We start from the raw sequence: 57,671 nt of genomic DNA, 5'->3' as shown, positions 1-57,671 counted from the left end.
TTTTGCTTCTGCAAATCCGTGTTATCAGCGTCCAATACAGTCAAATGAATAACCTCCTACTTACTCCCATTGAATACTTAAAAGGCGTTGGTCCCAGTCGGGGGGAATTGCTGCGTAAGGAATTGGGGATTCATAAGTACACCGATTTAATTAATTTTTATCCTAACCGCTACATTGACCGCACCCGTTATTACAAAATCAACGAATTACAAAATAATGTTGCTGAGGTTCAAATTATAGGTAAAATCATTAATGTTAAAACAGTGGAATTTGGTAAAGGTAGGAAACGCCTTGTAGCCACCTTTGTTGATGATACAGGACAAATGGAATTGGTATGGTTTCAAGGGCACAAATGGGTTCGGGAATCTTTAAAAATTAATGAAGTTTGCGTGATTTTTGGGAAATGCACTTCTTTTAACGGCATGTACAATATGGCACATCCCGAAATTGAATTGCTAAGCGAGCACGAGAAAAGTTTGCGTTCCGCGATGCAACCCGTGTATCCTTCGACAGAAACATTGACCAATCGCGGCATTTCAAACCGCACGATTAACAAAATGATGCAACAATTGTTTCTAGAAACGCATACGTTGTTTACTGAAACACTTCCTGATCACCTGATTGCCGAATTGAAGCTAATCTCCAAAAAAGACGCTTTAATCAACATCCATTTTCCTAAAAGCACCGAAGCTTTGGCGAAAGCACAATTTAGATTAAAATTTGAAGAACTCTTTTTTATACAGTTGCAGTTAATTACTAAGAACCTAATTCAGAAACACAAAATAAAAGGACATCCTTTTACCGTTGTGGGCGAATTTTTTAATGATTTTTTTCAAAACCACCTTCCATTTGAACTCACAGGAGCACAAAAAAGAGTGATTAAAGAAATAAGAACCGACATGGGTAGCAATGCCCAAATGAACCGTTTGTTGCAAGGTGACGTAGGTTCGGGAAAAACAATTGTGGCTTTTATGACAATGTTGCTGGCTCTTGATAACGGTTTTCAAGCCTGTTTAATGGCACCTACCGAAATTTTGGCTAATCAGCATTTTATAGGATTATCAGAGTTAGCTGCAGCACTGAATATAAACATTAAGCTACTTACGGGATCCAGTAAAACGGCAGCTCGAAGAATCATCCACGAAGAACTAGAAAGTGGAACATTACAAATTCTTATTGGCACACATGCCTTATTAGAAGACAAAGTAAAATTTAAGAATTTAGGTTTGGCCGTTATTGACGAACAACACCGTTTTGGCGTAGAGCAGCGTTCTAAATTGTGGAAAAAGAATAGCATTCCACCACATGTGTTGGTGATGACAGCAACGCCTATTCCTAGAACGCTTGCCATGAGTTTGTATGGTGACTTAGATATCTCTGTAATTGACGAATTACCACCCGGACGTAAACCCATTCAAACGGTACATCGATTTGATAGCAACCGCTTGAAAGTGTGGAAATTCATACGGGATGAAATTGCAATAGGTCGCCAAATTTATATAGTTTATCCGCTGATTCAAGAATCGGAGAAAATGGATTTCAAAGATTTAATGGATGGTTACGAGAGTATTTCGCGTGATTTTCCATTGCCCCAGTATGCCATTTCGATTTTGCACGGAAAAATGAAAGCTGCGGATAAAGATGCCGAAATGAAACGCTTCTCCGAAGGAAAGACAAATATTATGGTCGCAACTACCGTTATTGAAGTGGGCGTTAATGTACCTAATGCTTCGGTAATGATTATCGAAAGCGCCGAGCGTTTTGGACTTTCACAACTACACCAATTGCGCGGTCGTGTGGGTCGTGGTGCTGACCAGAGTTATTGCATCTTGATGACCAGTCATAAATTGAGTTCAGACAGCAGAACCCGAATGGAAACCATGGTAAGCACCAATGATGGTTTTGAAATTGCCGAAGTGGACTTGAAACTTCGTGGTCCTGGAAACCTGATGGGAACCCAACAAAGCGGTGTACTCAACCTTCAAATAGCCGATATTGTCAAGGACAGAGAGATTTTGGCTTTAGCCAGAAACCATGCACTAAAAATTTTAAAAGACGATGCGCCATTACAAAAGCCAGAGCACGCTTCCTTAAGAGCAGTGTATATCGAGTTGACCAAAAAGAAAAATATTTGGAATTACATCAGTTAATTGTTGGAATACAAGATCCTATAGTCAGGAATAAAAATCTACCTAGTACTATTTTCTTTCGAATACCTCTGTATAAAAAAAAATTACTCTTTTTAAGTGATAAATAACTCACAACCAATCGTTCTTGATTTTAGCAAGTACTATTTGTCATTTTTTTCACTTTTACATTAAACCTTTACCCTATTTTAACGTCCTATTAAGATTTTTGAAGATAAACTGAAATCAACTGTATTTAATAAAACTGTCTGTTCAAGAGTATCATAACTAATATTTCCTGATGCATTAACAACTGTAGCGATATATTTGTATAGACAAACGTTAAATAAAAATTAACAGATTACTGATTGCAACATCTAAAACCTAAATTTGTTTTAACAAAAAATTATAACTGCTTAAATCTAATATTACATACTAATTATGAAAATAAAATACTTTATATATACAATTCTATTTGTTGGTTTTGGTGCTTTTATTAGTTACAGAGTGATCGAAAACAATGGAGATTCAAATGAAGGTAAGGAAAAAGGTGGAAAACCTAAGGCGATGCGTTTGTCGGGAATTGTGGTGCAGCCACAGTCTTTTGACAATAATTTATCATTGTCAGGTTCTCTTGAAGCTAACGAGCAAGTTGAAATTCGGTCTGAAGTTTCTGGAATTGTTGAAAGCATAAATTTTCAAGAAGGAAGTAATGTTAGTAAAGGGCAATTACTTTTTAAGGTTAATGACACTGAGTTAAGAGCGCAGTTAAGTCAAGCGAATACAAAACAAAGTTTGGCTTCAGAAAATGAAAGAAGAGCCAAATTATTATTGGAAAAAGAAGCAATCAGTCAAGAAGAATATGAGGTAGCCAGAGCCGAATATGCATCGACCAAAGCACAAAGTCAATTAATTAAAGCTCAAATTGCAAAAACGGCTGTAAGAGCGCCGTTTTCAGGTAGAATTGGTTTGCGTTCTATTTCTAAGGGAACTTACATCACTCCTACTGTTCTTGTGGCCAATCTTGTCAACATTGGCAAATTAAAAATCACTTTTTCGATTCCAGAAAAATATGCCAACCAAGTCAAAACCAATACCATATTAAATTTTAAAGTTTCAGGTTCCAATAATACTTATACTGCTCGCGTCTATGCCATTGAACCTTCTGTAGAAATTACTACGCGAACTTTACAAGTGCGGGCCATTACAGAAAACAAAGATGGAAAGCTATTGCCAGGAACTTTTGCTAATGTAGAACTGCCGTTAGACGTAATTAAAGATGCGATTGTGGTTCCAAGTCAAGCCGTGATTCCAGTTCAAAACGGAAAAAAAGTATTTATTTCAGATATGGGAAAAGCCAAAGAAATAATGGTTGAAACCGCTACTAGAACCGATGCTTCTCTTTTAATTTTATCGGGATTAAAAGCGGGTGACACGGTTATTACAACGGGAGTTATGGCTTTAAAAAACGATGCACCCGTAAAAATCATTGTCAAAAAATAGCCTTTGGGCGAAAGCCATACTATCAAAACAAATACAAAACTAAATGAGTTTATCTACATTAAGTATAAAAAGACCCGTGATGACCATTGTTATGAACTTAACAATTGTACTCTTTGGGATTATAGGTTACAGTTATCTGGGTGTTAGGGAATTCCCTTCGATTGATCCTGCTCAGGTTTCCATTCGAACAAATTATACGGGTGCCAATTCTGATATTATCGAATCTCAGATTACAGAACCACTTGAGAAAGCCATTAACTCAATTGACGGAATTCGGAACATCACCTCTTCGAGCGCGCAGGGAAGCAGTTCGATTACGGTCGAATTCAACTTGGACAAAGACCTTGAAGAAGCGGCAAATGATGTGCGTGACAAGGTTTCTCAAGCCATTCGTAGTTTACCACAAGATATTGATGCAGCTCCTGTAGTTTCAAAGGCTGATGCCAATAGTGATGCAATTATTTCGATGACTGTGCAAAGTGATTCCCGATCTCCTTTAGAATTAAGCGACTATGCTGAGAATGTAATTTCGCAACGCTTAGAAACCATTCCGGGTGTAAGTGGTGTTCAAATTTGGGGTCAAAAAAGGTATGCGATGCGCCTTTGGATTGATCCAATAAAATTAGCTTCTTACGGCTTAACTGTTGCCGAAGTTCGATCAGCATTAAACGCTCAGAATGTTGAATTACCATCTGGAAAACTAACCGGTGATAATACCGAATTGACAGTGAAAACCGTTGGAAATTTGGCCACAGCCGAAGAATTCAATAACATTATCATTAGAACTGAAGGCGAAAAAGTAGTTCGTTTAAGTGACGTAGGTAGAGCCGAATTAGGTCCTGAAAATATTGAAACCAAATTAAGCCAGTCAGGATTGCCGTTAGTAGGTCTTGCAATTGTGCCACGACCTGGAGCCAATTATTTAGATATTTCCAAGGCTTTTTACGAACAATTTGAAGCTTTAAAGAAAGATTTGCCCAAAGACATTAAATTAAACATTGCGCTGGACAATACTATTTTTGTAAAAAAATCAGTATTAGAAGTAGCAGAAACCTTAGGGATTTCAATCTTCTTAGTAATCTTAATTATCTACTTATTTTTTAGAGATTGGGCCATTGCTTTTAGACCATTAATTGATATTCCCGTTTCATTGATTGCTACCTTCTTCATTATGTGGTTGTTCGGGTTTTCGATCAATGTTTTAACTTTGTTAGCGATTGTTTTAGCCACCGGTCTGGTAGTGGATGACGGAATTGTAGTCACCGAGAATATTTTCAAAAAAGTAGAAGAAGGTATGACGCCTATTGAGGCAGCGATAAAAGGTTCTAACGAAATCTTTTTTGCGGTTATTTCTATCTCCATAACTCTAGCTGCAGTTTTCTTACCGGTTATCTTTTTAGAAGGATTTGTGGGCCGACTCTTCCGGGAATTTGGTGTGGTGATTGGAGCAGCTGTATTGATTTCGGCCTTTGTTTCTTTAACGCTTACACCAATGTTGAATGCATACTTAATGAAGGGTGGCGAACAAAAAAAATCTAAATTCTACATTGCTACCGAACCGTATTTCCAAAAATTAAACAGCAACTATGCGAATGCTCTGAATAAGTTTATGGTCAAAAAATGGTGGAGCTTCCCTATCCTATTTGCTTGTTTTGCGTTAATTTTTGTATTCTACAATTTACTGCAAAAAGAAACAGCTCCTTATGATGATCGAAGTTCGCTAATCCTAAGAATGACAGCACCTGAAGGATCAAGTTATGAATACACTGACCGCTTCATGCAGGAAATATCACAATTAATTGATGACTCTATTCCGGAGAAAAAAGTGAGTCTGGTGGTGACTTCACCCGGTTTTGGATCTTCCTCAGTCAATAGTGGTTTTGTGCGTTTGTCTTTAAAAGAAACCGCAGAAAGGAAACTATCCCAAGACCAGATTGCCGAAAAATTAACCAAATGGACCAAACAATATCCTGACGCTAAAACGTCGGTAACGCAGCAACCGACCATTTCAGTTAGTAGACGTGGTGGTTTACCTATTCAATACATTATCCAAACACAAAGTTTTGCTAAGTTAGAAGAGAAAATTCCGCAATTTATGGAGGAAGCAGGAAACGATCCTACATTTGCCATGACCGATGTGAATTTGAAATTCAACAAGCCCGAAATTAATGTAACCATAGACCGTGAAAAAGCAGAGAGTTTAGGCATTTCGGTAATTGACATTGCACAAACGTTGCAATTATCGTTAAGCGGACAGCGATTTGGCTATTTCATGAAAAAGGGAAAACAATACCAAGTTATAGGACAATTTGACCAGAAAGACCGTTCTAAACCATTGGATTTAACCTCTATGTATGTTAAAAACAACAAAGGAGAACTGATTCAAATGGACAATATTGTGAGTACAGAGGAACAAAGTAAACCACCACAGTTGTATCACAACAACCGTTTCATGTCGGCTACAGTTTCTGCCGCGCTCGCTCCAGGCAAAAGTATCAATGACGGAATTGAAGCTATGGAAAAAATTAGAGCCAAAGTATTAGACGATACTTTCACCACAGACTTAGGAGGAGAATCCAGAGATTTTGTGGAGAGTAGTTCGAACACTTCTTTTGCCTTTGGACTAGCTTTGTTATTAATATTCTTAATATTAGCAGCCCAGTTTGAGAGCTTCATTGATCCCTTTATTATTATTCTAACTGTTCCTATGGCCGTTGCTGGAGCCTTATTCTCTTTGTGGTTGTTTGATCAGACTTGGAATATTTTTAGCCAAATTGGAACTGTAATGTTGATTGGTTTAGTAACTAAAAATGGAATTTTAATTGTCGAATTTGCGAATCAACTTCGAGAACTAGGGAAACCCAAACTAGAGGCGATTTTAGAAGCTTCAGAAGCACGTTTACGACCTATTTTAATGACCAGTTTAGCCATTTCATTAGGAGCATTGCCTATCGCTATGTCTCTTGGAGCCGCTTCTACCAGTAGAATCGGAATGGGAGTAGTTATTGTAGGTGGAACCATTTTCTCATTGGTATTAACCTTATTTGTTATTCCAGCACTGTATTTAATGTGGTCTAAAGCCCGCAAACATTATCCCGAATTTGAACACATTGAAGAATATGAAAATGAAAGTAAATAAGATGAACAAGAAAATAATATTCAAAAGTGTGTTGTTGCTTATATTTTGTTTCATAAAAGGAAATGCACAACAAGTTCTAACGTTAGAAGAGGCAGTGAAAATTGCTTTAGAAAACAATTACGACATAAAAATGGCCAAGAATGACTTGAAAATAAGTCAGACAAATGTAGCGTCTGGTAATGCAGGAATGCTGCCTACTGCTACGGCTTCGATTACGCAAAACAACAATTTACAAAACCTATCACAAACCCGCACAGACGGTACAACGACTAGTTTAGACAATGCTAAAAGTAACAGCCTCAATTATGGCATAGGATTAGGCTGGACTATTTTTGATGGTTTTAAAATGTTTGCCAGAAAAGAGCAGTTGCAAGAGTTACAAAAATTAGGAGAAACCCAATTGAAACTGACCATAATTACAAAAATCAGTGATGTACAAGTTGCTTACTACAACTTGGTGCAACAAAAGCAACAATTACAAGCCTTGGATAGTACACTTGTGATTTCGAATCAGCGCGTCAATCTAGCCAAAAACCGTTTTACCATTGGTAAAGCATCTAAACTTGAAGTTTTAAACGCTCAGGTAGATATCAATACGGATAAAGTGGCGCTGTTAAGGCAACAAGAATTGTATAAAAACTCGAAAGTGGCGTTGAACCAACTTTTAGCTAGAGACAGCCAAATGGATTTTAAGGTAGTTTCTGATTTTACAATGGAAAGCAAACTGGATTATGCCGAATTAAAAGCCCTTGCCGAAAAGCAAAATCCGCAAATTGAGGCTTTGATCATTAGTAAAAAAGTAGCTGAATTAGAATTGAAACAAGTAAAATCTGGACGTTACCCTACTGTGGCGGTAAATACAGGTTATAATTTTGCCAAAAATGAATCGAGTTTGGGTTTTACAACACAATCCTCAGCACGTGGTTTGAATTATGGTTTTAGCGCTTCGTTGAACCTGTTTGATGGTTTTGCACAAAAGCGAAATGAGAAAATTGCCGCCATCCAAATTGAGAATACGTCCATCCAAATTGACCAGCAAAACCTAGCCTTAAGCAGCCAGCTCGCGACTTCGTATCAAACTTATTTAACAAATTTGGAATTGATTCAGTTAGAAGAGACAAATGAAGCTATTGCAAAGCAAAATTTAGACATTACGCTGGATAAGTTTCGCATCGGAACGATTACTACCTTAGAATTCAGAACAGCTCAATTGAATTATGTGAATGCTAAAGTGCGTTACAGTGATGCGCAATTTCAGGCAAAATTATCCGAAATTGCTTTGAAAGAATTAGCAGGAGCTATCCAATTTTAAATTAGATTTGTAGCAAATCTCAGGAATAAAACATAGACAGCGTAAAAATAATTGTCTAGTTTACGGTGAAAAACTTCTAAGTTTAATCCTCAGATTTTAAGACTTTAGGACTTTTTAACTTTCGATTGAATCAAATGATTTCATACAACCCAAAAGACTGGATTACTTTTATTTTTCGCTTTCACAAAGCAGATACGTTTCGCCAACTGATTCCGATGATGCTATTCATTGGTTTGTATTCAGCAGGGATTGCGTATCTGGAAATAGAATACTGGGATTTACCAGAGGACAGTCATGTCAAGAACATCTCCATCATGCACGGTATGCTAGGATTTGTGATTTCGTTATTACTTGTTTTTAGGACTAATACCGCTTATGATCGCTGGTGGGAAGGCCGTAAAATTTGGGGTAGTTTAGTCAACAACTCCCGAAATTTAGCTATTAAATTATCAGCAATTTTAACAGAAGAATCTGATCGTGCTTTTTTTAGGAAACTAATTCCTAGTTATGCCTCTATCTTAAGCAAACATTTAAAAGACGAAGAAACCAGCAAGCAACTTTTTGAAGATGTGGTTATAGAACACCACAAACACAGACCCAATCAAGTAGCCAAAATACTTTTTCATAAGATTAATGATCTGTACAATTCCAAGAAAATAACTGGCGACCAACTCATTATTTTAAACAACGAAATTCAGTCGTTCACTGATATTTGTGGCGCTTGTGAGCGAATCAAAAACACGCCTATCCCCTATTCTTACAGCGCTTTCATCAAGAAATTCATCTTCTTTTATGTGATGACCTTACCTTTTGGCTACGTATTTCCTCTAGGCTATTATGTGATTCCCGTGGTGATTTTTACCTTTTACGTTTTGGCTAGTTTAGAATTAATTGCTGAAGAAATCGAAGATCCTTTTGGTAACGACGCTAATGATTTACCCACTAAAAAAATCGCCGAAAACATCAAGCGCCACGTAGAAGAATTGCTTTAAAACAAAAACTTTTATATTCTTTGCAGGAGCTATTCCCGCCATTCGTTGCAGTCCTTTGATACAAAACCCTTTTCCTAGGCTGTTGCAGGAGCTTTTTGCAGTCGCTCTGCCCCAACCAGATAAAAGTGGTTTTCTCCCTGCAAGGACTTTCACTACTACCGGGGCTAGATTATTTGTTCGCCCTATTTATTGCAATATCTTAAATAGGAAGACTTAAGAAAATGTTTTCTTAGAAAAATAAACGTTTGTTAGTAGCCCTGATGGCAGCGGCATCCTCTTATGTTGCGATAGCATAAATAAGAGATATAGCGTACAGCAGGAATAAAACTTCTTGAAATGCACCATTTTTCTGCTCCAAAAGAGAAATAAAACGATAAATTTTGGTTTTATTTATGCTAAATAAGTAATTTAATCTTCATGAAGTCAAAATCCAGAATAACATCAATTTTAAAAGCGGTTAGTTTAGAATCTTCGGTGACAGGATTTCCCACTTTTGATTTGAAGGATTTAGAACTTGATGATGAGTTGTATTTTAAATTACCAACGAATATTAGATTGGGACATTTGGCCGAAAAAATAGTTTCCGAGTTGATCCGAACTTCTCTAAATTACAACATCGTTTATGAGAACGTTCAGATAATTGAAAATCAAAGAACCATCGGTGAAGTCGATTTCATAATTGAAGATTTAAAAAAGAAGCAATTACTACATTTAGAGTTGGCTTATAAATTCTACTTATTTGACCCTAGTATTTCAACAAATCCTATTAATAACTGGATTGGTCCCAATAGAAACGATTCGTTATCTGAGAAATTAGACAAACTAAAAACAAAGCAATTTCCTTTACTATACCACAGCTGTACCGCTCATAACCTGCCTGCAATTGACATTAGTGCTGTTTCTCAATCCTTATGTTTACTAGTTTCCTTATTTGTTCCTTATACGTTTAAAACTAAATTAGCGCCTGCTTATCAGAAAGCTGTTAAAGGTTATTATTTGGATTTAAAGACATTTACTAGCCTAGATAATACTGAGAAATTGTATTATTTACCTGCTAAAAAAGAATGGGGAATGGATCCTACTCAAAATGACAACTGGTCTGATTATAAAGGGATTGAAAGTGAAATTCAGACAAGTATATACGAAAAACAGGCGTCAATGTGCTGGCAGAAACAGAAGAACACCTATTTGACTTTTTTTATTGTTTGGTGGTAAAAAAATTTAAGTATTAAATTTATAACGTTGTCTTAACAAGCGTGCCAAAACAATCACAAAAGCTACTGCTTCACTTTTAGAATAAATGGAATTAATGTACCTTGCAGCGCTATCTAAATTAACATCATGGAAGAGAATAAAATGCTACATTATATTAAAGAAGTTTTAGAAAACATGCCTAATGGCTGGTTGAGTACAACTACCCATCGACTAGATATTTATGATGAAAAGTTGGCCAAAACTCAGTTTTTGGAGCAGTTTAACATCCTTTATAAAAACAATACTGCAACTACAACTGCATTAAGCGAGTTACCTACTGCTTATGACTACATTCGGTTAGGTCATCCCCTATCCTGTGTACTCGAATGGGCTATTGCTAAACTGAATAACTTAACAGCGGATAATGTTATTAGCTTTGATTCTACGACAATTCCTGTTTTGGCTGTCCTTAGAAAAAATTTGTTAGAAAATAAGGACACTCAAATTCTCTACACAGCCGATCTTCCTGATGTATTTGACACGGAAATACTGAAAAATGTGTACGGTTATCGTTTTGATGTAAAGCAAGTAGAGAATGCTGAGCAAGTTGCCGCTTTTGAAGGAAGTACTATTTTCATCTCTGAAAATACGCATTTTAATACTAGTAAACTGAATCCAAATATTGACTTTTATCTCAATTTGTATGCACACCTAGGAAGTGTTTTGTTAGTTAATGAAGGAAATGAAAATTATATACCAGACATTCAGCATGTAAGACGAAGAGAGACTATTGCGATGACACCTGCCAACTGTCTTGTTGCTTTAGATGCATTAACTACTAATAGTACAGTAGCACTTCATGAAAATAGTACTGAGACTAATAAGCAATCGGTTTTAGAATCTATCAAAGAAATTACAGGTACTACTACAAAACCTTTGGTGGCCTCAAGCGGACTATCCATTCAATACGCCATTTTGATGGGACTTGTTGATGATGCACTAGAAAAACACCCAGGAAAAGCGATCAAAATTATCGTTCCTCCAAATTGTTATGGTGGAACCAACGACCAAGCAAGGCGAGTTGCCGCGAGTGTTGCAAATGTAGAAATTGTAGATTTAGCTGTTGATGGTGGTAACGATATGGTTCAAAGTATTGATACGGTCCTAGCTAAAATGGCTGAAGAAGATGCCATACCGTACATCATTGCTGAAATCCCAACAAACCCTAGAGTTGAAGTACCCGATTTATTGCAATTAAAAGCCGTTCTAAGTAAAGTGCGTACCACTGCCAGTGGAGTAAAAGCTATCGATCCCGTATTTATATTAGACCAAACCTTTTGTCCTAATGTACACTTTTTAGGTGAAGGCGAAGTGCTATCTGAGGTAAGAACCATTTCTTTTGCTAGTGGATCAAAATTTCCAAGTGGCGGACTGTGTACTGCTGGCTACTGTGTGGGGAATCAAAAGACCGAAGCGCTAATGCAGAAAATTGAAAAACATTTATTGCTTTGCGATAATGAAGCTACAGCGCTTCAATATGAAATTTTAGCCAAGCAATTGCCTTCTATGAAGCAAAGAATTACAGATGCTTATAAAAATACCCGCGAGTTTGTAAATTTCATTCACGAAGTTTTACCTGCCGCAAAAATTAATTTTGTTTCTGAAGCATTAGCTGAACAAGGATTTACACCTTCTGTATTTTCATTGGATCTTCCTACAAAAGGAAATACGGATGATGAAAGAGAGTCCTACAAAAGAGATTTGAATCTGAAATTAATCAATTTAATGATTACTGAGATTCCTAACGAAAGTAAATACTGTGTGAGCTACGGACAACTGAAAGGTTGTTACTGGACCATCCCTGCTACATCAACTCAAGGAACGACTAAAGAAGGGGATAAAGATTATATAGCTCGTGTGGCATTATCAGCTAACATGGATTTAGAACTCCACAAAAAAGTCTTTTTAGATTTTGTGAAAAGTATATAACTATATAGGGAGACATTTGCGGTCTCCCTTTTTTTTATTACCATCTTTTTACATTTGGCTTTAAGCCAAAGACATCCGTGCAATATTCAAGCAGTAAAAAGACACTAATAACTTCTCTAGCCTTCCCTAATTTTCAACAGTAGTTCCTTTCTTATATTAAAATAATGACAATTTTGTACTGCAGTCATTACGCTATTAGCATTTTTAAAATTTATATAAGCCCAAAAAAACTCTTCAAAATTCTAAATATTCCAGTCTTAATAAGGTTTAAACCTTTGTTGTATAGGAATTTTCAATAAAAATACAGCATGTGAATCGGAAAAAGAGGTTTTTCCTTTTTACATGATACTTTTTTACGCATATTTGTATTTTAACATAATTTTAACCCAAATCATAATCACAGTCTCTCGCAGATAATATTGGTATTTTTTTTAATAAAATTGATAGAAAATCTTTATTGATTACATCTTTTTATTTTACAAAAAAGGATTCTAAAAAGAAACGCTTCTTATTTAGATGTAGCAGCAGTAATGCATACAAATATTTGATTATAGAAAATGATACTAATGAGAGCACTAGAAAAAAAAATAAAAAAAAGATACCTCCTTTTTATATCTACCATTATACTGATAATCATCTCTGTTTTATTTATTATTCAGAATACGGTTAATAATCAAAAACAAGATGCTTTACTGATTAACAAATCGGGAAAGCAACGCATGCTTAGTCAAAGCATTTCTAAAATTGCTTCATCTATTGAAGATAATCATGAAGAAAGCAATATTACTGAGTCAAGAAATTCCTTACACCAACTTACTAATGAGTTAGAAAACAATCAAAGACAGCTCTATTTTAATAATAACCTTAAAGTCGATTCTTTACTAAAAATAGCTGAACCAGCTTTACTTAAGATAATTACCTCTAGTCGAAATATACTAGCAAGTTCTGATTTTGAATCAATAAAAAAGAACAGGGAAATTATTGAAGTAGCTGAGCAATCTTTTATGGTGCAGATGGATAATGTTGTGAATGAATATCAGAATGCTGCAGAACAAAAATTGCAAAATCTATTGCGTATAATTTATCTACTCGCCGTATTGGCAGCCCTGATTTTAATAGGTGAATTTCTATTTGTTTTAGTCCCTGTCTTTAGACAAATATTTAAAAAAAGTGATGAACTTCTAAAAGCTAACAATGAATTAGCAAAATCAGAAGATCAAATTAAAGAAAATATGTTAGAGTTAACCAAACTCAAAACAGATTTAGAAGTTAAGGAGAAGTACAATAAAATTTTTATAGAACAGGCGCCTACTGCTATCGCTATGCTTGATAATGACATGAGGTACATTGCTGTATCTAAACATTGGATTGAAGATTATAAAATGAAAGGCCAAGAGATCATTGGAAGGTCGCATTATGAACTTTTTCCCGAAATAGGCGAAGACTGGAAAGAAATTCATAAAAAATGCCTCAACGGATATATTGATTCCTGCGACGAAGCCCCTTTTGTTAGGGCTGACGGAACAACACAATGGATTTTTTGGGATGTACGACCTTGGTATATTTCCGAAGGAATTATTGGCGGATTAATAATGCATACGGGAGATATTACTTTTATAAAAGAGAAAGATCAAGAAAAAGCTAGGATTGAGAAAATTTTAGAAAGCACAAATAAGGTTGCTAGAATTGGTACATGGGAACTAGATGTAACTACTGATAAATATACATTAAGCAAGATTACATGCGAAATTTTAAAAGTACCCGAAAATTTTGAAGCCTATCATAAAAAAAGCTTACACTTTTATAAAGAAGGCATTAGTAGAGATCGATTTGTACAGGCAATGAGCCAAATTATTGAAAAGGGAATTTCTTTTGATATTGAGGTCGAAATGAATACTGCTGATGGAAATTCCATTTGGATCCGTAAAATAGCGCAGGCAGAATTTACTGATGGTAAATGTGAGAGAATTTATGGAATCTTTCAAGATATTACAGCCATCAAGAACTCAGAAAAGGAATTATATGACGCTCATATGCAATTGCAGGCCATATTAAATTCAGGTCCTATTGCGATAGTTACTACAGATAATACGGGATTAATTACGTATTTCAATCACGGTGCAGAGGTTTTATTAGGATATTCTGCTGACGAAATGGTAGGTTTTCAACAGCCGAGCATCTATAGATTAGAGGAAGATTTGTTGAGTTTTAAAGAAGACATAGCAAAAAGATTCCACAAAGACCTGGCTGATTTTAATCCGTTTCAAGAGTTAGCGATAAATGATGCTTTCGATACAAGAGAGTGGACCTGCCGCCGAAAAGATGGCACTTTAACAGCCACTCAGCTAACCGTTACAGCGATTAAAAATGAAGATGGTGAGCAAGTGGGTTTTCTGGGAGTATCATTTGATATCACCGATAGAAAAATAGCGCAAAGTGAGTTATTGCGAAAAAATAAGTTGCTCAATCATGCAGAGGAAATCTCATCTATGGGACACTGGCAGTGGGATACCATAGCTGATAAAGTGGTATGGTCCAATAATTTATACAAGATGTTTGAGCTTGACGAGGCAACTGTTGACTTAAACTTCAACACCTATTTTAATTATGTTCACCCCGATGATAAAGAAATTGTAACCGCTTATTTTAGTAAAGCTGCTGAAGACAAAAAATTTGATAGTTTCACACATCGCATTACTACAAATGGTAAAATTAAAACGGTACAACTACTAGGAGAAGTTATTACCAACTACAAAGGGGAAGTAACAGAAATGATAGGTACCTGCCAAGATATCTCAGAACAGCGTTTAGCAGAAAATAAATTTAGAGGTTTGCTAGAATCTGCGCCTGACGCCATGGTCATCGTGAATGAAAAAGGAAAAATTCAACTAGTGAACAAGCAGGCCGAAAAATTATTTGGATATCCTGCTGAAGAACTATTAGAGAAATCCGTAGAAATTTTAATTCCAAAACGATTTACAGCAAATCATGCAGGCCATCGCGATGCCTTTTTTGCTAATCCTAATACTCGAGGAATGGGAGAAGGAAAGGAATTGTTTGGAATGAATAAAACAGGAATAGAATTTCCTATACAAATTAGTTTAAGCCCCTTACAAACGGAAGAAGGATTACTGGTCTCTGCAGCGATACGAGATATTACTGCACAAAAAGTGGCAGAGAACGAATTATTGCGAAAAAATCAGTTACTGACATTTGCTGAAAAAATAACTATGATGGGAAATTGGCAGTGGAATACCATAACTAATGTAGTAAAATGGTCTGCTAATCTCTTTCAAATTTTTGGACTAGACGAAAGTACTGAACTAACTTATGATACTTATTTTAGCTTTGTACATCCCGAAGATCAAGAACGAGTGACAGAACATGTTCAGCGAGCACTATTGGACAAAAAGTTCATCGATTTAATACATCGCATACAGTTACAAAATGGGGCTATCAAAACCATACAGCTTTTAGCTGAAGTAAATATGAATGCCGCTGGCGATGTGACGGAACTTATTGGAACCTGCCAGGATGTAACAGAGCAACGAATGGCAGAAAATAAATTTAGAGGATTATTAGAGTCGGCACCAGATGCCATGGTCATTGTTAATGAAAAGGGAAAAATCCAATTAGTAAATAAGCAAGCTGAAAAATTATTTGGCTATTCTGCCAAAGAATTGTTAGAAAAGCCAGTGGAAATACTAATACCACAACGTTTTACTGGCAATCATAAGCATAAGGCGCATCGCGATGGCTTTTTCTCAAATCCGAATACTCGTGGTATGGGAGAAGGAAAAGAATTGTATGGAATTAATAAACAAGGAGAAGAAATCCCTATCCAAATCAGCTTAAGTCCGCTAAAAACAGAAGAAGGATTACTAGTATCTGCAGCAATACGAGACATCACAGCACAAAAACTAGCAGCGCATAAAATAAATGAATCAAAAGAAAGTTTAGAGGTGTTAGCCAATAAATTAACGGCTCAGAACGTACAACTAGCCGATTTTGCTCATATTACTTCTCATAATTTACGCGCTCCGGTGAGTAATCTGAATTCACTTTTAGAATTTTATAAAACTTCTGAAAGCGAAGAAGATAAAACCAACTTATTTGATAAATTTGAAAAAGTCATAAACCACCTGACCCTGACCTTAAACACTTTAGTTGAGGCAATTAAGACTAAAAATGAAACTAGTGCAGCTCTTGAAGATATAGCCTTTGACGAAATATTGAATAAAACCAAAGAAATACTTTCCGGAGAAATATTGAAAACAGGAACCGTCATTACAAGTAATTTTTCCAAAATCAGTAATATTTCCTATAATAAAGTATATTTAGAAAGTATTTTTCTTAACTTAGTAGGTAATGCTATAAAATATAGATCAGAATTTCGCGTTCCACAAATAAGGATTGAAACAGAAATAGAAGATGGAAAAATAAAATTGATGATCAGCGATAATGGCATGGGTATTGACTTAGATAAACACGGCCATAAATTGTTTGGTTTAAATAAAGTTTTCCACAGGCATCCTGATGCTAAAGGTGTTGGCTTATATATGACGAAAGTACAAATTGAAGCAATGCAAGGCGAAATAGTAGCAACAAGTAAGGTAAATGAAGGTTCTACCTTCACAATAAATTTTTAATTAATACTCAGATGAATAACATGGCGATGAATAGTACTCCTATGATGAATAACCCTTTTAATATTTGTATCGTTGATGATGACGATATTTATCAATATACTGTTGTAAAAACACTTGAGTCTTTAAAATTAGCAAAAAATATAAGTGTTTTTTCCGCTGGAGAAGAAGCTCTCAATTTTATGATGGGTAATCTTAATAAAGAGCATGAACTGCCAGACGTTATTTTTTTAGATATTAATATGCCCATTATGGATGGCTTCCAGTTTATGGAAGAATATGTTAAAATTAAACCAAATGTAGGTAAGAAAATAACTATTTTTATGGTCTCCTCTTCTGTAGATCCAGTAGATATTGAAAGAGCTAAAAACATTAGTGATATCTCTGATTACATTATAAAACCGATGAAACCAAGCGAGTTAAAAGCCATAATCGAGAAATTACGAGAAAACGGAAGATTATAGTATTAACTAAGTATCAGCAGTCATATAAAAGCAAAATAGTCGGCCTTATTAGAATTTGTATAGCTGTACAGTATTCAAATCATCAATTTTTATTTTTAATGAAGTAAATAACTGTATATCAATACAATATATAAGTTATTTACGGATGTAGATTTACTCATAAGAGGATAGCAGTCTTTGTAAATAGATAGCTATCCTCTCCTACTTTTCATAATGTCTAAACTTTTTAAGACAAGTAGTAAAATCAAGAAAATTTGAGATTAAAACGCATCTGAAATGCTCAATTTTTTAGCGGTCAAAATTAAGGTAAATGGAGAGCCATATTTTGTTTAGTCGAACTTGATGTACTTCATTCCAATGCACAAAAACACAAGGCATACCATTTCCTAAAATAATGTTAAACCTTGATTTCCTTGAGGTCAGCACGTGCAAACAGACTAATTTTTGATTATTAGTTCGTATTTTAGCTAAACTGTGAACAGCTTTTTTTGAACTTAAAAAAGTAATTTATATAGTTAGAATTTAGCACCAAATATTAGCTTATAAAACGGTAATATAGAGTAGTAAAAGAGATATCAAAATTAAAAGGAGATAAAAGATGAGTAGAGGATTTGTAAATGAAGATGATCAAGAAGAAATTCCTATTGTACCACCTAGAGCCGATTTACCTATAGCTGTAACTAATTATGTTACACAAGTAGGAATGGATGCACTATTAGAAGAAAAACAAGCACTTATAGATGACAGAGAACATCTGGATAGAACAAATGATAAAGACAGACGAATTGCGTCTAATTATATAACTGCAAAATTGCAATTATTGAACGAACGAATTCTTACTGCAGTAATAATAGATTTAAGCAAGCAGCCTCAAGATGAGATACGTTTTGGTGCTACTGTTACCTTAAAAATTGGTGATAGTCCTAAATTACAAAAATATCAAATTGTGGGTGTTGATGAAGCCGATATTGCAAAAGGAAAAATTTCATTTATTTCTCCCATCGCTAAAATATTGACAAACAAAAAAGTTGGCGAAAAGGCAGTCTTAAAATTAGCCAAAGAAGATAGGATTTTTGAAATAAAGGATATTAACTATCTGTAATTTGACAACAAGTTACCTAAGGAAAACTTGATACAGAAGCTGGCAAATTTAATAGCTTCTAGAATTTGATTTATGTAAGGCAACAATTTATCTGACGTTAAACTAGAAGAACAGTTAGCTAATTAATTGATTTATTTGTAATTATTTATTTATTTTTTTAAAAGTTTGCACCTATGCTATCACAAAAGTTTAGCTACTATAAAAGCATAAAAAAAACGGGACTAAATCCCGTTTTTTTTTTATAATCAGCTTGTTAATTTTTAGAATTTAAAGTTTAATCCTGCTGAGAAAGTTGTGCCACTAAAACCAAATTGGTTTACTTCCCATGCATATTTAAAACGACCACCTAAATCAGTAACAACATCTCCTTTTGGATCTAGTTTATCAGGATACACATTGAATAAATTGTTAACCATAACATTAGCTGATATTGTACTTGTAAATTTGTAGGCAAGTCCTAAATCAGTAATCACTTTACCTGCAAAAGTTTGATCTTTTGATACATCAGTAGCATGTTGCCAAGTAACTTCTCCAAAATAAGTGTTGTTAAAAATCACACTAGCTTTTTTCAAATCGTAATTAGTTCCTAATAATACTTTTGTATTAGGTCTTGCACTTAAGATTCTTCCTTGCTCCTTGCGGTTGAAAATATCGTACCCATTCGCTTTCAAAATAGCTGGTGTAGCGATTTGACCGTCAATTTTAGTATTAGCAATATTAGATGCTAAGCTAAATCCTAATTTACCATTTCCAAGTTCAATATTTTTGTAATTCAAAACTACATCAACACCTTTTGTAATTGTATTTACAGCGTTTATGAAAAACTTCATACTAGTGATGTCGTTCGCTATTAAAACATCTTCAACCGGGTTTGTTGTACTATCATCTCCGTCAAATCCAACTTCTCCCGAAAACAATACACGGTCTTTCACTTTAATGTGATAGAAATCAAGTGATGCAGAAAAATTAGCTCCTGATCTAAAAGTAAGCCCGGTAGAAATATTTTGTGATTTCTCAGCATGCAATTTTGGAACCCCTAATCCTATTACAGCGGGGTCAACATTGTTGAAAGTTCCTTGATTAGAAATAGTATTTCCTGATACTAGCGTTTGTATATTACTCAAATAAATTTGATGTAATGCAGGCGCTCTAAAACCTGTACTATAAGAAGCTCTTACTACAACATCATTATTCAATTTATAACGTGAATTTACTTTCCAAGAAAAATTATCACCAAAATCAGAATAGTTTTCATATCTCAACGATCCTCCTATTAAGAATGCTTCCGTCATATCATAATCTAACGTGGTATAAACCCCTACATTATTACGATCTTTTTTTAGTGCATTTGCAGGCTGCAATCCTGGAAAAGATTGTGCTCCTCCACCTACATAAGATTCTTCTTGTCCTTCTCGTGCTTCAAATTGTTCTTTTCTCAATTCAGTTCCAAAACCGAAAGTTACTTTATCAAACGTTCTGCTAAAGTCAGCGTTTCCTACTAATTGGCTAAATGTGTATCCACCAACATCAAAAGATGTTGGACTGTTAGCTCCTAAAGTTACATTAAGTGTATTATCAACAGTGTAATCTACTTTATTAGAACCAGCTGTTATACTAAAATCAGAATTAAATCCTAACACAGTAGAGCGAATACCAACAGAACCTAGATTATCAAATATATCTGTTTTAAAAGTTGGCTGGAAACCATTATAAGTAGAACCTCCCTCGTGCAACAAATTATTTGGATCAGAAACCCAATATGGTGCTCTGTATAAAGCAAAACTAGTTCCTTTTCTAACATTTAAATCCCCAAAAGCATACAAAGTTGTTTGTTCAGATAATGGATATTCTGCATTAACCACTAAAGCACCCATTTTAGAGTCTGGCTGACCAATAGTCATTCCTAAATCAGGATTTCTACTCAACCAATCACCCCATTGCGGATCATTAGCAGCTACACCAAATAAATCATCTTTCCCTGGTTTACCCGCTCTATTGGTTTTCTTTTGATCCAAATAAGAAAGATTGAAATTAACAAAACCTTTATCGGCAATCGTAAATCCAGAATTAAGATCAGCTCCAAAATTGAACCCATCTCCTTCTGATGTAACTCCTGAAGTAAGATTCACTTCAGTAAAATTAGTTTGTTTTTTAAGGATAATGTTTACTACCCCAGCAATCGCATCAGAACCATATTGAGAAGAAGCACCATCTCGCAATACCTCTACTCTTTCGATAGCTGAAAAAGGAATACTTTTCATGTCAGTTCCTACCTCTCCTTTACCAGGAGTATCATTTATATATACTAATGCACTTTGATTTTTTCTTTTCCCGTTTACCAAAACTAATGTACGGCTTGGTCCCAGTCCACGTAAATCTGCTGGATCAAAGTGAGCTGTTGCATCCGAAATTGCTTGGCTACTGGAATTAAAAGATGGAATTTTATACGCAAGCATCTTATCAAATGTCACTTGCCCACTAGACTTTAAGTCTTCTGCGTACAGTTTATCAATAGGAACAGCTGAATTCAACACACTGCGCACTTTTGATCTATTCCCTGTAACTACAACTTCATCTAAGCTATTATTAGGATCTAACTTAAAAACTATAGCAGTACTAGCATTAGTTACTTCAATACTTTTATTTTGATATCCAACATATTTAGCAATTAAAGTAACAGGTAAATCTTTTACTGTAATTACAAAATTTCCATTTCCATCTGTCGTTACACCTTGCGCTGTTGCTTTATTAACAACATTAGAATACGGTAAGGCCTGCCCATTTTCATCGGTGACTATACCTTTTATGGTCTGGGCATTCATAATTGTGGGACCTACTATCATAAATAGCAATCCTAAAATAAATTGGTTAAATCTCATAATCTTTTTTTTTGGTTTGTTTGAACAGTAAATATAACAAATCAATAAGTTTAACGTTAAAAAAAACTAAAAAATAACAAGGATTTATTTATTTTATTATCAAAATGATGATTTTTAACAACATGCTTTAACTCCTATAAACAGTGGAGTTTCGGATGGTATAAATAAAAAATCATTGTTGTATAATAGGTGATTGCAGCAAATCTCAAAAAAAATAAGACTACTTCACTCAGCTACAGAATGTTAGTTCCCATAACCTCATTTGTGATAGAGCTTAATGAGAAATTTATTGTTGGTTTGAACCCTCTTTCTGTAATCAGAAGAATAAAAAAGTAAGGGAACCTATTTTTTAAAAATGCTTATATGGCATGCCACAAATCATCTAGGAAAATACTAAAAGATCGTTTTATTAATCAATATGTACTACTAATAAGTTATAATGAAGAGATAGATGAATAGTGAAAATTCAGAAACAAATTCCACAGAAAAATTTTAGCTGCTGTTGCAAATAATAAAAAAATAGTCAACTTTAAAAAACATAAAATTTCAGCAATTTCTTTATGGAAAATTCGGGTTGAATTGCTATGAAATTATTATAAAGAAATAGCTAAAAATGTACACTATAAAAACCAAACATTTTGCACATAATGCAGTATTTTAATCAGAATAACTAGAAAATGTAGTTTAAATCCTTTATATTTACGATATAACACGATTTAATGACTTAAAACAAGCGCTTTTTTTTAAAAGAAAAAAAAGAGTACATATTTTAGTCTGCTATTAATTAAAATTAAATATTATGAAAACGATGACCTGTAAACAACTTGGAGGAGCTTGTGATGAACAATTTCACGCAAGCACTTTTGAGGAAATGGCAGAAATGAGTAAAAAACACGCATTAGAAATGATTGATAAAAAAGATGATGCCCATAGTAAGGCAATGAGAGAAATGCAAGAACTGATGCACTTCCCACAAGGAATGAATGCTTGGTACGAGAATAAGAGAAAAGCTTTTGAATGTTTACCTGCATCTAATAACTAATAGTGCAATAACTATTATTTTGTTGTTTACAATTAGCATTGTACTTTTCTGGATCTAATTTAATTGCTAATCAACAAGCAGTTCTGAATGACAAGCAAGACTTACTGAAAAATTATTTTGAACGGACTACATTATCACAAAAATAATAAGTCAATTTTGTAGCTAAAGAAATATAATTTTTGACCTTATATTATATCCAATTTAACAAATTAAGATTGCATTAATTCGTTTATTTTCAGTAAGTTTATAATCCTCTGATTAGAAATAAAACCAATGAATCGTAGCTACATCAATCCTCCACATTTATCGAATGAAAAATCATTAAAAACTTTGGTAGAAAATAGAACTGTTTACAACTTAAATCATTGTGAGCTTAATATATTCGAAACCTATAGAGCATCAGAATTAGTTCCTTTAAAGTTTAACGATTTAGTGGTTACCAGTATGTTACGTGGTAAAAAAGTCATGCATTTATTTGACGATCCTAGTTTTGAATATTTACCTGGTGAAACAGTGGTGATTCCTTCTAATGTAGAAATGAAAATTGATTTTCCGGAAGCCTCCATAAAAAATCCAACGCAATGTCTTGCATTAGCAATAGACCAGCAAAAGATTATTAATACGCTAGACTTCTTAAATGAAAGATATCCTAAAGAAGGAAACAAACAGTTCTGGCAATTAAATTACCAAAATTATTATTTTTATAATAATGTTGAACTCGCAACAACTATTAATAAACTCATCAAAGAATGTATGAGTACTTCAGTAACTAAAGATGTACTAGCTGATTTGACTTTGCAAGAATTATTAATCAGAATAATTCAAACACAAACCGCTAAAGCAGTTGATGAAGGTTTGTATAGTAATACGAACTCACCAATTACACCTATTATAGAATACATTAAATCTAATATCCGAGAAAATATTAGTCTGAAAAATTTAAGTGATAAAGCCTGTATGAGTACGACTTCTTTTTACCGATTTTTTAAAAGAGAACTCGGAATGACTCCTATTGAATTTGTTATCAATGAAAAAATTAAGTACGCCAAGAGCCTATTAAAAAACCCAGGCATTCAAATCAACGAAGTTTGCCATTTATCCGGTTTTGAAGACAGTAATTATTTTATTAGATTATTCAAGAAACATGAAGGTATTACACCTAAGCAATACCAATTACTTTATGTAAACTAATTTATTCAATATATTTTACTGGCTCTAAAGACTGCTCTTCTTCAGGAGTAAAAATCCTATACTCTATTTGGAATGTTTTTTTTAATGGCGTTTCTAGTGAAAAACCTCCTACACCAAAAGCATCAATTACCTTTAGCGTAAAATGAGCATGTTTCCAATATTCAAATAAATCTTTATCTACCCAAAATTCTACTCCTTCAACGGTGCCAATACAAACATCTCCCATTCTCTGGTAAAACCCTCCTTTTTCAAAGCACTGTGGTTGAGACCCTTCACAACAGCCACCCGCCTGATAAAACATCAAATCACCGTGTTTGTCTTTTAAAATATTTATCAGTGCCACTGCACTTTCTGTAGCATCTATTCTTTTTGTCATTATAATTGTATTTTAAAATAAAACCTGACAAATCATAAATCTGTCAGGTTGTATAATTAGTGGTTTTATATCATTTAAAAGAAACCTAATTTTTTTTTATCATAAGAAATCAACATGTTTTTTGTTTGCTGGTAATGAGCAAGCATCATTTTATGATTTTCTCTACCAATTCCCGACTGTTTGTACCCACCAAATGGTGCTCCTGCAGGATAAGAATGATATTGGTTAATCCATACGCGACCCGCTTGAATGGCTCTAGGCACTTGATAAATTTCGTGGGCATCTCTAGTCCATAGTCCCGCTCCTAAACCATACATAGTATCATTTGCAATAGCAATAGCTTCCTCAGTTGTTTTAAAAGTGGTAACAGCTAATACTGGTCCAAAGATCTCTTCTTGGAAGATTCGCATCTTATTATTTCCTTTAAAAATTGTAGGCTTAATGTAGTAACCTCCGTCTAAATCACCTCCTAATTTGTTTTCATCACCTCCAGTTAATAGTTCGGCTCCTTCTTCTTTACCCAATTTAATATAAGACATGATCTTTTCCTTCTGAACCAGCGAAGCTTGCGCTCCCATCATGGTACTTTTATCTAACGGATTCCCCATTTTAATAGCATTGGTTCTTTCAATTACTTTGGCCATGAACTGATCATAAATATCTTCATGTACTAATAAGCGGGACGGACAAGTACAAATTTCTCCTTGGTTAAGAGCAAACAATACAGCCCCTTCAACAGCCTTATCAAAGAAGTCATCATCGGCATCAGCAACTGACTTCATAAATACATTAGGCGATTTTCCTCCTAACTCTAGTGTTACAGGAATTATATTTTCAGTGGCATATTGCATTACTAATCTACCTGTCGTTGTTGAACCTGTAAAAGCTGCCTTAGATACTTTTTTATTAGTCACTAATGCACGGCCAAGTTCTGCTCCAAAACCATTCACAATATTTACAACTCCCGGAGGTAAAATATCTCCAATTAATTCCATTAAAACTAAAATAGAAATAGGGGTACTTTCAGCAGGTTTTAAAACTACTGTGTTTCCAGCAGCCAAAGCAGGTGCTAATTTCCAAACTGCCATTAGTATCGGAAAATTCCATGGTATGATTTGAGCAATAACTCCTAAGGGTTCGCTAAGTGCAATTGATACCGTTTGTGAATCCAGTTCGGCAATCGAACTCTCCTCTGCTCTAATTACTCCTGCAAAATACCTAAAATGGTCAATTGCTAAGGGTATATCAGCTGCCAATGTTTCACGAATAGCTTTACCATTGTCGATTGTTTCTACAGTGGCTATATATTCAAGATTGTCTTCAATCTTTTGGGCGATTTTATTTAATAAATTACTACGTTCTGTAACGGATGTTTTTCCCCAAGTCTGAAAGGCCTCATGTGCTTTGTCTACCGCTAGCTCTAAATCTTCTTTAGTCGAATGAGCAGCTTGTGTAAATACTTTTCCATCAATTGGTGAAACTACATCAAAATATTCCCCTTTTATTGGTGCGGTAAATTGCCCCCCTATATAATTATCGTATTTTGACTTAAACTCCGGTCGCTGTGCTATATTACTCATATTTATTTATTTTAATTTTCTCAAATATACTTTTACATCATGACAAATTATAGCACTATTCTTCCAACTAATAGCATTAAATTTTCATATCCTTTTTTTTAGCTACATTTTATTATTTTATTCACAAATATTTAAGATCTAAAAATAAATAGCATCAAGATTCTAAGTTGAGTAAAATGAGACTCTCGACTTAAAAAAACAAAAAAAATTGTTTCTTACTCCAAACTGCAATCGTTATATTTGCAACCTTATTAAAAATGACAGATGAAAATATCTTATAATTGGTTAAAACAATTCATTAAAATAGACTGGAATTCCGAGGAAACATCAGCATTACTTACAGATTTAGGTCTGGAAGTAGAAATGGTTGAAAAATACCAATCAGTAAAAGGTGGTTTAGAAGGTATTGTTGTAGGACATGTACTTACTTGCGTTCCTCATCCAGATGCTGACAGGTTACAACTGACTACTGTAGATGTTGGTACCGCTACTCCACTACAAATTGTGTGTGGTGCTACTAATGTTGATGCTGGACAAAAAGTAGCTGTTGCAACAATTGGAACCGTTTTATACGATAAAGATGGTACTGCTTTTACCATTAAAAAAGGAAAAATACGTGGTCAAGAAAGTCACGGAATGATTTGCGCAGAAGATGAATTAGGTCTTGGTGAAAGTCATGACGGAATCATGGTTCTAGATACTAATTTAGTTCCGGGAACAAAGGCATCTGAAGTTTTTAAAATAGAGAATGATGAGGTTTTTGAAATAGGTTTGACTCCTAACCGTGCTGATGCCATGAGTCATTTAGGGACAGCACGTGACTTAAGAGCTGGTTTATTACAAAGTGGAGTAAATGTTGAATTGATTACTCCTTCTGTGAGCAATTTTAGAGTCGACATGAGAACTTTAAAAATTGATACTGTTGTAGAAGATGCACAGTTAGCACCAAGATACTGTGGTGTAAGCATTTCTGGAATTACAGTAAAACCCTCTCCTGACTGGTTGCAAGACAGACTAAAAGCTATTGGAATTACGCCAAAAAACAATATTGTAGATGTTACTAATTATGTATTACATGAATTAGGACAACCATTACATGCCTTTGATGCTGCTAAAATTAATGGAAAAATCATTGTAAAAACAGTACCTCAGGGAACTAAGTTCACCACCTTAGACGATGTAGAGCGCAGCCTACACGAAGAAGATTTAATGATTTGTGATGAAAACGGTCCGTTATGTATTGCAGGAGTTTTTGGTGGAAAAAATTCAGGTGTTTCTGAAAATACAAAAGCTATATTTTTAGAAAGTGCTTATTTTAATCCCGTAAGCATTAGAAAAACTGCTAAAAGACATCAGTTGAATACCGATGCTTCTTTCCGTTTTGAAAGAGGTATTGATCCTACAATCACTGCATACGCTTTAAAACGTGCTGCTCTATTAATTCAAGAAGTTGCTGGAGGAGAAATCACTTCGGATGTAAGTGATATCTACCAAAAGAAAATTGAAGATTTCTCTGTCTTTGTAAATTTTGCTAATGTAGCAAAAATCATAGGTCAAGAAATACCTAAAGATACCATCAAGCAAATTCTAGTTTCATTAGACATTAAAGTAAATAGTGTATCTGAATCTGGTTTAGGGTTAACAATTCCGTCATACCGTGTGGATGTACAGAGAGAAATTGATGTCATTGAAGAAATTTTAAGAGTCTATGGTTATAATAACATTAGTTTTTCTAAGAAACTAAACGCTACTGTTGCTAATTCTCCTCGAAATGAAGATTATAAGTTACAAAACATTATTGCCTCTCAGTTGAATTCGCAAGGGTTTCATGAAATGATGGCCAATTCGTTAACCACTGCTTCTTACGTTCAGCTTTCTGAGACTTTAAAAGAAGAACACAATGTTACAATGTTGAATCCTTTAAGCAATGATTTAGCAACGATGCGTCAATCTTTACTGTTCTCAGGCCTAGAAGCTATTTCTTATAATATCAATCGTAAAAACAGCGATTTAAAATTGTTTGAATTTGGGAAATCATACCATAAGTTTCTAACAGGTTATGAAGAAAACAAACATCTTACATTATTATTGACTGGAAACAGAAATAAAGAAAACTGGTCGCATACACAAACAACATCTGACTTCTTTTTATTCAAAGGATATGTTGATGCTGTTTTAGCACGATTTGGTATTCAAAAAACACAAAATAGTCCGGTAACTTCTGACTTATTTTCTGAAGGAGCAGCCATAGGAAGCGGTCACAATGCCTTAGTGGAATTTGGAGTAGTAAAAAAATCTATTTTAAAGCATTTCGGAATTAAGCAAGAAGTTTTTTACGCTGATTTTAATTGGGATATCATCATCAAAACAATCTCTAGTAAGATTAAATATACTGATATTCCTAAATACCCAGAAGTAAGAAGAGATTTAGCTTTGTTAGTAGATATCAACATAAATTATGATAGTATTTATACTATTGCAAGGCAAACAGAGAAGAGTTTATTAAAAGATATCAATTTATTTGATGTATATGAAGGTAACAATCTTCCGGAAGGTAAAAAATCATATGCTGTAAGCTTTATAATTCAAGATAATGCAAAAACACTTACTGATGTTCAAGTCGATAAAATCATGAGCAAACTGCAAAAGAATTTTGAAACACAACTAGGTGCTATTTTAAGATAAGTAAAAAATCTTTTGTATAAACTAAAATCCCAACACTAAATTATTAGAGTTGGGATTTTTTTTTATAGGCATCAAAAAAAAGAGTCTTGAATAAATTTCAAGACTCTTTTTATAACAGCCAACCTTTTACAATCAATTATTTTTTAGGCAATAACACGCTGTTTACAACATGAATTACACCGTTAGACTGATTAACATCAGCAATAGTCACTTGAGACATATTTCCGCTTTCATCCGTGATGTATAATTTCTTACCTTTCATCCATGCAGTTAATGTACCACCACTAACTGTTTTCATCATTGCTTTTCCATTTCCTTTTTTAATTGCCATTGCAATATCAGAAGCGTTCATTTTGCCAGCAACTACATGATAAGTCAGTATAGTTTGTAACATTTTTTTATTCTCAGGCATCAATAATGTCTCTACAGTTCCTTTTGGTAATTTATTAAAAGCGGCATTTGTAGGTGCAAAAACTGTAAAAGGCCCTTTCCCTTGTAATGTTTCTACAAGATCTGCTGCTTTAACTGCAGCTACTAACGTAGTATGATCTTTTGAGTTAACGGCATTTTCAATAATGTTTTTAGAAGGATACATTGCCGCTCCACCAACCATCACAGATTTTTGAGCGAATGATGTTGCTCCGAATACTAATGCTAAAAAGGCTACTGATAAAAATTTTCTCGTTTTCATAATTTTATTTATTAAGTTATATAAAAGCATTTACGCTAAGAAAACTGATATGGTTTTAAATAAATATATTATTTTTTTAAACAGCTATTATTCAACATTATAAAACATGTTTTTTTTTTAAACCTATTCTTAAAAAGTAATCAATCTAGAAGGAAATCTTTATGACCATTCTTGAGAAAATAAAGAATGATTATATCTTATCACATAATGAGCTTTATTACATTAAATAAAGTCGGTCTACGATTAGCTATAGCCCTGATGGAAGCGGCATCCTTTTTATTTTTTTTTTTAAATAGAAAGATATAGCGGACAGCAGGAAAAAGCTCCTCAAAAAAACAAGCATAAAAAAAAGCCTCACATCCCTGTGAGGCTTTTCTAGTATAAAAAAGTTGAGAATTATTTTTTCTCAGATTTTTCCATTTTAGCTTTCAATGCAGCTAATACATCATTGCTATCTCCTAAAGTAGATGCAGGTGCATTAGTGTTTGAAGCATTAGAAGTGTTTTCTGAAGCAGATTTCACATTTTTCTCTTCTTCCTCACGGAAGATAGCAGTGTGAGATGCAACCACTCTTTTGAATTCTTTGTTGAATTCGATTACTTTGAAATCAGCTGATTCTCCTTTTTTCAATTTCTTACCATCTTCTTTTTCAAGGTGACGAGTAGGAATGAAAGCAACGATATCATCTCCAAATTCTACAGTAGCTCCTTTATCAACGATTTCAGAGATTTCTCCGTTGTGGATAGTTCCAACAGCGAATGAATCTTCGTACTGATCCCATGGATTAGGAGTAGTTTGTTTGTGACCTAAAGATAATTTACGTCCTTCAACATCTAATTCTAATACTACAACGTCAAGTTTTTCACCAACGTTTACAAACTCAGATGGGTGTTTGATTTTCTTAGTCCAAGATAAGTCAGAGATGTAGATTAATCCATCAATTCCTTCTTCAAGTTCTACGAAGATACCAAAGTTTGTGAAGTTTCTAACGATACCTGAATGTTTAGAACCTACAGGGTATTTAGAAGTAATATCAGTCCAAGGGTCTTGAGACAATTGTTTGATACCTAATGACATTTTACGGTCATCTCTATCTAAAGTTAAGATAACAGCTTCAACAACATCACCTACTTTTACGAAATCTTGAGCAGAACGTAAATGAGTAGACCATGACATTTCAGAAACGTGGATTAAACCTTCAACACCTTCAGCAACTTCGATGAAAGCACCGTAATCAGCGATTACAACTACTTTACCTTTTACTTTATCTCCAATTGCTAAGTTAGCATCTAGAGCATCCCAAGGGTGAGCGTTTAATTGTTTCAATCCTAATTGAATTCTTGTTTTCTCATCATCGAAATCAAGGATTACAACATTTAATTTTTGGTCTAGTTCAAGAACTTCAGATGGGTGGTTAATTCTTGACCAAGAAAGGTCAGTAATGTGAATTAATCCATCAACTCCACCTAAGTCAATAAAGACACCATAAGAAGTAATGTTTTTAACAACACCTTCTAATACTTGTCCTTTTTGTAATTGACCGATGATTTCTTTTTTCTGTACTTCAATATCCGCTTCAATAAGCGCTTTGTGAGATACAACAACGTTTTTAAATTCGTGGTTGATTTTCACAACTTTGAATTCCATTGTTTTATTTACGTAAACATCGTAATCTCTAATTGGTTTAACATCAATTTGAGATCCTGGTAAGAACGCTTCAATTCCGAAAACGTCAACGATCATACCACCTTTAGTTCTGCATTTTACAAAACCATTAACGATTTCACCTGTTTCGTTTGCAGCAATAACTCTATCCCATGATTTAATAGTACGTGCTTTTCTGTGAGATAAAACTAGTTGTCCAGTTTTGTCTTCACGGATGTCAATTAATACTTCAACAGTATCACCTACTTTTAAATTTGGGTTGTAACGGAATTCGTTTAATGAAATAACACCTTCCGATTTTGCGTTGATATCAACGATAACGTCTCTATCTGTAATTCTAACAACAGTACCATCTACTACTTCTTCTTGGTCAGTAGCGATAAAAGTTTTTGATACTAATTCTTCGAATTCTTGTAAGTTTTTCTCATCTACTGGATCGATACCTTCTTCGAAGTTATGCCAGTTAAAATTTGCTAAAAACTCTTCTTGTGATTGGATTTGTTCAGACATGCTGATAAAAATTTGTATTCTGCATTCTCTCGAGTTTCTTAAAGTAGTAGAAAACAACAGAAGTTGTTTGTATAATTAATTGATACCTAATGGAAACTCTTATCCACCAAAAGGTGTGCAAAAGTAATACTTTTATTTTAAACAACAAAATAATCAATAAAAGATAATCAATTGAAAATCAGTAGCGAGATAAAAGGCTTTCTAGCTTGTAGGGTTTCCCGCTCTCCCCTTTATCTCTTCGTCCCAAAAAAAATGGGACTACGAGGATATCGGCTCCATCGGGGCTATTAAGCATACATTTTTTCTTACCAGTAATAAAAAACCCGATAACTCACTAGTAATTATCGGGCACTTTTTATGTAATTCTGTACTAATGAACTAATTGATCTACAATTTTTGGATCGTGTTTGTATTTAAACACAAACGGAAAAATAATAGCTAGAACTAATGCATAGGCTGCAAACGTAATCCAAATGTTTTGCCACTCCTTGCTCCCATCTGCCAGCGTGAAATATTCTTCAATAATATAACCACTAGCAAAACTTCCTATTAAAGCCCCAAAACCGTTCACCATCATCATGAACAAACCTTGAGCACTACCTCTAATTTTTGGATTTGTTTGAGTCTCCACAAATAAAGAACCAGAGATATTAAAGAAATCAAATGCCATTCCGTATACAATACAAGACATAATAATCATCCATAAACCGTCTGTTGGGTTTCCAAATGCAAATAAACCAAAGCGCAATACCCAAGCCAACATACTAAACAACATCACATATTTGATTCCGAATTTTCTCAAAAAGAACGGAATAGCCAAAATAAATAATGTTTCAGAAACTTGAGAAATCGACATGATTATCGCAGGATACTTTACCGCAATCGCATCTTTATAAGCATCAACATTGGCAAAATCATGAATATAAGTATCTCCGTAGGCATTAGTCAACTGTAACGCTGCTCCTAATAACATAGAAAAGATAAAGAAGATCGCAAATTTTTTCTCTTTGAATAACTCAAAAGCATTCAAACCTAAAGCCTGTGTAAACGAAGCACTTTTCTCTCCTTTACATAAAGGCGGACATTTAGGCAAGGTCAATGCATAAGCCGCTAATAAGAACGATACCACTCCAGCAATATAAAATTGATTAGCAGAGGTCTCATTATGCGTTAAACTCACTACCCATAAAGCAGCAATAAACCCAATAGTTCCCCAAATCCTAATAGGTGGGTAATCTTTCACCACATCCATTTTATTAGCATTCAAAGCATTGTAAGCCACGGTAATTGATAATGAAATAGTTGGCATGTAGAAAAACATGTTAACTAACATCACCCAGAAAAATGTAGTAGGATTATCTACAAGAGGCAGGTAAAACAGTGACAAGCCACCTAAAAGATGCAAAATAGCATATAATTTTTCAGCATTTATTAATCGATCTGAGATAATACCTGTTAATGCAGGCATAAACACTGACGAAATCCCCATGGTTGAAAATATAATTCCGAATTCAGTTCCGGACCAATGCTTATTATTAAACCAATACGCTCCAATAGTAAGCAACCAAGAACCCCAAATAAAAAACTGTAGGAAGTTCATTAAAATCAATCTATACTTAATTCCCATGTGTTGAATTATATTATTTTCAAAATTTACAAGGCGTAAATCTAATATTAAAAAAAGATATCTACAAAAAATTATAACGTTTTGGTAACATCATTTACCAAAGTGAGGACAAGATCAAATTGTTCCTCACGACTAAGATGCGAATTATCAATCTCTACAGCATCTTTAGCGATAATTAAAGGAGAGTCTTCTCTATGGGTATCAATGTAGTCACGTTCCTCAACATTTTTCAAAACGGCCTCATAGGTAACCACATCACCCTTTTGTGTTAGTTCATCGTAACGTCTTTGTGCTCTTGTACTTGCTGTTGCTGTCATGAATATTTTGAGTTCAGCATCTGGAAAAACAACTGTTCCTATATCCCTACCATCCATTACAATTCCTTTGTCTTTTCCCATTTCTTGCTGTTGCTCCACTAACTTAGAACGCACCTCAGAAACCTCAGCTACAATGCTAACAAAACCAGAAACTTCAATTTTTCTTATTTCTACCTCAACATTGACATCATTCAGATACATTTCGCCATAACCTAATTCTGGATTAAATTTAAATTGCAATTTTATAGCAGGCAAACTATTTATTAATGTTTCTTTATCGAAAAATTCAGCACTGATATATCCATTTTGCATAGCAAATAAGGTCACCGCTCTGTACATAGCGCCCGTATCCACATATACATATCCTAATTTATTGGCTAATTGCTTTGCCAAAGTACTTTTACCTGTTGATGAAAATCCATCAATTGCGATAGTAATTTTTTTATTCAAAATAATATTATTGTAAGTTAATTGTTAAACCAAACAAACTCGTATTGGCCGCTAAAGTATACCTAGAATAGGAATAATTAAATTTTAATTTGTTAAACTTTAAACCAAAACCAAGTGAAATTCCAGAAAAATTTCGTTGTTCTAGTAATTTTAATTCTTCTGCTCTTCTAAAATTGTAGCCCAATCTTAGATTAAAGGACTTTTTTGGAAATAATTCCACCCCAAAGATTACGTGACGCAAAGCATTATTAATAAAGCTCACTTGTTCATTAGTACTCGTTCCGTCAATATTCGTCTCTGCTCTTTCAGGGTTTGAAAAAGCGACATTCCATTGTTGTAAATTCTCTAAAGTCAAGTGCCAGCGCAAAGGCACATGCTCCAACTCCTGCGAAACTCCTGCAATTATTTCTAAAGGTAGTTTTTCTCTAACCTCTGAATAGCTTGTAAATTGTGTACCAATATTCCTAACCACAACTGCCCAGTTGACATCATTCTTTTCATCTATAAAGATTGCTCCCACATCGACCGCGCCTCCTATTGAGTTATAACTTTCTAAAGAGGATGAAATCAATTTTGCATTAGCACCTAAATAAACAGATGTAAAAGGAATATTATACGCATATCCTGCTGACAATGCCATTTCGCTTCCAGAAAAAGAAGCAGTAGATTGCCCATTTTCATCATAGCCGTCAAAACTTCCATAATTTACATAATTGACCCCAACTTGAAAAGTTTGTAGGTGCCGATCGTAAGTGTAGGCATAAGAAGCAGTACCGTAGGTAACTTCACCGTAATAACTGCCGTAATTGATTGCTAGATGATTGTCCATTTCAGGATTAATCGTTGCAGGATTAAAATTGACTTGATTCACATCATCATCATAAATAGTTACCGTTTTACCTCCTAAAGCTGCCTGCCTAGGTGATGTCATTAAATTTAAAAACTGATAAGTATACTTACCTCCTATTTGACTGTAAGACACAGTGCAAACGAGGAACAGTATATTTAAAAATAGTTTTTTGAACATCCTTTGTGGTTTCCGTTCGATAAATAAAACGCAGCTGCGAAGATAAAATTATAATAGCAATAATTAAGACTTTTAACGCCTCTTATTCCAGACAAAAAAAATTCCAAAATCAAAACTTCAATTAAGAAGTTCAGATTCTGGAATCTTTCAAATAGTATAAATGGGTCTTATAAGATCTTAGCGTGTTTCACTTTTTGATCAATGATCGCGATTTTTAACACTTCGCTCATTTCTTTAACATAGTGAAAAGTCAAACCTTCTAGATACTCAGGTTTAATTTCATCAACATCACTTTTATTTTCATGACATAAGATGATTTCTCTAATATTAGCTCTTTTAGCTGCTAATATTTTTTCTTTAATTCCACCCACAGGCAATACCTTTCCTCTTAAAGTTATTTCGCCCGTCATTGCAATATGTTTTTTCACTCTTTTTTGAGTAAACAAGGAAACTAAAGAAGTCAACATAGCAATACCTGCACTTGGACCATCCTTAGGCGTTGCTCCTTCTGGTACGTGCAAATGAATGTTGTATTTCGAAATAATTTCCGGATTCAGCCCTAACAGTCTTGCATTTGCTTTTATGTATTCTAAAGCAATAGTAGCTGATTCCTTCATTACCGTTCCTAAGTTACCAGTAATAGTCATTGTACCCTTACCTGGAGAAATTAAAGACTCGATAAATAAGATATCTCCTCCTACACTAGTCCATGCTAATCCAGTAACTACTCCCGCAACATCATTGCTTTCGTACTTATCTCTCTCCATCCTTGGAACACCAAGTACTCTTATTATATCTTCGTCAGTTACTTTTTTATTGTATTCTTCTTCCATGGCAACAGACTTAGCAGCGTTTCTAATTACTTGCGCAATTTTAGCTTCTAATCCACGTACACCAGATTCACGAGTATATCCTTCAACAATTTTTTCTAATTGTTTCTTTCCAATAGTTAGATGCTTAGCCGTTAATCCGTGCTCTTTTAATTGTCTTGGAAATAAATGCTGACGCGCTATCTCTACTTTTTCTTCTATAGTATAGCCTGACATTTTTATAATCTCCATTCGATCTCTCAAAGCAGGCTGTATCGTACTCATGTTATTAGAGGTAGCAATAAACATTACCTTAGACAAATCATATCCCATTTCAAGGAAGTTGTCATAGAAGGAGTTGTTTTGTTCCGGATCCAAAACTTCTAACAATGCAGAGGAAGGATCACCTTGATTACTATTAGATAATTTATCAATCTCATCAAGAACAAATACAGGATTTGATGTACCTGCTTTTTTTAAACTTTGAATAATTCTACCCGGCATTGCACCAATATAAGTCTTTCTATGACCACGAATTTCAGACTCATCACGTAAACCACCAAGTGAAATACGTACATACTCTCTACCTAAAGCTTCGGCAACAGAGCGTCCAATAGATGTTTTACCGACTCCTGGAGGACCAGTTAAGCATATAATAGGTGATTTCATATCATTTCGCAGTTTCAAAACAGCCAAATGTTCGATCATTCTCTTCTTTACATCTTCTAAACCAAAGTGATCTCTATCTAATATTTTTTGAGCACGCTTTAAGTCAAAATTATCTTTAGAATATTCGTTCCAAGGCAAATCTAAAAACAATTCAAGATAATTTCTTTGGATTCCAAAATCTGGAGCTTGCGGATTCATACGGCGCATTTTTGATAATTCCTTATCAAAATGTTTTTGCGTTTTGTCATCCCACTTCTTCGTTTTTGACTTTTGGAGCATTTCATCCATTTCCTCTTCTTGCGAAACACCACCTAATTCTTCTTGAATGGTTTTCATCTGCTGATGAAGGAAATATTCTCTTTGTTGTTGATCTAAATCAAAGCGAACTTTAGATTGAATATCGTTTTTTAACTCCAATTTTTGAAGTTCAATATTCATATAACGAAGCGTTTCTAATGCTCTATCTTTTAAATCATTGATAGCTAGCAAATCTTGTTTTTCTTTAACTGATAAATTCATGTTAGAGGTAACAAAATTGATCAAGAAAGATTGGCTCTCAATGTTTTTTATGGCAAAAGTTGCCTCACTAGGAATATTTGGGCTTTCCTTAATAATTTGAATTGCCAGCTCTTTCACCGACTCAAGAATTGCCAGAAATTCAGTGTCTTTTTTGTCGGGTCGTTTCTCTTCAAATTCCTTTATTGTTGCTGTAATATAAGGTTCTTCTGCAACCACAGCATCTATTTCAAAACGTTTTTTACCTTGAAGGATTACAGTAGTATTTCCATCAGGCATTTTTAAAACACGTAAAATTCGAGCAACGGTTCCTATATTGTGAATGTCTTCTTTCGTTGGGTCTTCATCTTCTTCATTCTTCTGAGCAACAACACCTATAATTTTACCTGCAGCATTTGCATCATCAATTAATTTAATTGACTTATCACGACCAGCTGTAATAGGAATAACTACTCCTGGAAACAAGACCATATTACGTAAAGGTAAAATAGGTAGAGAATTGGGTAATTCTTCATTTATCATTTCCTCTTCATCTTCCGGCGTTAATAAGGGTATTAACTCTGCTTCTGAATCGAATTCCTGTAGTGACAAATTGTCAATAGTAAGTATTTTATGATTTGACATAGTATATTTAAGTCTTTTTGTCATTAAAAATTTCATCTTATGAACAAATATAAGCTAACGTTCATATAAAAACCATAGAAACAGCTATTATTCATTACATGTACTAAAAAAGGCAATCACTATGCCATTTTAACCATATCATCTTTATTAAACCTTGTTACATAGAAGTAATGGCTCTAGCGAAAAAGTTCATTTCACAAAATTTAAAACCCTTTTATAAAAATATATCTAGCTCCTGAAATGAGTATATTTATGAAACTTTTTATTTTATTTTTTTTGAAAGTGTAACAAATAAAAAAACGACAAGTCTTTATTAAAAACCAGTGACTCCTATTTGAAATTAGCTAACCAAAATATAGAAGAACTCATTGTGCTTTGTAAAAAAAATAATCAAAAAGCACAGTTCGAAATTTATAATCGCTATTCTAAAGCGATGTATAATGTAGCACTGCGAATTGTAAAAGACGAGCATTATGCTGAAGATGTTATGCAGGAAGGTTTTTTAAAAGCCTTTACAAAGATTGATGATTATAAAAGTGAAGTTGCTTTTGGGGCCTGGTTAAAGAGAATTATAGTTAACAATAGTATTGATTTTTGCAAAAAGAAAAATAAATTTCAACTTGAAGATTTTAATAATAATTTGCAAAAAGTGGAAGATGAATTAGAAGACTATTGTGATGTATCTGCTTTCAATGAATTAAAGATCAAACAAATCATTGAAGTCCTGCAGTCCTTAAAGGAAAGTTATAGAATGGTTTTAACCCTATTTTATATTGAAGGCTATGACCAAGAGGAAATCAGTGAAATACTGAATATTAGTTATGCTAATTGTAGAACAACATTAAGCCGTGCAAAAGAAAATTTACGTTCAAAATTAATGAAATTATGAAAAAGGAAACATTAGATCAAGTCTTTGAAAACTTAACTAATCAATGGGACACAGCCGAATTAGATAACGATCATAATCACCGCTTTTTAAAAAAGCTAAAAACTAAAAAATCATATAAGAAGTATTTTATCCCCTTGTCTATAGCAGCGTCTATAATTATATTATTAGGGATTACAATAACTTTCCAGGCCCCTCCTAAGAAACAAGAATTTAATTTTGCATCAAAAGAAACAAAGCAAACTGATTCGATTTTTACGGTGATTATCAGCAATGAATTAAACAAAATTAAAGATAAGAAGTCGCCTGAAAATGAAAAAATAATTAGTGATGCTTTAAAGCAAATGAAACTTTTAGATAATGATTACAACAAAATAATTCAAGAATTAAAAGCAAATGGAGAAAATAAATTAATTATTAATGCACTGATTAGTAACCTACAAACTCGAATTTCTTTCCTTCAAAATGTATTGCTACATATTGAGTCAAATGAAAAAATAAACAAACTACAAAATGAAGAAACACTATAAACTTTTTATCTTATTACTAATAATACCACTAGCTAGTTTTGCTAATGGAGATAAATTTGCCCACAGTAAACAAAAAAACATCAAAAAAACTTATTTAGTTAACAGTGACGCTGGAATACAAATTGATAATTCCTACGGATCTATTTCCCTTTCTACATGGGACGAAGATAAAATAGATATTAGTGTAACTATAAAAGTGAGTGGAAACAATGAAAATTGGGTAAACCAAAAACTTGATGACATTACCGTAGATATAAATGCGTTAAAAAGTCTTGTATCAGCAAAAACAATTATTGGAAAAACCAGTTCAAGAAGTAGTGGTAACAACAATAATTTCGAGATTAATTATACTATTAGAATTCCTAAAAAAGGAGGTATAAAATTGACTAATAAATATGGCAACATAGTAACTACTGACTTATGGTCAAATACCGATATCTACTGTAAATATGGAAAAATTACTTTAGGAAAATTAAACAGTACTGCAAATACTATTAGAATAGAGTACTGTAATGATTCCAGTATAGATGCTATAAACAGTGGTGTTATTACAGCTAAGTATTCTGAATTAGACATTAATAAAGTAACTAAACTAGCTTTAACCACAGATTATACCAACACGAATATACAGGAAGCAAATGCAGTCTATTATACTAGTAAATATGGAAGTATCAAAATCCAAGACATAAAGACATTAGAGGGCACTGGAAATTACTTAAAAATTAAAATAGGTACAATACTCTATGCTTTTAAAATCAATACAAAGTATAGTGATGTAACTATAGCGAATCTAAAAACTGATGTTGTTGAAATCACGTCAGCATATACAAACGTGTCGCTAGGATATTTAGCATCCTATGCATTCAATTTTGATGTTGCTGTTAGATATGCTAATTTTAATTACGACAGAGAATTAGAAGTCATTAGCAAAGAAGAAACAAATAATTCAAAGAATTTCAAAGGGTATTATAAAAGCAGAGGGGTTAACAAAATAAATATCTCTTCAGATTTCGGAAACGTATCATTAATCAAAAAACAATAATCAAAAAACAACCAAACAAATGAAAAAATTACTAAAATCAGTATTGTATTGTAGTTTACTTTTTACAACAATAGCAAATGCACAGTGGTATTCTAAAAACAGAATAAAAGGTAACGGAAAAACTACAACCGAAAAAAGAACGACCGCTAGCTATGACGAAATAAAGATAGCAGGTTTTTTTGATGTAGAGTTAATCTCTGGTAAAGAAGGAAACATTAGCATACAAGGAGAAGAAAATTTATTGAAATACATTAAAACAGAAACTGAGAATGGAGTTTTAAAAGTGTATACTGAGAAGAATGTCAACATTAGTACTAATAAAAAGCTTTTAATTACGATACCTTTTGAAACTATTAATGCTGTTTCATTGTCAGGCTCTGGAGATCTAACAACTAAAAGCACGATTAGAAGCACAAAATTTACGACTAAATTAGCAGGCTCAGGAGATGTTTCACTAGATGTTGAAGCTACGGACATTGAAGCGAATTTAAGTGGCTCAGGCGATCTCAAAATCAAAGGAAGTACTGAAAATTTAGTTGCTAAACTTGCTGGTTCTGGTGATATAAACACTTCAGCATTGCAATCTAAAAATGTGGATGCAACTGTAGCTGGTTCTGGAGATGTTTCTGTTAATTGTACTAACAGCTTAAAAGCTCGAGTATCTGGATCAGGAGATATTTACTATTCTGGAAATCCTAAAACAAAGGATACAAAAGTTAATGGCTCTGGTGATATTACACAAAGGTAAGTTTCTTTAAATCCTATAAAAAAAGCTGTTTTAAGAGTTCTTAAAACAGCTTTTTTTATGATCATTTTGAATCTTACAAATGGGTTTTGGGTCTCTTTATTAAACTTAGTACAACATATCCCAGCAAAAAGAACACGGCTAAAATAAAAAATGAATTTTTCATAGAGTTGGTAATAGAACTGACGAACCCAAAGATAAAAGTTCCCACTACAATAGCAATCTTCTCAGTAACGTCAAAGAAACTAAAGTAAGTAGCGTGATCTTCTGTTTCTGGTAGCAATTTAGAATAAGTAGAACGTGATAGAGACTGTATTGCTCCTAAAACCATTCCAATAGTCCCACCCAATGCATAAAATTGAATATCTATGTACTGGTTTTTAGCATCTAATAAATATGCTGATAGACAGATTAAACACCAAATGGCGATGGTGATTTTTAAAGTATTGATGTTACCTATTTTTTCAGAAATCCTAGAGAAAACAAAAGCACCAAAAATAGCCACTACATTGATTAATAGAATAATGATAATTAACTTACTAGTGTCAATCCCTAATTCTTTTTTTCCAAAAAGACCCGCTAATAAAATTACCGTTTGAACTCCAATACTGTATAGAAAAAAAGCAGTTAAAAATTGTTTAAGGCTGGTTTGCTTATTTATGCTTTTAGAAACTACTTTAAGTTCTCGTAATCCTTTAAAAATATAATCTTTTTCTGGTTTTTTATGGAAAACGTTATTTGGTAAATAATTGAATGTTACCTGTGCAAAACCCATCCACCATATCCCTACAGATAAAAAAGAAATTCTAGCGGGCAATGAAGGATCACTTATTCCAAACCACTCTGGTTTCATTACCATTGTCAAATTAAATGTCAGTAATAGCAAAGAACCAGCATAACCAAACATAAATCCTTTAGCACTTACTCTGTCATGCTGTTCAGGATGCGCAATTTCTGGCAGATACGAGTTATAAAATACAATACTTCCCCAAAAACCAATACTTGCTAACACAGTACCTAAAATCCCTATAATCAAAGTATCTTGACCTTTAAAAAAGTACAAACTCATTACCGAAATGGAACCTAAATAACAAAAGAACTGCATGAAACGTTTTTTGTTGCCAGTGTAATCAGCTATTCCAGATAATATTGGCGATAAAAAAGCTACAATTAAAAATGAAAAAGATAATGAGTAAGAAAGTAAAGCCGAATTATTAAACTCGGTACCTAAAAAGAAAACAACATCATTATTATCGCTGGTTACAGATTCATAATAAATGGGGAAAACTGCTGTTGCTATAACTAGACTATAAACGGAATTAGCCCAATCGTAAAAAGCCCAGGCATTAATTAACTTTTTATCACCTTTTTGTAATGCTTTCATATATTTTATTTTATACGAATTTATTTATTTTTTTAAGAGGATACACTTAAAAGAGGTTTTATTTTAAAAGCTTAACAATTATATAAAAAAAAGAGCCAATTCATATGAACTGGCTCTCTTTACTGTATTATTATAGTCAATACTTATTTGAATACTACTCCAAATTTTGCAGCTATAGCTTTAGCTTCCGGGATCATCGCTTTTAGATTTGCAATTCTAGTTGCATCTGACGGGTGAGAACTTAAAAACTCTGGCGGAGCTTGACCATTTGAACTAGCAGACATTCTAGTCCAAAATGTAATCGCTTCATCTGGATTGTACCCTGCAATAGCCATTAATACTAGTCCTATTTTATCCGCTTCTGTTTCGTGGCTCCTGCTGTATGGAAGCATTACCCCAACTTGAGAACCTACTCCATAAATTTGTTGCCAAGTTTGTTGTGATTTTTCACTTTGTCCACCTGTTGCAACTGCAACTCCTACTGCCCCTAAACCTTGTATTTGGGAAGCACTCATACGCTGTGCACCATGATTAGCTAAAGCGTGAGACACTTCGTGCCCCATTACTGTTGCTAAACCTGCATCATCTTTAGTTACTGGTAAAATACCTGAATAAACAACAATTTTCCCTCCAGGCATACACCAAGCGTTAATTTGTTTGTCATCTATTAATTTATATTCCCATTGGTAACCATTTAAATACTCTTTTTGACCTAAATAGTTTAGATATTTTTCAGCAGCCAATTTGATTTTTGTCCCTACAGACTCTACTCGTCTCGCATCTGCAGTTCCTGATATTACCTTATTCTCTTTCAAGAAGGTTCCATACTCTTGGAATGAAGATGGAAATAATTCGCTATTCGAAACAAAGTTTAATGTTTTTTTTCCTGTAAGCGGATTAGTAGCGCATGAGAATAGCATACCCAAAGCACAAATTCCTATTAATAATGAATGTTTTTTCATGTTGATTGATTTAATTTTAACAAAAATACAATTAAAATCAGTCATCACTTTATAAAATTAAACACAATTGTTTCAACTTTTAAGATTTATTATTCACCTGAGATGTGCAGCACATTAAATTCTTTATCAATAGTTAGGCAACCGTCTTGCTCATAAGCAGCAATATCATAAGACACATTTTCATTATTGATTTCAATACTATTTACCTTGAAAGGCAACCCGATAAGATTGATTTTGTATTTAGAATATGTTGTGTCAAATTTACCTTCTTTATGCAACTGAATAATTAACTCTTTTTTTCTACCGGTTAGTTGAAATGAAAGGAAACTATACCTCCCTTTTTTATAATCATAACCATCATGTGCATCTTCATAAACAACTGATTTTTCCTTACCTTCATAATAATACACATCTAGATTAAGTTCATCAAAATCTTTTTCACCTACATATTGCTGTACAGGATATTTTGGTATGATAGCACCTGCTTTGATAAACACAGGAATTTCATCAAACTTAGTGTCAATCCACATCTCTTTTCCTCCATTTACTAAGTCGTTGGTCCAGTAATTATACCATTGTCCTCTAGGGATGTACATCCTTCTACCTAAAGAATTAGGTTCTAAAATAGGGCATACTAAAATTTGGTTACCAAAAACAAATTCATCATTCCTATAATGGGTTTGAATATCATCTTGATCATAATACACTAATGGTTTAAGCATAGGAATTCCTTCTTCAATATATTGCCAAAACATCGTGTACAAATAAGGTAATAATTGGTATCTTAAATTAACAAATTTTCGAGTAATATCAATCACTTCTTCATCAAAAGCCCATGGTTCTTGATTGCCATGATCTCCAGAAGAATGTGTTCTACAAAAGGGATGAAAAACACCCAACTGAATCCAACGAGCATAGAGTTCTCCAGAAGGTTGCTCAGCAAAACCACCAATATCAGATCCTGTGAAGCCCATTCCTGAAATAGACAAACGCTGCACTTGAATATTAGCTATCCATAGGTGTTCCCAAGTAGCCACATTATCTCCTGTCCAAGATGAAGAATACCGCTGTGCTCCTGCATAGGCAGATCTTGTTATAATAAATGGCCTTTTAGGGTAGGTAAACCTTTTCACTCCATGATAAGTAGCTCTCGCCATTTGAGTTCCATATATGTTGTGGGCTTTTCTATGACTACATGGATTTCCATCATAATCATGACGGACATCCATAGGAAACGTTTTATTAGGCACTTCCATTACTGCAGGTTCATTCATATCATTCCAGACTCCTTTAACACCGATATCTGAAATTAATTCTTTAAATAAACCAGCCCACCATTCTCTAACTTCGGGATTTGTATAATCTGGGAAATTACATTCGCCAGGCCAAACTTTCCCCTTCATATAAGGACCATCAGCTCTTTTACAAAAATAATCATTAGCTAATGCTTCTTTATAAACAGCGTATTCTTTATCTATTTTTATACCTGGATCAATAATTACGACTGTTTTAAAACCGTCTTCCGCCAGCTCAGCTACCATTCTTTTAGGATCGGGAAAGTATTCTTTATTCCAAGTAAAACACCTAAAACCCTCCATATAATCGATGTCTAAATATATAGCATCACAAGGTATTTGTAATTCTCTAAATTTAGCTGTGATCTCTTTAACATTACTTTCAGGAAAATAGCTCCATTTGCATTGGTGATAACCCAGTGCCCATAATGGGGGTAGTTCTGGTTTTCCAGTCAAATCAGTATAGGAAGTGACAACGTCTTGCATCTGCGGTCCGTAGATAAAGTAATAATTCATCTCTCCTCCTTCTGACCAAAAGCTGGTTACATTTCGTCTCTCATGGCAAAAATCAAAAAAAGTCCTAAAGGTATTGTCAAAGAAGATACCGTAAGCTTGTTTATTTTGCAATCCTATGTAAAATGGAACCACTTTATATAAAGGCTCTTGATCTTTTTGATAAGCATATTGATCTGTCGCAAAATTTTCTAATCTTTTGCCCTTTAAGTTCATCTGAGTAGCTTTGTCACCAAGACCGTAAAAACATTCCCCATCTTTTGATGCTTTACTCATTTTAACGATGTTACCACCAAATTCATAACTTTCCTCCCAATGAAACCCTAACTCATCCTCTAGTAAAATAACATCATTATTGTCATATATTGACACCCTTAAATCAGCTTTCTGAATGATACATTTTACTTTACTCGTTTTTATTTGGTAAAATTCTTCTTCTTCTGTTACTTCTAGAAAATTGTAACCATGCAAATGACTTTTATCAATAGCATAAGAAAAATCATTACTAAAATATCCTTTAGTTGTAAAACGAAAACGAATCAAACTATCTCTAAGTACGGTCACTTTTAAAACGACACTATTATCTGTGTGAAAATAAACCGAATCAACATCGTGCTCAAACGAAACAATTTTTGAAGGATAGAGATCTCCTTTATATTCTAATTCTGTATTTGTAATCATAGGGTATGTAATTAAAAGTAAGGCCTTTATTTCATCTCAAACTTACAAAAAAACTTCGTTAGCACTCTTAAATAAAGGTTTTATTCTCGAAATCGATATCTTAGATTAAATTACTAAAATGACTTAAAATGCCATATATATAATAATCGATGTTCGAATAATCGTAATTAATAATTTGGTAGCAATTAATAAAATCTATTTTATGATATTTTAAAAACGTTAACACTTAATGGTGCTATTAATAATGCTACAGAATAATCTCTACCGTCATAGGGAGATGTCTCTATTGTTAAATTTTCTTCATTTTTAACACCGCTACCGCCATATATTTTGGCATCCGAATTAAAAATCTCGGTTAATTTTCCTTTTTTATGTAATCCAATGCGATAATTATCTCTAACCATCTCAGTAAAATTGCAAACAACAATTACATCATCAGCAGCTGTATTGCCTTTTCTGATAAAAGAGAAAATGGCGTTTTGATGATCTGAATAATTAATCCATTCAAAACCATCGGGACTAAATTGTTTTTCGTACAAAGCAGGTTGCGTTTTATATAATGTATTTAGATCGGTCACGACTTTTTTAATACCCTTATGATATGGATACTGCAATAAATGCCAGTCCAAACTTCTCTCAAAGTTCCATTCTTCGCTTTGTCCAAATTCACAGCCCATAAACAGCAATTTAGCACCTGGATGTGTAAACATATAACTGTACAGCAACCTTAAATTAGCAAATTTTTGCCACTCATCACCCGGCATTCTTCCTGCAATAGATTTTTTACCATGTACCACTTCATCATGAGATAAAGGCAACATAAAATTTTCAGTGAAAGCATAAGTCATTGAAAATGTTAGTTCATTTTGATGGTATTTTCTATAAATTGTTTCTTTCTTAAAGTAATTTAAAGTATCATGCATCCAGCCCATCATCCACTTCATTCCAAAACCTAATCCACCTATAGACGTAGGTCTTGAAACCATAGGAAAGGAAGTGCTTTCCTCAGCAATAGTATGAACACCTTCAAAATTAGAGTAAACCGCTTCATTAAATTCTTTTAAAAAGCTAATCGTATCTAAATTCTCTCTACCTCCATAAATATTAGGCTCCCACTCTCCTTCTTCTCTCGAATAATCAAGATAGAGCATGGAGGCTACAGCATCAACTCTTAAACCGTCAATATGGTAATGTTGTAGCCAAAAAAGAGCATTGCTTATTAAGAACGAGCGAACTTCATTTCGCCCATAATTAAAAACTAAACTTTTCCAGTCTGGATGATAGCCTTTTCTGCGGTCAGGATGTTCATAAAGATTGGAACCATCAAAGAATCCTAATCCATGAGCATCATCAGGGAAATGAGAAGGTACCCAGTCAAGGATTACACCTATTCCTTCTTGATGCAACTTGTCCACTAACACCATGAAATCCTGAGGCTTACCAAATCGCGATGAAGGTGCAAAATATCCTGTTAGTTGATATCCCCAGGAAGGATCATAAGGGTATTCCATCACCGGCATAAACTCTACGTGAGTAAAACCGGTTTCCTTTACATATTGCACTAAATCATCAGCGTATTCAAGGTAAGTTAAGAAACGATTATCACTAGCATGACGTTTCCACGATCCTAAATGTACCTCATATACTGAATAAGGTTTGTCTAATCCATTATGATTTTGACGGGTCTTCATCCATTGACCATCTTTCCATTGATGGTCTAAATCCCAAATTACAGAAGCAGTATGGGGTGGTTTCTCACAGTACAATGCAAAAGGGTCTGCTTTCTCTGTAACAACATCATTGACCGTGGATTGTATATGGTACTTGTATAGCGCCCCTTTTTCGATATGGGGAATAAAACCTTCCCAAATGCCTGAAGCATCCCAGCGAACTTCCAATTGATGTTCCCCTTGTTTCCAATAATTAAAATCCCCTACAACCGAAACCGATTTTGCAGAAGGAGCCCAAACAGCAAAATATACTCCTTTTACTCCTTCTTTATCAGTTAAATGCGCTCCTAGCTTTTCATACAAGCGATAATGCTTGCCTGCCTTAAATAAATTAATGTCAAAATCAGTAAAAAGAGAATGTGAGAGAACTTTGCTCATATAATAATTGTGTATTTCTAACTGTTTGTGACCAATTAGAATATTAGCTTTTAATAAATTTTATCTTTAATTTATTTTAAAATCATCGGGAATAACCGAGCCTTTTTTGATGACGACTATCCCTTCTTTAATCGCATATAAGTCATGAGAAAAATCTTCTAAATGTTTACCTCCATTAATGTAAACATTATTACCAATTCGGCAATTTTTATCTACTAAAGCATTACTGATAAAGCAATTTTCACCAATTCCTATTAAAATTTGGCTGTTGGCCTTTTCTTCGTTCATATCGTCAATACTTTGATAAAAATCATTACCCATAACATAGGAATTTTGGATAATAGTACCATCTCCTATTCGGGAACGAATCCCTATCACCGACTTTTTAATTTCTTTAGCATTAATAATACAACCTTCTGAGATTAGTGACTTTTCAACCAGTGTTTTTTGGAATTTTGAAGGTGGTAATAATCGAGGTCTTGTATAAATTTTATTTTCATTATCAAATAAATTGAATTGAGGAATATCATCCGTTAGACCTATATTAGCTTCAAAGAAGGAATCAATATTTCCTATGTCTGTCCAATATCCTTCATATTGATAGCTTAGTATCTTTTGTTTTCCTACTGCCTGAGGTATGATTTCTTTTCCAAAATCCTTTGTGTCTGGATTTTTCATTAAATCAACTAACAGTTGCCTATTAAATATATAGATACCCATGGAGGCTAAGTATAATTTACCTTCACTTTTCATTTGCTCACTAACATCTGATTCCCATTCTGGTAATAGTTCTTTAGCAGGTTTTTCTATAAATGACTCTATACAACTCTCGTTATTGGTTTTCAAAATACCAAACTCTGGAGCATCTTTAGCATTAACAGGTAATGTTGCTATAGTAATGTCAGCTTGTGACTGCATATGTGCTTCTATCATATCATTAAAATCCATCTGATATAATTGATCTCCTGAAAGTATCAATGCATAATCAAATTCATGATTTAGAAAGTGAGGCATACATTGTCTAACGGCATCAGCAGTTCCTTGAAACCAAGTGGGATTATCAGGAGTTTGTTCTGCCGCAAGAATATCGACAAAAGCTTGACTAAAAGCATTAAAAGTATAAGTGTTTTTAATATGTGCATTTAAAGAAGCTGAGTTAAATTGCGTCAATACAAACATTCTTTTTATATCTGAATTCATACAATTCGAAATAGGTATATCCACTAAGCGATACTTCCCTGCAATAGGAACTGCTGGTTTAGACCGTGTAGCAGTCAATGGATATAATCTAGATCCTTGGCCCCCTCCAAGAATAATTGCAACAACATTTTTCTTTTTTGCTTTCATATTTTTTAAATTATTGAATTGTAAACCTCTATATATTCTTGACAGGCACGTTCCCAAGAATGATCTGTTTCCATACCTATCTTTATCACATTTTTTAAATGCGCTTTATCATTATATAAACTAATTGCTCTTTGAATCGAATAACATATATCTCCAACTGAAGCTTGATCATGACAAATACCGTTTCCACCATCTCCATAATCAATTACCGTATCTTGCAATCCGCCTGTTCTACGGACTATTGGTACCGTTCCATAGCGCAAAGAATACATTTGGTTTAAACCACAAGGCTCAACACGCGATGGCATTAATAAAAAGTCGGCACCGGCATAAATCAAATGAGCTAACTCCTCATTATAACCGATGAATGTATTGTAGTTTCCTTTATAATCCAGTGACAAACTATTTAGTTGATTTTCAATTTCTGAATTACCTGATCCCAAAATCAAAATATTAATTTCTTTGTAATTTTCAGATAAAGCTAATGCGGATGCTTGAGGCAATAAATCACCTCCTTTTTCGGCTAAAAGTCTACCAATAAAACAAAATAACGGCTTTGTAGTGTCTAACTTAAATAGCTCACACAATATCTCCTTATTCAGTTTTTTTCCAATTTCATAATCAGCAACTGAATAATTTTTTTCCAACATTTTATCATGCGCCGGATCCCAAACCTCCGTATCAATCCCATTCAAAATGCCAATAGATTTGTCTCGAACCATATTAAATAACGGTTCTAATCCGTTTGCTGATAAATTTATTTCGTTAAGATAATTAGGTGAAACTGTAGAGACTTTCCACGCACATTTAACCCCTACCGCCAGGGAATTTATACAATTATCCCATTCTAATAGATTTGCATGAGCCAGATCAAATTCAGGTAAATAATGCATTTTATCAAATCCAAATTGGCCTTGGTACAAACCATTATGTATTGTAATCATTGACGCAGTACTGCGCAATTTTTCATATTTATAACAATTTGAAATCATAAAGGGAATTAATCCCGTGTGATGATCATGGCAGTTAATTATCGTAGGATTAGTTTCTCTTTCAATAATCCAGTCCAGAGTAGCTATTTGGAACGATAAAAAACGTTCTATATCATCATCATAACCATAAACTTCTGGTCGGTCAAAAAGCTCTGGAATCTCCACTAGATAAAGTTCATAACCCAACTTATCTGTGGTTTCTTTTAAAATAGTATATGAAAAATTAAAGTTTCCTAGTTTTACAGACCCAGAATGCACATTCGTAAAAGTATTTTCCTTTTTAAACTTTGTATCATAGCCAGGAATTACAACTCTTGATAAATGTCCAGCTTTGCTCTGATATTTTGGTAAAGCTCCTACAACATCAGCTAATCCACCTACTTTGGCAACAGGGTAACATTCTGCGCTAATATGAAATATCTCCATCCTTAAATTTTGATTTTTTTTTAATTGTTAAACTTAAAGTATCACTATTTTCAGGCTATCATACAACGTTCTCATTCCGTTGAATTAGCTAATAGCTTGTTGATAAATTATAGTACTTTTATGTTTTCTAAATTTAGTGAAAATAAAACAAAATAAAAGCGCGCTTAAAATTTTATCAATATGACAAAAAAATCTTCCAATCATAAACAAACATTAACAATTCCAAAGGTTATCTTGCGAACGACTAAATTTATCTCTTTTATTTCTCCAAAATTAACCACCTTATTTACTGCTAAACTATTCACAACCCCTATCAAACATAAAACTCCTAAAAGAGAACTCGAGATGGATAGCAGCAGCGTCCAAAAAATATTAAAAATTCCCGCAATAAATAAACAAGTCGTTGTATACGAATATGGTCAAAGCCAAAAGAAAATTTTGTTGGTTCACGGTTGGTCAGGGCGCGGTACACAATTAGTAAAAATAGCAGATGAATTGTTAAAAGAGGGATATACCACTGTCAGTTTTGATGCACCTGGACATGGTAAATCACCTGGAAGTAATTCTATTATGGTTGATTTTATAGCAACAATTCATGAAATTGATAAAGTATACGGCCCTTTTAAAGCAGCAATTGGTCATTCGCTAGGTGGCATGTCTATAATGAATGCGATCAAACAAGGCTTTAAAATAAATAAAGCGGCTATAATAGGAAGTGGTGATATAGTACAGGATATCATCGATGATTTTATTCAAAAATTAGCGCTTCCTTCAATTTATGCAACCCGACTTAGAAAACATTTTGAAAAAAAATACGGAGGCAATATGGATGATTACTCCGCATACAAAGCGGCCAAAGAAATCACTATTCCTATACTTGTCGTTCATGATAAGCAAGATGATGAAGTCCCTGTAAAAGCAGCGGAACATATTTATAAATATCTTGCTAATGGCCAAATTATGCTCACCGAGGGATTGGGACATCGTAAAATATTAGGAGATAATAAAGTCATTGAAAAAGTCGTTAACTTTACAGTTAGTCAATAATTAAAATATACAATAATGGAATACCCTTTAAATAAAACCGAAGAAGAATGGAAAGCAAAATTAGGTGAAGAACGCTACCGCATACTTCGTCAAAAAGGTACTGAACGCCCCCATACAGGAACGTACAATCTGCATTATGAAAAAGGAACGTATTGCTGTGGAGCATGTGGCGAGCCACTTTTTGAAAGTAATTCTAAGTTTGATGCCCATTGTGGTTGGCCTTCGTTTGACGATGCTATCCCAGGAAAAGTAAAAAATGTTTTAGACAAATCGCACGGGATGATTCGCACTGAAATTGTATGTTCTAACTGTGGTAGCCATTTAGGCCATGTTTTTAATGATGGTCCTACACAAACAGGACAACGCTATTGTGTTAATTCCTTATCCGTAGATTTCAAGAAATAATACAGTAACAAAGAGAATTGGACTTAGAGAACTTCCAATTCTCTTTTTTTTTTGGGGTGCCCTTCCTAAAAAGTCAGGTCGCGCTATTCGTTGCAAGTCCGCGCACTTCCTTCGTCAGGCTGTGGGCTTTTCACTGCTATCGCTCACCCAACACTAATATAGAACTACTCCTTATTTACAAATAAGTATTTTTATTAAAACGACTAATCCATTTGATAAACTCAATATGAAAAAATATCCTTTTATAATTCTAGTAGCACTGCTGTTCATTCAATGTAAAAGCATAAAAACTAATCCTGATAAATTTGCCATAGTTATTCATGGCGGAGCTGGAACAATACTAAGAAAAAACATGTCTCCAGAAGTCGAAGTGCAATACAAAGCAAAATTAGAAGAAGCAGTAAAAGCAGGGTATGCTATTCTTAAAAACGGTGGTAGTAGTCTCGATGCAGTAGAAAAAACTATTAATATCCTAGAGGATTCGCCACTATTTAATGCTGGCAAAGGTGCGGTTTTTACCAATCAAGGTAAAAACGAACTAGATGCATCTATAATGGATGGTAAAACATTAAAAGCAGGAGCCATTGCTGGGGTTACTACCGTAAAAAACCCTATAAGCTTAGCAAGAGTAGTTATGGAAAAATCAGAACATGTTTTATTAGCAAGAGAGGGAGCTGAATTTTTTGCCAAAGAAAACGGTTTAGAATTAGTAAATCCAGCCTATTTCTATACAGAAAATAGATACCAGTCTTTACTCAAAGCTCAAGAGAAAGAGAAAGCTGACCGTAATCATTCAGGAAGCACCTCCTTTTATGATCCGTACATAAAAGACAATAAATTTGGAACAGTAGGTTGCGTAGCTTTAGATAAAAAGGGAAACCTAGCTGCAGGAACATCAACAGGGGGAATGACAAATAAAAAATGGGGTCGCATTGGTGATACCCCTATTATAGGTGCAGGAACTTATGCAAATAATGCTACTTGCGGAGTATCTGCTACTGGTTGGGGAGAATATTTTATTCGGAATGTCGTTGCTTACGACATTTCAGCAATGATGGAATACAAAGGACTTTCACTAGAAAATGCTGCAAAAGAAGTGATTCAAAATAAACTCACAAAACTTGGTGGCGACGGTGGAATTGTTGCTATGGACAAAGACGGAAATATAACGATGGAATTTAATACAGCCGGCATGTATAGAGCAGCTATCGATACTCAAGGCCAATTCACTATAGGAATTTATGAGAAATAAAACCAGCTATAAAATTAAATGGAATTAATAGCTGGTTAAAATTACAATAGGCGTATTTTACCTAATAACATAGCCTCTCGACTATCTTCGCAACAGGACTGATTTCAGTAGTATTTTCAATTGTAGGACCAGCAACCCAAACAGTTTTGTAGGTTACTTCAGTAGCCGCTTTGGTAACAGCATTAGATCCTATCATGTAACGAATCATCTTAACCCACTTTTTTAAGGTTTTATTTTTATTTAAAGTTTTTTCTATCCATGATTGTTTAGTACCTACCTTTTGAACGTAAGCTGTATTTATCACAGTACAAGGTGTTCCTGAAATCTTCTCAGTCAGCACAATATCTTTAGCGCCATAATCAACACACGCTTGTTTGTATTCTTCAGAAACACCAGATTCAAAAGAGGCAATGAAGGGACTTCCTATAGATACGCCAATGGCTCCATAAGACAGCATTTCGTCAAGCTCTTGTTTAGTACTTACCCCTCCTGCAGATATTACTGGCAATATTGTATTTTCATTTAACTCTTTTATCAGATGTGCAGGTGCTAGATTTCCGCGGTGTCCCCCAGCCTGATTATTTACCGCAATTAAAGCATCTGCACCTAAACTTTCGACTTTTTTAGCAAAAGCCAAATCTGTCACATCACAAAAAACTTTAATCCCTACTTTGTGTGCAGCATTAATTGTTTCTTCAGGAGAACCTAGTGATGTAATAATAAAATCCACTCTTTCTTCACACAAAACAGCTAATTGGTCCTTATATTTAATATTGGATTTATTTACGATCAAGTTAAAACCAAAACTTCCCCCTTCAACTTTTGCTGCCTTTAATTCCCTCACTGCAGCTCTTAGTTCCTCCAGAGTTCTATAATTTAAAGCGGGTATACAACCCGCTACACCCGCTTTCATTCCTTCGATTACCATTGTAGTATTTGAAACAAGAAACATAGGTGCCATAATTACTGGATGATTGATTTCCAAAAGCGTTTTTAGTGTAGGTTTTATCATTATCTGGGTGTTTAGTAAACAAATATATATAAATATACTATGCGTGCCTACTATTTGTATTTAAAACAATAACTATTTACACATCATAATTTGATAAAATAAATCGCCTCAAATACATATTTGAGGCGATTTATTCTTTTTTAGTCTTGTTTTTTTTCTTCATTGTTTAATTTATCATCGAAATCTGGCTTTTCACCTTTAAATTTTTGTGTATCAACATCATAATTTTCATCATTAGTTAATACTTCATCATGATCTTTGTACTGATGTTTTCTCATATCACTTCGTTGATCTCCCCCTTTTTGATTGGGTCTTTGCGGATTTTGATTATTTGCACTCATAATTTTATGTTTTTAAATTTATTTAAAATTACGAAGTTCATCGCATTTTTATGTTATGACATCATCTACAAAAGTTTCAATATTATAAATGATATTCATTTTTAAGAAATAAAAAAAACTGTAAAACTTTAATAATAATAATAATAATAATAATAATAATAATAATAATAATAATAATAATAATAATAGAATTAAACTACAACCTAAACAAATAAATGAATCGTCACTACAGTTCCATGGTCTTCTGTGTGCTCTATTACTATAGGATTTTCATTGTGTTTTTGCAACAGTATTATACGTTCTCGTGCTAATGCTATTCCTCTCGAAACATGAAACTTCGATTGTTTAACTGCATTTAAACCTTTGCCATTATCAATTACCTTACATTCTAATAATTCCTCATTTATCATCATAAATGATATCGTTAATTTTGGATCTTTGGAGAAATCATCAAAGGCATGAGCAAATACATTTTCGACAAATGGCTGGATGAGCATTGGTGGAATTTTGAATTCAGTCACTTTTACTAAAGGACTTACAATTACTTCACATACTACACGATTTTTAAATCTCATGTTCTCTATATAAATGTAACTTTTTAAATACTCTACTTCATCTTTAATAGAAATGGTCTGTTGCGGTGAATTTTTTAAAGTTTTTCTCATTAGTCCAGAAAACTCACTTATAAAAAATGTTGAATGGGAATCATTATTAGCTCCTACAAAATTTTGAATTGATTTTAATGCATTATAAATAAAGTGCGGATTCATTTGATTCGAAAGAGCTTCAAACTTCGCTTCTGTGATTTGATTTTCAATTTTGGCTTTTTCCTTCAGTTTTCTCTTTTTATGAAGTACTAATAAGCAGATAAACCCTATTATGATAAGAACCATCATACTAATAAACCACCAAGAAAACCAGAAAGGTGGTGAAATATGAATTTTAAGCACATCAAAAAGCGTTAATTTTCCTGCATTAATATCTAAAACTTCTATTTGCAGATCATAATTGCCATAAGGCAAATAGGGCAAAAACAAATTAGTTTTATCACTGTAAGGACTCCATCTATTGGTCTTTTTTAACCTGTATCTAAATTTTAATTTATCAGAAACAAGATGACCTTCTGGAGTAAAGTCTATAGAAAGTGAATTATGATTGTAATCAGTATCTAGTTTATTAGAGGCATATTTGAACCATTTGAAATTGGATTTATGTACTGGAATATTGTTTACTGAGAGATTCGTAATCGATACATGTGAAACTGTGCGTTGCTCTTTTAAAAGTAAATCTAAATCAATCGTATAAAATCCTTCTTTTGTTCCTAACCATAAGGAATCATCAAAAATTTGTGAAGTAGTGATAACACAGTCTTTCAACCCTAATTGCTTATCTACAAACCTCATAACACCATCTTTATATATATTTAGTCTTTTTTCAGTACCAATCAATATATAATTTCCGTAAGCTTCTAAAAAGGATATCGTAGTTCCAATAATTGATTTTTTTGAAATTGTTTTTAAAAGTTTAAAAGATGTTTTGTCATCAACTATAAATACATCACCAAATTCTGCAGACAAAATAAGATGCCCTTTATTATTGATAGCAATATGTTTAAATTTCTTTTCCTTCCAAATTCCCTCTGCCAAGTAAGAATGAAATTGATTATTGTGATGCACATACAATCCATTAAAAACGGACAATAGATAAGTCTTTTCTCTATTAGTGAGAATTTTTACAATATATTGAGGTGTACTTTCATCAAATTTTGAAAATGACTTAGCTTCTAAACTATAAATATCCTTATAAGTGCGAACACCCGCATAAGTAATGGTTTCAATAAACTTATTATCAGAAGTAAAACCTATTTTCAAACTGTGTTTAGGAATGTACCCTAAAATTATGCCCTGCGCACTTATTTGAAATATCCCTATATTACTTGCTATCCAAAATGTATTGTTATGTTTCACTAGCTCATAGAAAATAATATCTTTGGCAGCATTATTAAAATTCAGTTCAAAATCCCTTGATTCGATACCCTGTTTATTCTCAAGATTTTTTGAGTTTTTTACAGCTGATACTTCAAATCGCTTAAAGTCAGCTAGAGTTAGTATTTTATTAACCTTATTATTCGAATCTATAAAAGAAAGCCCCTTATTGTGTAAAATTATTTTTTGATTTTCTAGAACATCAAAATCAATTATTGCTTTTGAGTCAAATAAATGATAGTCAATCATCTTATTTAAACGGACTTGATAAATACCTTTATCATTAGAACCAACATATAATATGTCTTTACTTTCATCATACACAACATTCAGTATAATTTTAGAATCTATTCCAAATAGCTTAGAAACATCAGTCATTTTGTCCTCTACTATTTTATACAATCCTCCATCAGGATTGAAAATTCCCCAAGCAGCGGCATACAATTCGGCATTACTCGACTTCGCGTATTGCCAAACAATTGATTGACCTATTTTTTTTGAAGAGCTATTTCCAGTTAAAACAGAATTAATATCAAATTTATTAATGTAACCTTTATTACTACTGTACAATATATTATCGAAAAGAGAAATACAGTATGAGTTTTTGTATTTCATAATGGGAACAATTCGAGGTTCAATTCCACTCTCATCTATTTTATACAAACCATCAAAAATGGAAGTAAAATAAATTTCTCCATTATATTCAACTATCGAGATGCAAATAAAGTCATCCCTGTGTTGGGGTACTTTAGGCGAAACTATCTGATTGGTATCTATATCTATAATTGACACCCCTTGTTCAGTACCAACGTACACTTTATTTTTATAGGGAAATATTTTACGTGTTTTGTTAGCCAATAAACCATTTTTAGTTGTAAAAACAATGAATTTATTACCATCAAATTTTGTTACACCACCACCATAACTAGCAAACCACATATTACCGTTAGCATCCTGAGCAATATCCCAACAACTATTATGTCCTAACCCATCAGACTCATCAAGATTAAAAAATGAACCATTCACCATTTTTGATACACCATTTTCAGTACCAATCCATAAAGCATTAGTATTATCTATAAATAACGATCTAACAGCATTATTAGGCAGACCATCCGCAGTAGTATAATTTTTAGACGGTAAATACTGTCCAAAAACTGAAAATGAAAAAATAAGATATAATGCTAACCAATAATGTTTTAACCTCATTCATTTATAATTAAAGAAGAAATAAATCTTGACAACCACATTCTTTTATTTAAATTGCAGTTTTCCCAAGCTAAATTAACAATATAAATTATAACAAAGGCATTTTAATGTAAGAAAATACAACACAAAATTTATAAAATTAATATTTGATGTGTAAAAAAAACTGCACAAAAAAACCCCTATCCGACTTAGATAGGGGTTTTAGAATCTAAAACAAGTTCAGATTAAAGAAAGTCGACGAACAGAGCGCGTGAACTCGTGGTTCTAGTAAAAAAAAGAACCCCAGTCTGAAAAGACTGGGGTTCGATAAAGAAAGGCGACGACATACTCTCCCACATAACTGCAGTACCATCTGCGCAGGCGGGCTTAACTACTCTGTTCGGG

38 protein-coding genes and 1 rRNA gene are annotated in these 57,671 nt (G+C 33.7%); 20 read left to right on the top strand and 19 right to left on the bottom strand.

Going from position 1 to position 57,671, the window contains the following annotated elements:
- The first annotated feature begins 44 nt into the window (after positions 1-44).
- From recG to ACEN2K_RS09235, 10 genes are all read left to right on the top strand, one after another.
- Positions 45-2,150: an ATP-dependent DNA helicase RecG gene (recG, locus tag ACEN2K_RS09280; protein WP_441759051.1), complete on the top strand. Its 2,106-nt coding sequence runs from the start codon at positions 45-47 to the stop codon at positions 2,148-2,150.
- Positions 2,151-2,567: 417 nt separating this feature from the next.
- Positions 2,568-3,629, top strand: coding sequence for an efflux RND transporter periplasmic adaptor subunit (locus ACEN2K_RS09275; protein ID WP_441759050.1), 1,062 nt, complete (start codon positions 2,568-2,570; stop codon positions 3,627-3,629).
- 43 nt (positions 3,630-3,672) lie between these two features.
- The gene (locus ACEN2K_RS09270) at positions 3,673-6,768 is read left to right on the top strand and encodes an efflux RND transporter permease subunit (RefSeq protein WP_441759049.1); all 3,096 of its coding nucleotides are present in this window, start codon (positions 3,673-3,675) and stop codon (positions 6,766-6,768) included.
- Position 6,769: 1 nt separating this feature from the next.
- Entirely contained in the window at positions 6,770-8,080 is a 1,311-nt protein-coding gene (locus tag ACEN2K_RS09265; protein ID WP_441759048.1) for a TolC family protein, read from the top strand.
- 134 nt (positions 8,081-8,214) lie between these two features.
- Positions 8,215-9,072, top strand: coding sequence for a bestrophin family protein (locus ACEN2K_RS09260; RefSeq protein ID WP_441759047.1), 858 nt, complete (start codon positions 8,215-8,217; stop codon positions 9,070-9,072).
- A gap of 417 nt (positions 9,073-9,489) precedes the next feature.
- Positions 9,490-10,287, top strand: coding sequence for a DUF1853 family protein (locus ACEN2K_RS09255; protein ID WP_441759046.1), 798 nt, complete (start codon positions 9,490-9,492; stop codon positions 10,285-10,287).
- A gap of 126 nt (positions 10,288-10,413) precedes the next feature.
- Entirely contained in the window at positions 10,414-12,255 is a 1,842-nt protein-coding gene (locus ACEN2K_RS09250; protein ID WP_441759045.1) for a cystathionine beta-synthase, read from the top strand.
- Between the two features lie 566 nt (positions 12,256-12,821).
- Positions 12,822-16,904, top strand: a complete 4,083-nt coding sequence (locus tag ACEN2K_RS09245; RefSeq protein WP_441759044.1) for a PAS domain S-box protein — start codon at positions 12,822-12,824, stop codon at positions 16,902-16,904.
- Positions 16,905-16,948: 44 nt separating this feature from the next.
- Entirely contained in the window at positions 16,949-17,365 is a 417-nt protein-coding gene (locus ACEN2K_RS09240) for a response regulator (protein ID WP_441759230.1), read from the top strand.
- 598 nt (positions 17,366-17,963) lie between these two features.
- Entirely contained in the window at positions 17,964-18,467 is a 504-nt protein-coding gene (locus tag ACEN2K_RS09235; RefSeq protein ID WP_441759043.1) for a GreA/GreB family elongation factor, read from the top strand.
- Positions 18,468-18,727: 260 nt separating this feature from the next.
- On the opposite strand, the gene ACEN2K_RS09230 is transcribed toward ACEN2K_RS09235, so the two are convergent.
- Positions 18,728-21,346, bottom strand: a complete 2,619-nt coding sequence (locus tag ACEN2K_RS09230; RefSeq protein ID WP_441759042.1) for a TonB-dependent receptor — start codon at positions 21,344-21,346, stop codon at positions 18,728-18,730.
- A 799-nt stretch (positions 21,347-22,145) separates the two neighbouring features.
- On the opposite strand from ACEN2K_RS09230, the gene ACEN2K_RS09225 reads away from it, so the two are divergent.
- Both ACEN2K_RS09225 and ACEN2K_RS09220 read left to right on the top strand, forming a co-directional pair.
- Positions 22,146-22,388 (top strand): DUF1059 domain-containing protein, encoded by a 243-nt coding sequence (locus ACEN2K_RS09225; RefSeq protein ID WP_441759041.1) that lies wholly within the window; start codon positions 22,146-22,148, stop codon positions 22,386-22,388.
- A gap of 273 nt (positions 22,389-22,661) precedes the next feature.
- The gene (locus ACEN2K_RS09220) at positions 22,662-23,579 is read left to right on the top strand and encodes an AraC family transcriptional regulator (protein ID WP_441759040.1); all 918 of its coding nucleotides are present in this window, start codon (positions 22,662-22,664) and stop codon (positions 23,577-23,579) included.
- Position 23,580: 1 nt separating this feature from the next.
- Here the strand turns inward: ACEN2K_RS09220 and ACEN2K_RS09215 are convergent, their stop codons facing one another.
- Together ACEN2K_RS09215 and ACEN2K_RS09210 are read right to left on the bottom strand one after the other, a co-directional pair.
- Entirely contained in the window at positions 23,581-23,955 is a 375-nt protein-coding gene (locus tag ACEN2K_RS09215) for a DUF779 domain-containing protein (protein WP_441759039.1), read from the bottom strand.
- Between the two features lie 74 nt (positions 23,956-24,029).
- Entirely contained in the window at positions 24,030-25,535 is a 1,506-nt protein-coding gene (locus ACEN2K_RS09210; RefSeq protein ID WP_441759038.1) for an aldehyde dehydrogenase family protein, read from the bottom strand.
- Positions 25,536-25,799: 264 nt separating this feature from the next.
- On the opposite strand from ACEN2K_RS09210, the gene pheT reads away from it, so the two are divergent.
- Positions 25,800-28,220 carry a phenylalanine--tRNA ligase subunit beta gene (gene pheT, locus ACEN2K_RS09205; protein ID WP_441759037.1) on the top strand — a complete coding sequence of 807 codons (2,421 nt, stop codon included), beginning with the start codon at positions 25,800-25,802 and terminating at the stop codon, positions 28,218-28,220.
- A 136-nt stretch (positions 28,221-28,356) separates the two neighbouring features.
- On the opposite strand, the gene ACEN2K_RS09200 is transcribed toward pheT, so the two are convergent.
- The 6 genes from ACEN2K_RS09200 to lon form a co-directional block, all read right to left on the bottom strand.
- Positions 28,357-28,911: a fasciclin domain-containing protein gene (locus ACEN2K_RS09200; RefSeq protein WP_441759036.1), complete on the bottom strand. Its 555-nt coding sequence runs from the start codon at positions 28,909-28,911 to the stop codon at positions 28,357-28,359.
- 396 nt (positions 28,912-29,307) lie between these two features.
- Entirely contained in the window at positions 29,308-31,086 is a 1,779-nt protein-coding gene (rpsA, locus tag ACEN2K_RS09195) for a 30S ribosomal protein S1 (RefSeq protein ID WP_441759035.1), read from the bottom strand.
- 370 nt (positions 31,087-31,456) lie between these two features.
- Positions 31,457-32,713, bottom strand: coding sequence for a nucleoside permease (locus tag ACEN2K_RS09190; RefSeq protein WP_441759034.1), 1,257 nt, complete (start codon positions 32,711-32,713; stop codon positions 31,457-31,459).
- A gap of 71 nt (positions 32,714-32,784) precedes the next feature.
- Positions 32,785-33,480 (bottom strand): (d)CMP kinase, encoded by a 696-nt coding sequence (cmk, locus tag ACEN2K_RS09185; RefSeq protein WP_441759033.1) that lies wholly within the window; start codon positions 33,478-33,480, stop codon positions 32,785-32,787.
- A gap of 7 nt (positions 33,481-33,487) precedes the next feature.
- Positions 33,488-34,507, bottom strand: a complete 1,020-nt coding sequence (porQ, locus tag ACEN2K_RS09180) for a type IX secretion system protein PorQ (protein ID WP_441759032.1) — start codon at positions 34,505-34,507, stop codon at positions 33,488-33,490.
- Positions 34,508-34,674: 167 nt separating this feature from the next.
- Complete coding sequence (lon, locus tag ACEN2K_RS09175) at positions 34,675-37,125, bottom strand: endopeptidase La (RefSeq protein ID WP_441759229.1); 2,451 nt, start codon at positions 37,123-37,125, stop codon at positions 34,675-34,677.
- A 334-nt stretch (positions 37,126-37,459) separates the two neighbouring features.
- Here lon and ACEN2K_RS09170 point away from each other — a divergent pair, with 334 nt between their 5' ends.
- The 4 genes from ACEN2K_RS09170 to ACEN2K_RS09155 are packed head-to-tail and all read left to right on the top strand — an operon-like array spanning position 37,460 to position 40,331.
- Positions 37,460-38,014: an RNA polymerase sigma factor gene (locus ACEN2K_RS09170; RefSeq protein WP_441759031.1), complete on the top strand. Its 555-nt coding sequence runs from the start codon at positions 37,460-37,462 to the stop codon at positions 38,012-38,014.
- On the top strand, positions 38,011-38,541 hold the full coding sequence (locus tag ACEN2K_RS09165) for an anti-sigma factor (protein ID WP_441759030.1): 531 nt from the start codon (positions 38,011-38,013) through the stop codon (positions 38,539-38,541). Before ACEN2K_RS09170 ends, ACEN2K_RS09165 begins: the two co-directional genes overlap by 4 nt.
- Positions 38,525-39,583: a hypothetical protein gene (locus ACEN2K_RS09160; protein ID WP_441759029.1), complete on the top strand. Its 1,059-nt coding sequence runs from the start codon at positions 38,525-38,527 to the stop codon at positions 39,581-39,583. Before ACEN2K_RS09165 ends, ACEN2K_RS09160 begins: the two co-directional genes overlap by 17 nt.
- Before the next feature lie 19 nt (positions 39,584-39,602).
- Positions 39,603-40,331, top strand: coding sequence for a head GIN domain-containing protein (locus ACEN2K_RS09155; RefSeq protein WP_441759028.1), 729 nt, complete (start codon positions 39,603-39,605; stop codon positions 40,329-40,331).
- A gap of 73 nt (positions 40,332-40,404) precedes the next feature.
- Here the strand turns inward: ACEN2K_RS09155 and ACEN2K_RS09150 are convergent, their stop codons facing one another.
- From ACEN2K_RS09150 to ACEN2K_RS09125, 6 genes are all read right to left on the bottom strand, one after another.
- Positions 40,405-41,712, bottom strand: a complete 1,308-nt coding sequence (locus tag ACEN2K_RS09150) for an MFS transporter (protein ID WP_441759027.1) — start codon at positions 41,710-41,712, stop codon at positions 40,405-40,407.
- A 143-nt stretch (positions 41,713-41,855) separates the two neighbouring features.
- Positions 41,856-42,674, bottom strand: coding sequence for a M48 family metallopeptidase (locus tag ACEN2K_RS09145; protein ID WP_441759026.1), 819 nt, complete (start codon positions 42,672-42,674; stop codon positions 41,856-41,858).
- Between the two features lie 89 nt (positions 42,675-42,763).
- Positions 42,764-45,163: a glycoside hydrolase family 31 protein gene (locus ACEN2K_RS09140; protein WP_441759025.1), complete on the bottom strand. Its 2,400-nt coding sequence runs from the start codon at positions 45,161-45,163 to the stop codon at positions 42,764-42,766.
- 200 nt (positions 45,164-45,363) lie between these two features.
- The gene (glgB, locus tag ACEN2K_RS09135; RefSeq protein WP_441759024.1) at positions 45,364-47,271 is read right to left on the bottom strand and encodes a 1,4-alpha-glucan branching protein GlgB; all 1,908 of its coding nucleotides are present in this window, start codon (positions 47,269-47,271) and stop codon (positions 45,364-45,366) included.
- Positions 47,272-47,337: 66 nt separating this feature from the next.
- Positions 47,338-48,618 carry a glucose-1-phosphate adenylyltransferase gene (locus ACEN2K_RS09130; RefSeq protein ID WP_441759023.1) on the bottom strand — a complete coding sequence of 427 codons (1,281 nt, stop codon included), beginning with the start codon at positions 48,616-48,618 and terminating at the stop codon, positions 47,338-47,340.
- A gap of 5 nt (positions 48,619-48,623) precedes the next feature.
- Complete coding sequence (locus tag ACEN2K_RS09125; RefSeq protein ID WP_441759022.1) at positions 48,624-50,036, bottom strand: glycogen synthase; 1,413 nt, start codon at positions 50,034-50,036, stop codon at positions 48,624-48,626.
- A 180-nt stretch (positions 50,037-50,216) separates the two neighbouring features.
- Between ACEN2K_RS09125 and ACEN2K_RS09120 the strand changes: the two genes are divergently transcribed.
- The 3 genes from ACEN2K_RS09120 to ACEN2K_RS09110 all read left to right on the top strand — a co-directional run bounded on the left by ACEN2K_RS09120 (position 50,217) and on the right by ACEN2K_RS09110 (position 52,740).
- Positions 50,217-51,083, top strand: a complete 867-nt coding sequence (locus ACEN2K_RS09120; protein ID WP_441759021.1) for an alpha/beta fold hydrolase — start codon at positions 50,217-50,219, stop codon at positions 51,081-51,083.
- Positions 51,084-51,098: 15 nt separating this feature from the next.
- A complete protein-coding gene (gene msrB / locus ACEN2K_RS09115) occupies positions 51,099-51,488 on the top strand; it encodes a peptide-methionine (R)-S-oxide reductase MsrB (protein WP_441759020.1) in 390 nt (129 codons plus the stop codon).
- Positions 51,489-51,714: 226 nt separating this feature from the next.
- Entirely contained in the window at positions 51,715-52,740 is a 1,026-nt protein-coding gene (locus ACEN2K_RS09110) for an isoaspartyl peptidase/L-asparaginase family protein (protein WP_441759019.1), read from the top strand.
- Positions 52,741-52,801: 61 nt separating this feature from the next.
- On the opposite strand, the gene ACEN2K_RS09105 is transcribed toward ACEN2K_RS09110, so the two are convergent.
- From ACEN2K_RS09105 to rrf, 4 genes are all read right to left on the bottom strand, one after another.
- Positions 52,802-53,755: an NAD(P)H-dependent flavin oxidoreductase gene (locus ACEN2K_RS09105; protein WP_441759228.1), complete on the bottom strand. Its 954-nt coding sequence runs from the start codon at positions 53,753-53,755 to the stop codon at positions 52,802-52,804.
- Between the two features lie 137 nt (positions 53,756-53,892).
- Positions 53,893-54,093, bottom strand: coding sequence for a hypothetical protein (locus tag ACEN2K_RS09100; protein WP_441759018.1), 201 nt, complete (start codon positions 54,091-54,093; stop codon positions 53,893-53,895).
- Between the two features lie 203 nt (positions 54,094-54,296).
- Complete coding sequence (locus ACEN2K_RS09095; RefSeq protein ID WP_441759017.1) at positions 54,297-57,287, bottom strand: sensor histidine kinase; 2,991 nt, start codon at positions 57,285-57,287, stop codon at positions 54,297-54,299.
- Positions 57,288-57,598: 311 nt separating this feature from the next.
- Positions 57,599-57,671 (bottom strand): 5S ribosomal RNA (gene rrf, locus ACEN2K_RS09090); the annotation flags it as partial.

The organism is Flavobacterium sp. W21_SRS_FM3, from assembly GCF_052113625.1.
Classification (GTDB): Bacteria; Bacteroidota; Bacteroidia; order Flavobacteriales; family Flavobacteriaceae; genus Flavobacterium.
Note: the sequence above shows the minus strand (reverse complement) of the source record. Positions and strands in the feature narration are given on the sequence as shown.

Coding starts and splice junctions, on each gene's coding strand:
- ACEN2K_RS09230 (WP_441759042.1), bottom strand. CDS start 21,346: ATGAGATTTAACCAATTTATTTTAGGATTGCTATTTATGATAGTAGGT.
- ACEN2K_RS09120 (WP_441759021.1), top strand. CDS start 50,217: ATGACAAAAAAATCTTCCAATCATAAACAAACATTAACAATTCCAAAG.
- ACEN2K_RS09255 (WP_441759046.1), top strand. CDS start 9,490: ATGAAGTCAAAATCCAGAATAACATCAATTTTAAAAGCGGTTAGTTTA.
- pheT (WP_441759037.1), top strand. CDS start 25,800: ATGAAAATATCTTATAATTGGTTAAAACAATTCATTAAAATAGACTGG.
- ACEN2K_RS09270 (WP_441759049.1), top strand. CDS start 3,673: ATGAGTTTATCTACATTAAGTATAAAAAGACCCGTGATGACCATTGTT.
- ACEN2K_RS09125 (WP_441759022.1), bottom strand. CDS start 50,036: ATGGAGATATTTCATATTAGCGCAGAATGTTACCCTGTTGCCAAAGTA.
- ACEN2K_RS09110 (WP_441759019.1), top strand. CDS start 51,715: ATGAAAAAATATCCTTTTATAATTCTAGTAGCACTGCTGTTCATTCAA.
- lon (WP_441759229.1), bottom strand. CDS start 37,125: ATGTCAAATCATAAAATACTTACTATTGACAATTTGTCACTACAGGAA.
- ACEN2K_RS09235 (WP_441759043.1), top strand. CDS start 17,964: ATGAGTAGAGGATTTGTAAATGAAGATGATCAAGAAGAAATTCCTATT.
- ACEN2K_RS09265 (WP_441759048.1), top strand. CDS start 6,770: ATGAACAAGAAAATAATATTCAAAAGTGTGTTGTTGCTTATATTTTGT.
- ACEN2K_RS09220 (WP_441759040.1), top strand. CDS start 22,662: ATGAATCGTAGCTACATCAATCCTCCACATTTATCGAATGAAAAATCA.
- recG (WP_441759051.1), top strand. CDS start 45: ATGAATAACCTCCTACTTACTCCCATTGAATACTTAAAAGGCGTTGGT.
- ACEN2K_RS09225 (WP_441759041.1), top strand. CDS start 22,146: ATGAAAACGATGACCTGTAAACAACTTGGAGGAGCTTGTGATGAACAA.
- ACEN2K_RS09200 (WP_441759036.1), bottom strand. CDS start 28,911: ATGAAAACGAGAAAATTTTTATCAGTAGCCTTTTTAGCATTAGTATTC.
- ACEN2K_RS09095 (WP_441759017.1), bottom strand. CDS start 57,287: ATGAGGTTAAAACATTATTGGTTAGCATTATATCTTATTTTTTCATTT.
- ACEN2K_RS09210 (WP_441759038.1), bottom strand. CDS start 25,535: ATGAGTAATATAGCACAGCGACCGGAGTTTAAGTCAAAATACGATAAT.
- ACEN2K_RS09140 (WP_441759025.1), bottom strand. CDS start 45,163: ATGATTACAAATACAGAATTAGAATATAAAGGAGATCTCTATCCTTCA.
- ACEN2K_RS09145 (WP_441759026.1), bottom strand. CDS start 42,674: ATGAAAAAACATTCATTATTAATAGGAATTTGTGCTTTGGGTATGCTA.
- porQ (WP_441759032.1), bottom strand. CDS start 34,507: ATGTTCAAAAAACTATTTTTAAATATACTGTTCCTCGTTTGCACTGTG.
- rpsA (WP_441759035.1), bottom strand. CDS start 31,086: ATGTCTGAACAAATCCAATCACAAGAAGAGTTTTTAGCAAATTTTAAC.
- ACEN2K_RS09240 (WP_441759230.1), top strand. CDS start 16,949: ATGAATAACCCTTTTAATATTTGTATCGTTGATGATGACGATATTTAT.
- ACEN2K_RS09215 (WP_441759039.1), bottom strand. CDS start 23,955: ATGACAAAAAGAATAGATGCTACAGAAAGTGCAGTGGCACTGATAAAT.
- msrB (WP_441759020.1), top strand. CDS start 51,099: ATGGAATACCCTTTAAATAAAACCGAAGAAGAATGGAAAGCAAAATTA.
- ACEN2K_RS09245 (WP_441759044.1), top strand. CDS start 12,822: ATGAGAGCACTAGAAAAAAAAATAAAAAAAAGATACCTCCTTTTTATA.
- ACEN2K_RS09165 (WP_441759030.1), top strand. CDS start 38,011: ATGAAAAAGGAAACATTAGATCAAGTCTTTGAAAACTTAACTAATCAA.
- ACEN2K_RS09260 (WP_441759047.1), top strand. CDS start 8,215: ATGATTTCATACAACCCAAAAGACTGGATTACTTTTATTTTTCGCTTT.
- ACEN2K_RS09100 (WP_441759018.1), bottom strand. CDS start 54,093: ATGAGTGCAAATAATCAAAATCCGCAAAGACCCAATCAAAAAGGGGGA.
- ACEN2K_RS09130 (WP_441759023.1), bottom strand. CDS start 48,618: ATGAAAGCAAAAAAGAAAAATGTTGTTGCAATTATTCTTGGAGGGGGC.
- ACEN2K_RS09160 (WP_441759029.1), top strand. CDS start 38,525: ATGAAGAAACACTATAAACTTTTTATCTTATTACTAATAATACCACTA.
- ACEN2K_RS09155 (WP_441759028.1), top strand. CDS start 39,603: ATGAAAAAATTACTAAAATCAGTATTGTATTGTAGTTTACTTTTTACA.
- ACEN2K_RS09190 (WP_441759034.1), bottom strand. CDS start 32,713: ATGGGAATTAAGTATAGATTGATTTTAATGAACTTCCTACAGTTTTTT.
- ACEN2K_RS09250 (WP_441759045.1), top strand. CDS start 10,414: ATGGAAGAGAATAAAATGCTACATTATATTAAAGAAGTTTTAGAAAAC.
- ACEN2K_RS09275 (WP_441759050.1), top strand. CDS start 2,568: ATGAAAATAAAATACTTTATATATACAATTCTATTTGTTGGTTTTGGT.
- ACEN2K_RS09150 (WP_441759027.1), bottom strand. CDS start 41,712: ATGAAAGCATTACAAAAAGGTGATAAAAAGTTAATTAATGCCTGGGCT.
- glgB (WP_441759024.1), bottom strand. CDS start 47,271: ATGAGCAAAGTTCTCTCACATTCTCTTTTTACTGATTTTGACATTAAT.